This window comes from Streptococcus sp. (assembly GCF_032481935.1).
In the GTDB taxonomy this organism is placed as follows: Bacteria; Bacillota; Bacilli; order Lactobacillales; family Streptococcaceae; genus Streptococcus.
In genome coordinates this window covers 1-57,671 of the sequence record NZ_JAWERU010000010.1, presented here as the reverse complement: position 1 = coordinate 57,671, position 57,671 = coordinate 1, and the positions used below count along the sequence as shown (strand labels likewise).

Here is a 57,671-nt window from a genome sequence, read left to right as displayed (position 1 = left end):
GCGATAATAGAAGAAAAGTGAAAAATATGGTATAATGAAACGATAGATTTTTGAATAGGAATACAATCATGTTTGGATTTTTAAAAAAAGATAAAGCAACAGAAACCCCCACAATGGTGCCAGACCACATCGGTGTGATCATGGATGGGAATGGCCGTTGGGCTAAAAAACGGATGCAGCCACGAGTCTTTGGCCATAAGGCTGGGATGGATGCTTTGAGAAAGGTAGCTATTGCTGCTAGTGATATGGGCGTCAAAGCCTTGACAGTCTATGCCTTTTCAACTGAAAACTGGACTCGTCCAGATCAGGAAGTCAAATTTATTATGAACCTGCCAGTTGAATTCTATGATAAGTTTGTTCCTGAATTGCATCAGAAGAACATGAAGATTCAAATGATTGGGGAGACTGATCGTTTGCCGAAGCAGACTTTTGATGCCTTGAAAAAGGCAGAAGAACTGACTAAGTTAAATACAGGTTTGATTCTCAATTTTGCCCTTAATTATGGTGGACGAGCTGAAATTACACAAGCGGTCAAGTTGATTGCACAGGATGTTTTAGATGCTAAGATCAATCCTGGTGATATCACCGAGGAATTGATTGGGGAATACCTCTTTACGGGTCATTTGCCAAAAGTTTTGCGGGATCCTGATTTGATTATTCGGACCAGCGGTGAACTTCGTTTGAGTAATTTCTTGCCATGGCAGGCTGCTTATAGCGAGCTCTATTTCACGGATGTCTTGTGGCCTGACTTTGATGAGGAAGCCTTGAAAGAAGCTATCATCGAGTACAATCGTCGCAACCGTCGCTTTGGAGGAGTTTAGGAGATATTATGATACAGGATTTACAAAAGAGAACCCTTTTTGCTGTCTTGGCCTTGGCTATCTTTATTCCAATCTTGGCGATTGGTGGCTTATGGCTCCAGATTGCCATGGGGATTGTGGCTATGTTGGGAGTCCATGAGTTGCTTCGTATGAAGGGGTTAAATACCATGACGCCTGAAGGGCTCTTGACTTTACTAGCAACCTTTTTTCTGACTATTCCTTTGGAAAACTACCTGAAGTTTTTGCCCGTGGATGGGAACGTTGTTGCTTATAGTGTCGTGATTCTCATTTTGCTAGGAGCAACAGTTTTTAGCAAGAACTATACCATTGAGGATGCTGTTTTTCCGATTGCCATGAGTTTTTATGTTGGCTTTGGCTTTAATGCTTTAGTCGATGCTCGTATTGCAGGTTTGGATAAGGCACTTTTGGGACTTTGTATGGTCTGGGCAACCGATAGTGGCGCCTATCTAGTAGGAATGAAGTTTGGTAAGAGAAAGCTAGCTCCGAGAGTTTCCCCTAACAAGACCATAGAGGGTGCTATGGGAGGTATCTTGGCTGCTATGCTAGTGACTTTGATCTTTATGCTAGTTGATAGTACTGTCGCTTTACCTTATGGGATTTACAAAATGATGGTCTTTGCTATTTTCTTTAGTATAGCTGGTCAGTTGGGGGATTTGATCGAAAGTGCTATGAAACGTCACTTTGGTGTCAAAGACTCAGGCAAGTTTATCCCTGGTCATGGTGGGGTACTGGATCGTTTTGACTGTATGCTGGCTGTGTTCCCGATTATGCACCTCTTTGGCTTATTTTAAGGAAAGGTAAATAGAAATTAAATGATAGGATTACTAACATTTATCCTAGTTTTCGGGATTATCGTGGTAGTTCACGAGTTCGGGCATTTTTACTTTGCTAAGAAGTCCGGGATTTTAGTTCGTGAATTTGCCATTGGTATGGGGCCCAAAATCTTTGCCCATATCGGAAAAGATGGGACTGCTTATACTATTCGTCTCCTGCCACTGGGTGGTTACGTTCGTATGGCAGGTTGGGGTGAAGATACGACAGAGATTAAGACTGGAACCCCTGCGAGTCTAACATTGGCAGCGGATGGTAAGGTCAAGCGTATCAATCTCTCTGGGAAAAAGGTTGACCAGACTGCTTTACCCATGCAGATTACTCAGTTTGATTTTGATGATAAACTCTTTATTAAAGGCTTGGTCTTAGAAGAGGAAAAGACTTTCTCAGTTGACCATGATGCAACCATTGTGGAAGCTGATGGAACGGAAGTTCGTATCGCTCCATTAGACGTCCAATATCAAAATGCGACTGTCTGGGGCAAATTGATTACCAACTTTGCTGGTCCTATGAATAACTTTATCCTAGGAGTTATCGTCTTCTGGATTTTGATTTTCATGCAAGGTGGCGTTCGTGATACGCAAACGAACAATTTCAGCATTATTCCAGATAGTGCTTTGGCTAAGGTTGGAGTTGAAAATACGGCCCAAATTACTAAGGTCGGAAGTTATGAGATTTCAAACTGGTCAGATCTGATCCAGGCGGTTGATGCAGAAACCAAGGACAAAACAGCGCCCGTTTTGGATGTGACGGTTTCTGAAAATGGAACTGAAAAACAAGTGAGTGTGACACCTGAGGAAAGCCAAGGGCGTTATATCTTGGGTGTCCAGCCGAGACTCAAATCAGATATCTGGTCTATGTTTATGGGCGGATTTACAACTGCAGCTGATTCAGCCTTGCGAATTCTCAATGGTTTGAAAAGCTTGATATTCCAACCAGATTTGAATAAACTAGGTGGTCCCGTTGCTATCTTTAAGGCAAGTAGCGATGCTGCCAAGAACGGACTGGAAAATGTCTTGTACTTCTTGGCTATGATTTCCATCAATATCGGAATTTTCAATCTGATTCCAATCCCTGCGCTCGACGGTGGAAAAATTGTGCTCAATATTATTGAGGCTATTCGCCGCAAACCACTAAAACAAGAAATTGAAACCTATGTCACTCTGGTTGGAGTTGTCATTATGGTCGTTTTGATGCTCGCCGTGACATGGAACGACATCATGCGTACCTTCTTTTAAGAAATAGAGGAGTCATTATGAAACAAAGTAAAATGCTTATCCCAACGCTTCGCGAAATGCCAAGCGATGCTCAAGTTATCAGTCACGCCCTTATGTTGCGTGCTGGTTATGTTCGTCAAGTATCAGCAGGTGTTTACTCATACCTACCACTTGCTAACCGTGTTATCGAAAAAGCCAAGAACATCATGCGTCAAGAATTTGACAAGATTGGTGCTGTTGAAATGTTGGCTCCAGCCCTTCTCAGTGCTGACCTTTGGCGTGAATCCGGTCGTTATGAAACTTACGGTGAGGACTTGTACAAATTGAAAAACCGTGAGAAGTCAGACTTTATCTTGGGGCCAACTCACGAAGAAACCTTCACAGCTATTGTCCGTGATTCTGTCAAGTCTTACAAGCAATTGCCACTGAACTTATACCAAATCCAACCTAAATACCGTGATGAAAAACGTCCACGTAATGGACTTCTCCGTACGCGCGAATTCATCATGAAAGATGGTTATAGCTTCCATGCTAACTATGATAGCTTGGATGTTACCTATGATGAGTATAAGGCAGCTTATGAGCGTATCTTCACTCGTAGTGGTTTGGACTTCAAAGCCATCATCGGTGACGGTGGTGCCATGGGTGGTAAGGATAGCCAAGAATTTATGGCCATCACACCTACTCGTACAGACCTTGACCGTTGGGTGGTGTTAGACAAGTCTGTTGCATCATTTGACGAGATTCCTGCAGAAGTGCAAGAAGAAATCAAGGCAGAATTGCTCAAATGGATGGTTTCTGGTGAAGATACCATTGCCTACTCAAGTGAATCAAGCTATGCAGCTAACTTGGAAATGGCAACCAACGAGTACAAACCAAGCAATCGTGTTGTGACTGAAGTTGAAGTGGCTCGCGTGGAAACACCAGGTGTCAAATCGATTGATGAAGTGGCAACTTTCTTGAATGTCTCTGAAGAGCAAACCATCAAGACCTTGGTTTATATCGCAGATGAAGAGCCAGTTGTGGCTCTACTTGTCGGCAATGACCAACTCAATGAAGTTAAGTTTAAAAACTACCTTGGAGCAGATTTCTTAGAACCTGCAACTGAGGCAGAAGTGAAAGAATTGTTGGGAGCTGACTTTGGTTCTCTTGGCCCAGTAGATCTTCCAGAAAATCTTAAAATCATCGCAGACCGCAAGGTACAAGATAGCCGCAATGCTGTTGTTGGTGCCAATGAAGATGGTTACCACTTGACGGGTGTGAATCCAGGTCGTGACTTCACTGCTGAGTATGTGGATATCCGTGAAGTCCGTGAGGGTGAAATTTCTCCTGATGGACAAGGCGTTCTCAACTTTGCGCGTGGTATTGAAATTGGTCACATCTTTAAACTCGGAACTCGTTACTCAGCAAGTATGGGTGCAGATGTCTTGGATGAAAATGGTCGCGCCGTGCCAATTATCATGGGATGCTATGGTATCGGTGTCAGCCGTCTCCTTTCAGCAGTTATGGAGCAACACGCTCGCCTCTTTGTTAACAAAACGCCTAAAGGGGAATATCGTTACGCTTGGGGAATCAACTTCCCTAAAGAATTGGCACCATTTGATGTGCATTTGATTCCAGTTAATGTCAAGGACGAAGCAAGTCTTGAATTGACTAATCGAATCGAAGAAGCCTTAGTCAACAAAGGCTATGAAGTCTTGACAGATGATCGTAACGAACGTGTCGGTGTTAAATTCAGCGATAGCGACTTGATTGGACTTCCAATCCGTATCACTGTTGGTAAAAAAGCAGCTGACGGGATCGTAGAAGTGAAGATCAAGGCGACAGGAGATACAATCGAAGTTCACACAGATAACTTGCTTGAAACCCTTGAAATCTTAACCAACAAATAAAATCTATAATCAGAAGAAAAACAAGACAAAAATGTAACTAGTTTTTGCCTTGTTTTTTCTGTATAATGAGAGAAAGTAAGACTCAATGAAAATCAAAGAGCAAACTAGGAAACTAGCCGCAGGTTGCTCAAAACATCGTTTTGAGGTTGCAGATGGAAGTTGACGCGGTTTGAATTTGATTTTCGAAGAGTATAAACATTAAAAGCGTAAAAAGAGGTAGTACTATGCTAAAATTTCCAAAGGATTTTGTCTGGGGTTCCTCAACTTCTGGGCCGCAGACAGAAGGACGAGTGCCTGGTGATGGCAAGGGAGATAATCTCTGGGATTATTGGTTTCAAGTAGAGCCAAATCGTTACTACAATGGTATTGGACCAGACAAAACGTCGACCTTCTATGAAAACTGGGAAAAGGATATCGAACTTTTGTTAGAAACTGGCCACACAGCCTTTCGAACTTCTATCCAGTGGTCTCGTATTTTCCCACAGGGACGTGGGGAAGTCAACCCTCAAGGTGTGGCTTTCTACCGTCAGGTTTTTGAAGCCATCAAGGCCAAGGGGATACGTCTTTTAGTCAATCTCTATCACTTTGATCTGCCTTTTGCCCTTCAAGAAGATGGGGATGGTTGGGAAAATAAGGCAACTATTAAGGCCTATGAAGACTATGCTCGTTTCTGTTTTGAAACCTACGGAGACTTGGTTGACCAGTGGATTACCTTCAATGAACCAATCGTTCCTGTAGAGTTCGGCTATTTCTATGATGCCCATTACCCTCATAAGGTAGATGCCAAAGCGGCAGTTAAGGTTGCCTACCATACACAACTAGCAAGTACTCTTGCGGTTAAAGCCTGCCATGAGGTCTTGCCCGACTCTAAAATTGGGATTGTACTCAACTTAACACCAGCCTATCCACGTAGCCAACATCCTTCCGATGTAAAAGCTGCTCGTATTGCGGATCTCTTCCAAGCTCAATCTTTCCTAGATCCATCTGTTTTAGGAGTTTATCCAGAAGAGTTAGTGGAAATTTTGTCTGAGCATGACTTGTTACCAGAATACACAGCCGAAGAGTTGGAACTCATTCGTGAGAACACCGTTGACTTCCTAGGAGTCAACTACTATCAACCTTTGCGTGTCATGGCGCCACGTTTTGCTAAGCATCCTGACAGTCCACTCTTGCCAGAGCATTTCTATGAACCTTACGTCATGCCAGGTCGTAAAATCAATCCACACCGCGGTTGGGAAATCTACGAGCAAGGAATTTATGACATTGCTCAAAATATCAAGGAAAACTACGGGAATATCGAGTGGATGCTGACTGAGAATGGGATGGGGGTTGAAGGTGAAGACAAATTCCGTGAAAATGGAATGATCCAGGATGATTACCGTATTGACTTTGTCAAAGGTCACCTTCGTGAACTTCATCGCGCTATCGAAGACGGCGCCAACTGTAAAGGCTATTTGATCTGGACCTTTATCGATTGCTGGTCATGGCTTAACAGCTACAAAAACCGTTATGGTTTGGTCGAGCTAGACTTAAAAACACAAGAGCGTCGCCTGAAAAAATCAGGTCACTGGTTCAAAGAACTCAGCGAAAATAATGGGTTTTAAACTACTTTTCAAATAGATTCAAAAAAACCATTGGACCTCAATTCTTTTCGAGTTTTTCCAATGGTTTTTCTTGTTCTTATAATAGTCCGATAAAAAGTAGTAAAGCTGATAAAGCAATAAAAGCTAGGGTTGCTATACCACGTTGGCCTGGGCTATAAATCTTTCTTTCGCCTCGAACTGTGAAGACAATAGCTAGTAATGCACCGCCGACAGCTCCCCCGACATGTCCAGCAAGGCTGATCCCAGGGATTAAGACACTACCTACTAGGTTGATGACTAAGAGGGAGAGGTAGGATTGACCAAGCTGTTGAAGATAGGGGTTGCGTGAGGCATAACGGAGAACGACAATAGAAGCGAACATACCATAGAGGGCAGTTGAAGCACCAACAGTAATGGCATTGGGACTAAAAACGAGGACAAAGAGATTTCCCATCATACCTGATAGAAGGTAGATAAAGAAAAACTGTTTGGAGCCAAAGATTTGCTCCATCTGACGTCCCAAGAAGTAAAGGGATAGCATATTGACTAAAAAGTGCTCCAAGCCAATGTGGACAAAGGTTGCTGAGAATAAGCGCCAGATTTGTTCAGGCATGGCCTTGATTGCTGGGGGATAAACAGCTCCGAATTTATACAAGGTGGCTGCGCTTGTGTAATTGAAACCACTAGTTAGAAACATGAGTATAAAAACCAGGGTTGTCACGAGTAGAAAGAAGCTCGTGGCAGGATACCGACGATCAAAAATTTCTTTCATAGATGAGTACCTCCTCAACAGGAATATCGTGTGGATAAGGATGGAAGTCCTGAATCTGACAAGGATAAAGTGTGCTGATGGTGTGACCAGTAAAATGCTCCAAGTAGCGGTCGTAATAGCCACCTCCATAGCCAACTCGATAGCCAGAAGGATTGAAAGCTAAACCGGGAACATGGATCAAGTCAATCTGAGAAGGTTCAAAGACAATAGCTTCCCCCTGAGGTTCAAGGAGACCAAAAGAATTTTTTTCAAGTTTCTCTGGTTCATAGAGCACCAGGTCCATTTTCCCTTGTGGATAAGTTTTGGGAATGAGAATAGTCTTCCCATCTTTTTGAGCTTGTTCAATGAGCTCAGCTGTCTGAAATTCATGAGGAAAAGACAGGTAAGTGGCGATGGTTTTTGCTTCCTTGTAGAAGGGATGTAGGAGTAGTTGCTCAGTCAACCAAGCGTCCATGACTTCCTTTTCTTCGGCTGATAGAGACTTAAGTCCTTGCAAGACCTGCTTGCGTAAGCTTTTTTTCATAATTTAATTTACTCCGCAGCTTTCTTGGCTAAAAAGCTTGATACAGCCTCGACACCGATTGCCAGAGCTTCTTCCTTAGGACTCATCTTTGGATGGTGAAGAGCATAGGGACTATCAATTCCAAGCCAGAACATGACACCAGGAACCTTTGATAGAAGATACCCAAAGTCTTCCCCTGTCATGGCAGGTTCGATGTCGATTAGTTCAATGCCCTCTTTTTCATCAAAGAAGGTCATCAATTCCTGGGCTAATTCAGGGTTGTTTTCGACAGGTAGGTAACCTCCCTGCTTGAGTTCAACTTCCACTTCCATATCAAAAGCAGCTGCCACACCTTTAGCGATGGCTTTGACACGTTTTTGAACCAAGAGACTCATGCTATGTGTAAGAGCTCGAATGGTTCCATGCAAGAAAGCTGTATCAGCGATGACATTATTGGTTGTACCAGCTTGAAAAACACCGAAAGTGACAACAGCTCCCTCGATAGGATCGACATTACGGCTGACAACCGACTGAACTTGAGTCACAAAATAGCTAGCTGCAACCAGAGCATCGTTTGCTTCATGTGGAAAGGCAGCGTGACCACCTTTACCCTTGAAACGAATCTTGACTTCGCAAGTTCCTGCAAAGAGTGTATGGGTATTGGTCGCAATTTGTCCAACTTTTAAGTCCGGACGAACATGAAGTCCATAGAATTGGTCAGGCAGCCAGTCACCAAAGGCATCATCTTCATACATGAGCATACCGCCTGCCTCATTTTCTTCCGCAGGTTGAAAGAGAAAGAGGAGGTTGTTTTTTGGTTGTTTTTCTAAAGCACGTTCGAGACTTCCAAGTGCAATGGTCATATGAAAATCATGCCCACAAGCATGCATGCGATCTGGATATTGAGAGGCAAAAGGAAGACCAGTTTGTTCAACGATTGGGAGTCCATCAATATCTGTCCGCCAACCAATGGTACGTTCTGGCTGACTTCCTTGTAAGTATACTAAAATACCTGTTCGCCAAGTACGAATCTGAACAAAATCCTTACCAGCTGTTAATTTCTCAATAACATTGAGTAAATAAGCGTGAGTCTTGAATTCTTCTAAACCAATCTCCGGAATTTGGTGAAGATCGCGTCGAGTTTGAATTAAATCTAACATATCTAATTTCCTTCTATTAATACGATAAAGAGGCTGGAAATATTTCCGCCTCTGTTACTAATTACAAGGTGCGAAGCGCATCCTCTAGCGCTGTTTTTTGTTGGGTTTGGCTATCAATTTCTTTGATGATACGAGCCGGAACACCTGCCACCACAACATTTTCTGGAACATCTTGAGTGACGATGGCACCTGCTGCAACAACAGATCCGCTACCGATTTGAACACCTTCGATAACCACAGCGTTAGCACCGATGAGTACATTATCACCGACACGAACAGGCTCTGCACTAGCTGGTTCGATGACACCTGCAAGAACAGCGCCAGCACCTACGTGACTATTTTTACCAACAATAGCACGTCCACCCAGAATAGCACCCATGTCAATCATAGTGCCAGCACCGATTTCAGCACCGATATTGATAACAGCCCCCATCATGATAACAGCATTGTCACCAATCTCAACCTGGTCACGGATGATAGCGCCTGGCTCGATACGAGCATTGATAGCACGTTTATCAAGGAGAGGTACAGCCGAGTTGCGAGCGTCTTGTTCAACAACATAGTCCTTGTTTTCTGTAAGTCCATCTAGAAGTGGAGCGATATCTTTCCAGTCTCCAAAGAGAACATTCCCAAGCTTGATAACAGAAGCAGGAATAGCTCCGGCAAGTTGTCCCTCAAAGGTCACTTTTACACTTGTCTTTTTCTCAGCATTTGCGATAAATTGGATAATTTCTTGTGCATTCATTTTTGTAGCAGTCATAGGTGTCTCCTCATTCTTTATAATGCTTACTATTCTACCAAAAAAGGCTTCAATTTTGAAGCCTTAAGTGTTAAAAGAAGATTCTTTCATTTTGTTTTTTGATTCTTCAATGGATAGAAAAATCATTGGGATGATAATCAAAATCATAGCCAGTAGCAGATACTCATCCAAGACTAAACCTAGAAAGAGAACGCTTAGAATAGCAGATGATAAAGGTTCGCTTGCACTGACGACTGACACCACCAATGGGGATACGAGCGATACAGCCTTCATCGATAGGAAGAAAGCAAAGGCTGTTCCCAAAAAGGCAATAGTCAAACAAATACAGATACTGATGGCATCAACCTGGAAGCTAATCTTATAAACAGGGTAGAGAACATTACTAAAAATCCCAGCGATAATCATTCCCCAGCCAACAGTAGGCACAAAACCGTATTTTTTAGCAAAGCGTTGGGGTAAGATGACATTGAACATGACACCTAGTGCACTGAGAAGTCCTGTCAGTAAAGCAAGTGGTGTAATTGATAATTTGGATAGATCTCCTTTGGTAGCCATCAAAAAGACCCCAACCATAGTGACCAAGACATAAAAAATAGCACTTTTAGAAGCTTTTTTCTTGTAGATGATGCGATTGTAAAAGAGGATAAAGACAGGACTGATAAATTGTAGGATGGTTGCCGTTGTAGCGTTGGAGTACTCCACACAGAGATAGAAGAAATACTGAACGGAGAAGATCCCTAAGATGGCATAGGCGAGAAAAGGAAGGTAATTGTTTCGATTTCTCCAGATCTCGAAAAGCTGGGACCGGAGTTGAAGGCTAGATAAGACGATTACGAAACTACCAGCGACGAGTAGACGCATAGAAGTAATCCACCCTGAAGATACTTGATAATGTGAAAAAAAGTACTCTCCTAAAATTCCGCAGATCCCCCAGATCAAGCCAGATAGGAGAGAATAAATGGTTCCCTTAAAAATATTCTTTTGATATTTATTCATGTTGCTATTGTACCATGAAATGAAAAAAGAAAAAAGAGAGTGGAGAAAAATCATTTCTTTCCTACTCTCAATAAGAAAATCAAAGAGCAAACTAGGAAGCTAGCCGCAGGCTGTACTTGAGTACGGCAAGGTGAAGCTGACGTGGTTTGAATTTGATTTTCGAAGAGTATTAGTTAGCGCCGTTGATTGCTACTTCTGCTATTGGAACTAGAGCTACTATTACTGTTCCCGTTACTATTAGAAGTATTATTACGATTATTATTGTTGTTGTTATTGTTATTATTGTTACTGTTACTGCTATTGCTATTGTTTGATGAGGAAGAAGATGCTTTAGGCAGACTTCCTAAAATGGTGTTCCAAGCATTTTGGTAGTCAGAATCGCTTCCACCAATAGCAAATTTGTAGCTAGTAGTTGGAGCACCAGCTTGGTTTGCCCAGTAGCTAGTCACCGTTTCTCCGCTCAGATTAATTTCTTTTCCATTAATAGTCAACTTTCCTGGCTTTTGACCAGTTGATTTGAGGACTTGTGATGAAGTGACACTTGAATCGAGTTTGAAACGTTCTGAACCCCAAGCAGAAGGGGCTGCTTGCTGAATGGCATTTACCAGATGAGCCATATATTTTGCATTGCGGTAGTAAGCTCCCTGGGCTAGAGAACTGTTGTCGTCATGTCCAACCCAGCCTCCCAGAGTTAATCTTGGAGTAGAGACCATGAGCCACATATCTCCTTCTTCATTGCTTGTACCAGTTTTTCCGATCCAGTCAGCACCTGCTAGACTGGAATTGATAGAAGTCAGATCCGTTTGGAAGCTTGTAGTAACTCGAGATGAAAGTACATCTCTTAGCAAACTCTGCATAATGGTTGCGGTAGCTTTAGAGTAAACTTGGATAGGTTTAGCCTGATGTTCATAGAGAACCTCGCCACTCGTTTTCTCAATTTTTGAGATCATGTATTTCTTATGATAGGTACCATTGTTAGCCAGTGTTTGGTATCCATTGGTATGCTGGGCTACAGTAACTTCAATTCCTCCTCCCATAGGAAGACTTTCAATGCCGTATTCTGGGATTTCATAGCCCATTTTTTCCATGTAAGAACGGACATCAACCCCTTTTTCACGGAGCATTCGGTAGGTCCAGTAGGCTGGGATGTTCCAAGAATAGTTTAGAGCTTCTTTAAGGTCTATCATGGCTGTTCCAGGACTGTTGACATGCATGATCGGAGTTCCGTTAGAAAAGTTTGTTGGATAGTTAGAGAGGATGCTAGCACTTCCCATAAGCCCTTGGTCGATAGCAATACCGTAGGCCAATAGTGGCTTGGTAGTGGAGGCAGGCGAACGTTTGGTATCGAAGGCATGATTGTTTTGATTGGTCTGATAATCTCGTCCACCTACAAACCCTAAAATCGCCCCAGTTTGATTGTCCATCAAGACATTCCCAACTTCAGGTTGCCCCGAGCTATCATTTAGAAGGTATCCGTAGTTTGTTACGGCATTTTGCATAGCAGTATGAATCGTTTTATCGATGGTAGTTGTAATACGGTAACCACCGTTTTGGATTTCTTTTTCGGCCAATTCTCGATACGATTTTCGGATCGATTCGTTCTGTAGTTCTTGGTCAGAAACATTGTCCTTTTGCACCAGATAATCATACATAATCTTGGTAGCCTCATCGAGTGCAGTGAAGTAGAGGAAGCCTTTAGAGGTAACGCTAGCATTTTCTGCTGGCAAGAAATCTTGCTTAATGTCATAAGCCTTGTAGGTTTCGTAGTCTTCTTGACTTAGCACTCCAGTTCTGTACATATTGTAGAGAACATCTTTGGAGCGCTTAATACCGAGTTCAATATCTTCTTCGCTCTTCATCTCACCAGTAGATTCATAAGGTGAGTAGGAAATAGGGCTTTGTGGTAAACCTGCTAGGAAAGCCGCTTGAGGGATGGTCAGTTTACTTGCATCCACACCAAAAATCCCTTTGGCAGCTTGTTGAGCCCCTGCGATATTTTGACCTTTATTGTTACGACCAAAAGGAGCGACGTTGAGATAGGTGGTTAGGATTTCGTCCTTGCTCATGGCTCTTTCTAAGGCCAAGGCGTCAACGATTTCACTGGCTTTACGGGCAAGCGTAGGAGCATCCCCAACTACTTGTTGTTTGATGAGCTGTTGTGTTAGGGTAGATCCTCCACTGGAAGAACCAAGTCCGATGAATTTTCCTAGACTGGCACGAATGACAGCTTTAGGAACGACACCGTTGTGCTCTGCAAAGTGTTCATCCTCGGTTGCAACGATAGCTTGCTTGAGATTATCTGAAATGGCATCTGATGACACAGATGTGCGAAGTAGATCGCTTTCGATAGCGCTAATCATGGAACCATCTGCATAGCGGATTTCAGAGATGGATGAAATATTATTGACCTGCTTGATCAAATCCTCCGTTTGAGGGACACTAACTTGATCAAAGAGAGAAACAGCATACCCCAAGGCAACCCCTGTTCCAAGGAGACCGCCAATAAAAGCTAGGATGAAAAGTGTGTTAAAAGTTGCCTTTATTCCAAGTAAAATTTTTGCAAATAAAGTCCAGATATCGAATGGTGTTTGCGTTTGCTTTTTCTTCTTCTTAGAATTTTTTCCACTCTTTTTCTTTGTATTCATTTTAGAAATTGTTAATTTTAGAGACCCAAGTAAGGCCAGTCCTTTTTGTTTGATTCTTGTTACATGTTTGTTCATAGAATTCCTCACTCTTTATTATTATACCATAAAAGCATCTCTTGCAAGAAATTAGGCTTAGAACAGGGCTTTGGATAGGGATTGGAGTTCGAAATTTAGACATCAAAAAAGCCAGATTTAAGTTAAATCTGACTGTTTGACAAATTGTTTATTTTTCTCCTGAAAGTTCTTTTCCAAGATCAATCAAGTAGTCCTTCAAGTGGTCTTTGACTTGTGGATGTTTAAGGGCGTATTCGATGGAAGTCTTCATAAACCCAAACTTGTCTCCGACATCGTAACGTGCACCTTTAAACTCACGAGCAAATACTCGTTGGGTTTTGTTGAGAGTATCGATAGCATCTGTTAGCTGGATTTCATTTCCTGCTCCTGGTGTTTGCTTTTCAAGAATACCAAAAATCTCTGGTGTGAGAAGGTAACGACCGATAATAGCTAAATCACTTGGTGCGTCTTCAGGTGCTGGCTTTTCAACGAAGGTTTCAACACTGTAAAGGCCGTCATTTCCTTCTCCCTGAGGAGCGATAACACCGTATGAAGAAACTTCTTCGTGTGGGACAGGCATTACGGCGATAGTAGAAGCATGAGTCTTCTCATAATCATTCATGAGCTGCTTGGTCAATGGCACAGCTTTGTCATTAGTGATATCCATGAGATCATCTCCAAGCATGACCACAAAGGGTTCATTTCCGACGAAAGCCTTTGCTTGTAAGACGGCATCTCCGAGTCCACGTGGGTGTGTTTGACGGATGAAGTGAAGACGCATACCAGTTGTTTCGTCAACTAGTTTCAAAAGGTCGGTTTTTCCTTTTTCCTTGAGGTTGTATTCTAGTTCAAAGTTTGAGTCAAAATGGTCTTCGATAGAGCGTTTTGACTTCCCAGTTACCACAAGAATGTCCTCAATTCCAGACTTGAGAGCTTCTTCAACGATAAACTGGATGGTTGGTTTATCGACGATTGGCAACATTTCTTTGGCCAAAGCTTTAGTAGCAGGTAGGAAACGAGTTCCAAGTCCTGCAGCAGGGATAACGGCTTTTCTAACTTTTTGCTTCATGAGCTTCCTTTCTAACGGTGACTAAGACCACTCGTTCTCTGCCTTGAACTCATTGCTCATGAGTTCAGAAACGGCATCCTTAATATTAACATTTTCATAAATAACTTGGTAGATGGCTTGGGTGATAGGCATATAAACTCCTAGCTCTTGTGCTAATTCGTAAGCAGCTTTGGTTGTTGAAATACCTTCAATGACCATTCCCATATTTGCTTCGATATCTGCCAAGGCTTCGCCACGCCCAAGAGCATCTCCAGCACGCCAGTTACGTGAGTGGACAGAAGTTCCTGTAACGATTAAATCCCCAACTCCAGAAAGACCACTGTATGTTAATGGATTTGCTCCAAGTTTAACACCCAGACGGGTAATTTCTGCCAGACCGCGCGTGATAATAGCAGCTTTGGCATTATCTCCAAAGCCAAGTCCATGAAGGGCTCCTGCCCCAACAGCGATGATGTTTTTAAGAGCACCAGCTGTTTCCACTCCAATCACATCTGTATTGGTATAAAGACGGAAGTAGTGGTTGCTAAAGAGTTTTTGAACATATTGAGCAGTCTGTAAATCTTTAGAAGCAGCCGTAATCAAGGTAATATCGCGTACAATCGTTTCTTCTGCGTGACTAGGACCAGATACAACCACAATTTCACTACGCAACTCTTGAGGGATTTCTTCTTCAAGAATGGTTGAAAGACGTTTGTGACTATTTGGTTCGAGGCCTTTTGAAGCATGCATGACCACCACTTTATGATCCAAAACAGCAGCCACTTGTTGAGCTACCAATCTGGTCACCTTGGTTGGCACCACAAACAAGACAGCATCAACACCCTTCAAGGCTTCTGCCAAATCATGATAGGCAACAATTTTTTCGTCTAATACAGTATCCTTAAAATAGCGTTTGTTAGTATGTTGTGTATTAATTTCATCAATTTGATCAGGAATATTTCCCCAGATACGCACTTGGTGTCCGTTGTCATTTAGAACTTGTGACAAGGCAGTACCCCAAGAACCAGGCCCTAAAACAGCGATGGTTTGTTTGTCCATATTTTCCTCCTTCTGAGAAAGCACTTTCCTATATTCTACCATAAAAAGGACTATCATGCATCTATATAACTAGCTAAGATATGTCCTATTGATAGGAATCTGTATTTATCGAAGGTGATGATTCGGGAAAATCAAAAGTGGAGATCTAAAAAAACAGCCAGGGGGAATTGGCTGTTTTAGTAGGAAAAAAACTAGAGCGTAATGCTGTTATTTTTAGAAATTTTCATAAATAGTAACAAGGAAGTAACTGTCAAGATAGTGAGGATAGTAGATAGGGCTGCTGCCACACCGTAATTCCCACGAAGTACTTCAGTGTAAATAGCTACGGTCATTGTTCTAGTTTTAACGTTATATAAGAGAATGGAAGTAGATAGTTCCGAAATCATTGTTACCCATGAAAGGATTGCCCCTGATATGATTCCTGAAAGCATCATTGGGGTTGTGATTTTAGTAAAGGTATTGAGACGGCTACTTCCCAAACTTTCTGCTGCCTCTTCGATACTAGGAGCAATTTGTTGCAAACTAGCAACTGAAGAACGAATGGTATAAGGAAGTCTTCTGACAGATAAGGACATAATCAAGATGAAGGCTGTTCCAGTAATCATCAGGAAACCACTTCCGAAGAGGCCTGTATTGAATGAAGAGATAAAGGCAATACCGAGTACAGTTCCTGGTACGATATAAGGTACCATACTAAGACTATCGATTAAGTTGGTAAATAGGTTACGTTTGCGAACTGCAAGATAGGAGATGAAAGTCGCAAAGACAACAACTAGAACCAAGGCAAGGAGAGGGATACGAATGGTATTAAAAATAGCAGATCCCATACGGCTAAAGGCAGTCTTATAGCTGTTTAGTGAATATCCTTTGACGAAAACCATACCAGATGTTTTCAGGAAGGATGTATAAATCAAGTAAACTTGAGGCAAAACAGAGAATAAGATAATGCCATAAACTGTCACATAAATAGCAGCCATCTTCCCTTTTGTCGTTTTCTTAGGTTCAATTGGATGAAGCGAGTTCATACTGAAACTGTAGCGATTTGAAACGTACTTTTGGATGAGGAAGATAACTAGGGCGATTGTAATCGCCATAATTGCTAAGGCTGATGCGAAGGCAGAGTTGCCTCCAACTTCACTGATAAACTGTGTATAGATCAAGACTGGGAAGGTACGATATCCCTCACCAATCAACATCGGAGTACCAAAGTCCGAGAAGGCTCTCATAAAGACGAGGAGTGCAGCTGCTAGTAAGGTTGGAACCAAGAGAGGTAAAACGACTGTTACAATTCGTTTTAGACCGAAAGATCCCATGCTTTCAGCAGCTTCCAAGAGGGAGTTGTCGATACTCTTCATAGTCCCAGCTACGTAAAGAAAGACGAGAGGGGAGAGTTGAAGTGTAAAGACAAGCACAATACCTTTGAAACCGTAGATGTCAAGACCTGGCAAGTGAAGTGTGTTGGTTAGAAACTTTGTGATAACCCCGTTTCTTCCCAGCAATAGAATCCAAGAATAGGCACCTACAAAGGGAGCTGACATGGATGCAATGATGATTAAAATCTGTAAAAATTTCTTTCCCTTGAAGTCATACATTGAAAAAAGATAAGCTAGCAAGGTACCAACAAGGACAGAAGTGATTGTTGCAGTTACAGAAACCTTGAAACTGTTGATAAGGGTTTCAGAGTAGTAAGATTTGCTAAAGAAAGTAACAAAATTTTCTAATGAGAAATGACCTTCATGTACTAGTGCCTGTTTTAATACCGTAACAATTGGATAGACCAGAAAAACAAGATAAGTAAGGAAGATGAAGAAGGAAGACGCCGTCCAGATATTTAGTTTTTTACGCTCCATGGCTGACTCCTTTTATGAGATTGCGCGAACCATCTTCAGAGAAGACATTGAGTTTTTGAGTATTGATACGCAAACGAACGCGATCTCCTTTCTTCAAATCTTCTTCAAATGTAGATTCTTCACTTACCTGAAGTTTTGAAGCAAATCCTGTCTCAATGAAGTATTCGGTATTAAGTCCAAGATAGACACTGTCAGTAATTGTTCCATCGATGGGTCCGTTTTCGTCACGGATAAGTTCTTCGGGACGAATGCTGACATGAATAGCTTGTTCTTCCACCTGATCTAGTGCTGGCATACGAAGAGAATAACCATCTTCAAAGACGATGTAAGCTCCGTCAGCTTGCTTTTCCAAACGAGCAGGGATTATATTTGTTCTACCAATAAAGGTTGCGACAAATTCATTTGCTGGTTTGTGGTAGAGCTCTTTTGGACGACCAATTTGTTGAATAACACCGTCTTTCATAACAGCAATTTGGTCAGAAATGGCCATAGCTTCTTCTTGGTCGTGAGTTACATAGACAGTTGTAATACCAACTTCGTGTTGAATTTCGCGAATAGCCTGACGCATATCCAAGCGAAGTTTGGCATCTAGGTTACTGAGGGGTTCGTCCATGAGGAGAACGTTAGGATTAACAGCCAAGGCACGTGCTAGGGCAACCCGTTGTTGCTGGCCACCACTAAGTTTATCTGGTTTACGATCAGCATACTGGGCAATCTGCATCAACTCAAGGTATTTATTTGTTTGTTCAATGAGTTCATCTTTTGGAACTTTCTTTTGCTTGAGCCCGAATGCAACGTTATCACGCACTGTCAAATGTGGGAAAATTGCATAGTTTTGGAAAACCATCCCAATGTTTCGCTTGCTAGGTTCCATGTTGTTGATTTTAGTATCGTCGAAGTAGAACTCTCCTCCTTCGATGCTATTGAAACCTGCAATCATACGAAGTAAGGTTGTTTTCCCACAGCCTGAAGGCCCAAGGAGAGTGAAAAGGCTCCCCTTAGGAATGGTCACGCTTAGATTTTCGATAACAGCTACATCGTGATAAATTTTCTTGGCATTGATAATCTTGATCTCACTCATAGTTAACCTCTTTTACTGTTTAGATTGGATATCTGTAAAGACTTCGTTGTATTTCTTCACGATATCTGATTTGTTTTTGATGACATAATCATAGTCTTCAGTGAGTGTTTTAATTTGTTCGATTGGTTTCATGTTTTCGCTAGTTTTAGCATTTTTACGAACTGGACGGTTAGTAGTTGTTGTACCAAGCGTGTCTTGGACTTCTTGAGAAATGATGAAATCGATAAATTTCTTAGCGTTTTCCATGTTCTTAGCATTTTTAATGATGGCAGCGCTAGCAGGCAGGAAGACAGTACCTTCTTTTGAATAAACAACCTTGATGTTAGCACCGTCGTTTAGAAGTTTCACTGCGGGGTCTTCGTAAGAAAGACCAACAGCCATTTCTCCATCTGCTACGGCCTTGTAAACGCCAGATGAACTTGAGCCAATTTTACCGTCAATCAAAGTAAAGAGATCTTTGACATAAGTCCAAGCCTTGTCGTCTGTATAGCCACCTTGTGCTTGCAACATGTTTGTTAGTTGAGCAAAGGCGCTAGAAGAGTTGGCTGGGTCTGCAGTTGCGATTTTTCCTTTGAGTTCTGGTTTGATGAGGTCGCTATAACCTTCAATATTCATCCCTTTAGTCAAGTCAGGGTTGACGATCAAAACACTACCATCCAATGTATAAGGAGTTGAGTAGCCAGTTGTATTTTGATATTCTTTGATTACATTATCGTTTTCCGTTGATACGTAATTTTCAAAAAGTTCCCCGTGGGTAGCATATTGGGTATAGGAACCACCAAAGATGATATCTGCCACAGGGGCTTCTTTTTCAGATTCTAGTTTTTTAAAGAGTTCACCTGTTCCTGCTTGAATGAGTTCAACCTTGATGCCATACTTTTCTTCAAAAGCAGGAATAGTTGCTCCAATCAATCCTTCTGAGTTTGGGGAGTAGACTACTAGAGTATCGCTTCCTCCATTTTCAGTTGCCTTTTCTCCTGAAGCGTCGTCAGAAGAGCAGGCAGCAAGCCCCAAAATAGCAAGTCCACACGCAGCATAATACATCCATTTCTTTTTCATGATGGATACCTCCATAGTTTTGTTACCTCTATTGTAAAGCAATGAAAGCGCTTTTAAAACCTAAAATTCTATCCTAATGGGGTAAAATTCTCTACAAAAAAGAAGAATAGTATCTAAACTATTCTTCCAATGGATTTTAACTCTTTAGGAGAGATATGAAAGTATTTCTTAAAAACTTTACCAAAATATTTATAGTCTGAGAAGCCGACTTCTTCAGCGATTTGACTAAGAGGATAGTCAGGCTGTTGGATCATTTTTTCAACTGCTTGTTTTAAACGATACTGAAGAATGTATTCGTTCAAGGTGATAGGGAAATCTTCTTTGATAACCTTGTAGAGATAACTTTCGCTATAGCCTAGATTCTCTGCAATGGTAGAAATGGTAAAGTGTAGGTAGTAGTGTTGGTGGACAAATTCGAGAATTTGTTGAATCAATTGGTTTTGAGGATTGATTTTTTGAAGCGAGGTAACAAAGGCTTGGTAGTCATGTAAAAATGGATTGGTTTGGTGTTGATCCATCTTGAGGCGCAAAGTTATTTTTTCTAAACACTCTGTTAATTCAGTGACGTTTATGGGTTTTGGAAGGAAGTCTACTGCTCCGAATTGCATGGCCTTTTTTGCGTTTTGGAAATCATTATAGCCTGAGAGGATCACTTTTTCATAAGAGAGTGAACGAGTCGCTTCAAACATCATAAAAGCATCCATGATGGGCATGGTAATGTCTGTCAGGACGATGTGTGGTTTCTCTTTTTGAATTAACTCCATGCCTTCTTGTCCGTGACTTGCAGTTCCAACGACTTGAATGCCCAAGGCTGAGTAGTCTACGGCAATTTCAAGCCATTTTCGGATCAGGTGTTCATCTTCGACAATGATTAGCTTAAACATGCGTTCTTCCTTTCGTGACAAATTTTACCCAGGTTTCCCCTTGCGGGTTCACTCCTAAATCCAATTCGACATTCTCAAAAAAGTTATTCAATCGTTTGTAACTATTGACAATACCGTGCTGTGTATGTGGACTGTTTAGAGATTCTAAGATATGTAGACGTTCTTGTTTGGTTAGACCACCAGCATTATCCTTGACGATAAAGATCAATGCTTCCTGCTCTTGAGTGATTTGGATAGAGATGGCAAGGTCGATACGATACTGCCTTCCGTATTTTAGAGCATTTTCCACAAGGGGTAATAAGAAAAGTTTCGGAATAGTTTGGGAATACAGACTCTCAGAACAGTCAATCTGATAAGAAAAATGTTCAAATCGAATTTGATGGATTTTCAGATAAGCTTCGATAATCTCTAGGTCCTGCCCAATAGTCGTTTCTTTTTCTAGTTCAGTTACACTATATCGCAGGATGCGCGTGAGATTTTGAATAAGTTCTTGAGTAATACTAGCATCAATCATACTCGTGATTTTAATGGTTTCCAAGGTATTGTAGAGGAAGTGAGGATTAAACTGAGCTTCCAGCATCTTTCTTTCAAAAATCCACTTTTCCTTCTCAATGGTCAACATCTTTTGATGGAGCTCATCCAACTCTTGGAGCATATCGGTGATTTTCTCAGCAATCAGTTCAAATTCGTCTCCTGTCTGGAGGATCAGCTTCTTGTCCTTTTTCTTAGGAATTTCCTGCAGTTGATAGACCAGACTTTCAATAGGGCCGGCATTGTGCGTCGCGATTTTATAAGCAATTCGTCTTGCCTGCCAGAAGTATAATAGAAAGATACAGAGTGTTAAGACAGAAGCAAGCCCTAGTAAACTCGGAATGGGAAAGAAAGATTGAAAGGTGTAGATTGAGAAAATCGGTTCAATTTTACGTTTTTCAATCAGAAGTGGATTTTCAACATACCAATGGGTTTTAGATTGGAGTAATTTTTCATCAAATTTTTCCAGAGTTGATTGAGTAAATTGATTGGTATTACTAGAGTAGATGTTTCCAAAAGTATCTGTAATGGCGTATTTTGAATTGATAAGAGGGATACTGGACACAAATTCATTTTCATTTACAAAAGAAATGCTATAAGCCTTAACTCGTTGATTTTGAACGATAGGCATAATGAAGAGTGCGTAATGTTGTTTATCTATTGACAAAGCAACCTTTTCTGTAATAACTCCTTGAATCGGATTTTGAATTAATAATTTTAAATAATAAGGAGCTAAAATAGTTTCTTGATGGTTGCGATTGGTACTAAAGAGAAGTTCTCCTGTGTCGTCAAGGATAATAAAATCAGAACTGAGTTTCAGTTGAGCTTTTGTTTCATAAAATAGACTAAAGAGTTCTCGGTCAGTGTGTTTACCCTCTAAAAATTCTGGAACCATTTTTTGATTCATGGTCTCCAATAATTGATAGTTCGCTTGTTTCATGTCGCGAATATGCTGGATGATCTGTTGAGTATCCTTGGTGAGTTGTTGCTTTTGCAGAAAATAGGAAAAACCAAACAGGAGAATGAGGAGTAAAAACGAGGTCGCCAAAGCAGCTAAAGAACTACGGTGAAGAATTTCTTTTTGGAGAGAATGTTTAAAAGAATGGGCCATAAATTACCTCTTACAAAGAGCATACTAAAGTAAGTATAGCAGTATTAAAAATGGAAGGCAAGGTGAAAAGAGAAAAGAGTTGAAAAGAAAGAGACGAATTCCCCCTAAAAATGGTATAATAGGAGCATCACGAAAATTGGAGAGACGCTATGAGTTTTTACAATCATAAAGAAATCGAGCCTAAGTGGCAAAAATACTGGGCTGACCATCACACTTTTAAGACAGGAACAGATGCCTCAAAACCTAAGTTTTATGCGCTTGACATGTTCCCTTACCCATCTGGAGCGGGTCTGCACGTAGGACACCCAGAAGGCTACACAGCGACTGATATCCTCAGCCGTTTCAAACGTGCGCAAGGCTACAACGTCCTTCACCCAATGGGCTGGGATGCTTTTGGTTTGCCTGCAGAGCAATACGCTATGGATACAGGGAATGACCCAGCGGAATTCACAGCAGAAAACATTGCCAACTTCAAACGCCAAATCAATGCGCTTGGATTCTCTTACGACTGGGATCGTGAAGTCAATACTACAGATCCGAACTACTACAAGTGGACGCAATGGATTTTCACCAAGCTTTACGAAAAGGGCTTGGCTTATGAAGCTGAAGTGCCAGTAAACTGGGTTGAGGAATTGGGAACAGCTATCGCCAACGAAGAAGTACTTCCAGATGGAACATCTGAGCGTGGTGGCTATCCAGTTGTCCGCAAACCAATGCGCCAATGGATGCTTAAAATCACTGCCTATGCGGAGCGCTTGCTCAATGACTTGGATGACCTTGACTGGCCAGAGTCTATCAAAGATATGCAACGCAACTGGATCGGTAAATCAACTGGTGCCAATGTCACTTTCAAGGTGAAAGGAACTGACAAGGAATTCACAGTCTTTACGACACGTCCAGATACCCTTTTCGGAGCGACCTTCACTGTCTTGGCTCCTGAGCATGAACTAGTAGATGCCATCACAAGTCCTGAACAAGCTGAGGCAGTAGCTAACTACAAACACCAAGCCAGCCTCAAATCAGACTTGGCTCGTACAGACCTTGCCAAGGAAAAAACAGGAGTTTGGACTGGTGCTTATGCTATCAACCCTGTTAACGGTAAAGAAATTCCAATCTGGATTGCCGACTATGTCCTTGCTAGCTACGGTACAGGTGCCGTTATGGCCGTACCTGCCCACGACCAACGTGACTGGGAATTTGCTAAACAGTTTGGACTTCCAATTGTAGAAGTCTTGGAAGGTGGAAACGTTGAAGAAGCTGCCTACACAGAAGATGGACTTCATGTTAATTCTGACTTCTTAGATGGATTGAACAAAGAAGACGCTATTTCTAAAATTGTGGCTTGGTTGGAAGAAAAAGGCTGTGGTCAAGAAAAGGTTACCTACCGTCTCCGCGACTGGCTCTTTAGCCGTCAACGTTACTGGGGTGAACCAATCCCAATCATTCATTGGGAAGATGGAACTTCGACAGCTGTTCCAGAAAGTGAATTGCCACTTGTCTTGCCAGTAACCAAGGACATCCGCCCTTCAGGTACTGGGGAAAGCCCATTGGCCAACTTGACAGACTGGCTGGAAGTGACTCGTGAGGATGGTGTCAAAGGTCGTCGTGAAACTAATACTATGCCACAATGGGCAGGTTCAAGCTGGTACTACCTCCGCTATATCGATCCACACAACACTGAGAAATTAGCCGATGAGGACCTCCTCAAACAATGGTTGCCAGTCGATATCTATGTGGGTGGTGCAGAACACGCTGTTCTCCACTTGCTTTACGCTCGTTTCTGGCACAAATTCCTCTATGACCTTGGTGTTGTACCGACTAAAGAGCCATTCCAAAAACTCTTTAACCAAGGAATGATCTTGGGAACAAGCTACCGTGACCACCGTGGCGCACTTGTGGCGACTGACAAGGTTGAAAAACGTGACGGTTCCTTCTTCCATGTGGAAACAGGGGAAGAGTTGGAGCAAGCACCAGCCAAGATGTCTAAATCCCTCAAGAACGTTGTCAATCCAGACGATGTCGTGGAACAATACGGTGCGGATACCCTTCGTGTCTATGAAATGTTCATGGGACCACTCGATGCTTCCATCGCTTGGTCTGAGGAAGGCTTGGAAGGAAGCCGTAAATTCCTAGACCGTGTTTACCGTTTGATTACAAGTAAAGAAATCGTTGCGGAAAACAATGGCGCTCTTGATAAGGTATACAATGAAACAGTTAAATCTGTTACTGAGCAAATCGAGTCTATGAAATTCAACACAGCCATCGCCCAACTCATGGTCTTTGTCAACGCTGCTAATAAGGAAGACAAACTCTATGTGGACTACGCCAAAGGCTTTATCCAATTGATTGCCCCATTTGCACCTCACTTGGCAGAAGAACTCTGGCAAACAGTCGCAGCAACAGGTGAGTCTATCTCTTACGTAGCTTGGCCAACATGGGACGAAAGCAAATTGGTTGAAGACGAAGTCGAAATCGTCGTCCAAATCAAAGGCAAAGTCCGTGCTAAACTCATGGTTGCGAAGGACCTTTCACGTGAAGAATTGCAAGAAGTGGCTCTCTCTAACGAAAAAGTTAAGGCAGAGATCGATGGCAAAGAAATTGTGAAGGTTATTAGTGTCCCTAATAAACTCGTTAATATCGTCGTTAAATAACGAGTTTATTAGCCCTATCTGCCACCTTCAATAGTCCACTGGACTATTGAAGCCAACTAAATTGGTTAATATTGTTGTAAAATAACCAATTTAGTTGCTGATTTCCAACCTCAAACAGTTTCCCAAGCTGTTTGAGCCAACTAAACTCGTTAATATCGTTGTTAAATAAGAAATGAATCCTTCAGAGTAGAATCTGGAGGATTTTTTGTAGATTACCTGAGAGATATGATATACTATTCACATCTTTAAACTTATAAGAGTAAGACAAGGAGAAAGCTATGCCTGTAAATGAATATGGTCAGATGATTGGTGAACCTGTAGACGATACACCTGGAGTTTTGCCTTCACTTGTACGGATAGAAGGACAGTATACGATTCTAGAAGCTCTTTCAGAAAAGCACGCGAAAGATTTGTTAGCTGTTTATGGCCCAGAATCACCTCGAGAGATGTGGACCTATCTCTTTCAACCACCAGTAGAAAATCTTGAAGAATTAATTGTTGCTTTAAAGCAGATGATTGAGCGCAAGGATCGCTTCTATTATGCGATTATTGATAAAGCGACTGGAAAGGCGCTGGGGACTTTTTCTCTCATGCGTATTGACCAAGCTAATCGCGTGGTTGAAGTTGGCGCGGTGACCTTTTCGCCGGCTCTTAAACAGACCAGGATGGGAACAGAAGCCCACTATTTGCTTGCTCGTTATGTCTTTGAAGAGCTTAACTATCGCCGTTATGAGTGGAAATGTGATGCACTAAATCTACCTTCTAGAAAAGCGGCAGAACGTTTGGGGTTTATCTACGAAGGCACTTTCCGTCAAGCTGTTATTTATAAAGGGCGTACTAGGGATACGGACTGGATGTCTATGATTGATAAGGATTGGCCAAAGGTCAAAGCTCGTTTTGAATCGTGGTTGCGTTCGGATAATTTTGATGAAAATGGGGAACAGTTGAAATCTCTTAGAGAATGTTAGAAAGGTTTGCTATGATTAAGATTACAAAAGAAACATCTGTTTCACTTGATGACGTTTTGCATCTCTACCAGGCAGTTGGTTGGACAAATTATACCAATCAGCCTCAAATGTTAGCCCAGGCTCTGACTCATTCACTGTCCATTTATCTAGCGCGTGATGGTGAGAAAATCGTTGGTCTAGTTCGCTTGATTGGAGACGGTTTTTCTTCGGTTTTTGTCCAGGATTTGATTGTTTTGCCTAGCTATCAACGCCAAGGGATTGGTAGCGCCTTGATGAAGAAAGCTCTAGCTGATTATAAGGATGCCTACCAAGTACAACTAGCGACAGATGAGTCAGAAAAAAACTTGGGATTTTATCGTTCTCTGGGGTTTGAAACCTTATCTAGTTTCCAGTGTACGGGCATGATTTTGGTGAACCGAAAAAAATTACAATAATTTTTTTCTCTTAAGCTAACTTTAAGTCTGCTTGTGTATCATGTAATTATTAAATAAAGACCTCCTAATACTCTTCGAAAATCTCACCATACTTTGTTAGAGTCGACTTACCTAACTTTAGTTATGCTTGCGTCGCTCTGCCTAGTCTGATTTCGATTTTCATTGAGTAACCTTTATTTAATAGAAATCCTAAAACTTTTTTCATCATAATCTCCTAATGAAGTCACCCAATTTGGTGGCTTTTTTGTTTGATAAAGAAAAGTCTCCTTAGTGAGTCACTAAGGAGAGAAATGGCTAAGATTCTTTTTTAAGTTGTTGGTTTCGATACTGTCTAGGAGTTAGCTGGAAGTGTTGTTTGAATTGTCGATTAAAATTTGAGAGGTTAGTAAAACCGACCTGGCTTGCTATTTCTTGAACACTTTGATTGGTCTGTACGAGCTTTTCGCAAGCTTTTTCCAGGCGCAATCGTATGAGATACTCCATACAGCTTGTCCCAGTATGCTGTTTGAAAATATTCATAAAGTGGTTTTTGCTATATCCAAACGTAGCAGCAAGCTGGTCAATTTGAATGGGTTCTGCATAGTGTTGCTCAAGATAGCTAATCATTTCTTTTAATTTCTGATATTTTTGATAGGTATCATCTGTATAGTGTCGATTGACATACCTATACTTAAAGAGAAGATAGAGAAATTCATAGAGTTTCGCCTTTAAAAGGAGATCATAATAAATACTCTGCTCTTCAAGGATAGAAAAAAGTGATAAAAGACAATCGCGAATCGGTTCATAGGCATGATCATCTGGCGAAATCCGAGGAGTGAGATAAAAATGCCCAGAGTATATTGGTTGGATATAGCGTTGGCTAAAGCTGTCAATTTGACTTCTACCTAGGAAATCTAAATGGATACGAAAAACTGTTGAAATTTGTTCTTGATTTTCAATAGGGTAGATAGCGTGAGGAGACGTCGGCTGAATCAGAAAAATATCACCTTCATGACTTTCAAAGCGCTCAGAGTTGATATAGAAGGTAGCAGTTCCTTTTTTGACATAGACAATCTCGAGTTCAGGATGCCAATGATAAATGGTATTAGAAGATTGCTTAGATAAGATTTGTTTTTCAAAATCATAGGGAAAATCAGATGGGTTATCTCGTAAAAGTCTTGACTGCTGAGCCATGATAAAACCTCCCGATAAGCTATTTCTAGTTTTATTATACCAAAAAAACTTCCTTACGTAGGAAGTTCTCTTTTTTAGACTTTTTTCTTCATATAAAGGAAGTTAAGAAGAAGCCCCACAACTGCGAGAGCGATAGCAACGTAGAATGCGGCACTGTAATTTCCATTGTTAGCTGCTGCCATTTGAACCGCAACTTTAGGTGCAAAAAATGCAGCTAAAGAATATCCTGTGAAGACGATACCGTAGTTGACACCTTGATTTGCAGGTCCGTAGTTCTCCATGACAATAGATGGGAAGACGCCCATAACACCACCGAAGCAGATACCAAGTCCAATGATTCCTAGAGTAAAGCCAAATTGACCAGGGATGATTGTTAAGGAAAAGAGCGCCAATACGATAACAGAATAGATAATCAATAAGGTATGTGAACGACCAATTTTATCAGAGAGTGATCCCCAGATAAAGCGGCCACTAGAATTTGCGATTGAATAAAGAGAGACATAGAGAGCGGCTGTCCCCGCAGAGAGTCCAAACATTGATTGACCAATTGGGGATGCTTGAGAGGCAATCATCAAACCAGAAAAAGCACCGACAAAGAACATGCTGATAATGATGTAGAATAGTGGACTTTGTAGCATTTCTTTCCAGTTTTTATTGGCAGGTCCTTGCTTAGCTTGTACAGGAGCTTTCCAACCTGCTGGTTGGTAGCCACTTGGTGCCGCCTTGATGAAGAAAATGGCACAGATAATAACAACAATATAGACAAATCCAATTGTTCGAAAAGCAAAGAAAGCATCTTGTTTTTGAATGAGACTACTTGCAACTGGTGACGCGATAACTGCAGCAAATCCCATACCTCCTGTTAGAATCCCAGAAGCTAAACCACGTTTATCAGGGAAGAGGTGAAGAGAGTTTGAGAGGGCTCCTGAATAGGCGAATCCTTGACCAAGACCTGCCATCAAACCATAGGTCAAATAGAGCATGGCTGGTGAGCTTGCATAACCAGTTAGGAAAAAGCCACTAGCAAATAGAAGGGCACCAAGGGCGATTGTCCATTTTACATATCCCTTATCTACCAGATACCCCCCGAGAATCATAGGGATAGGCCCGATTGCTGAGTTGATGGCAAATGCAAGCATGATTTCGGACATAGACCAACCTGTTGAAGAACTTAGAGGTCCAGCGAAAACGGAAAAAGAATAGACAGCACCTGTACAGAGAAGAATAGCAGTTGATGCCGCTAAGACTTGCCAACGATTGAATGTCTCTTTCATAAGAAGACCCTCCTTTAACTTAATACATATTTTCACAAAGACTATAACATAGTTAAAAATGAGGGTCAATACTTTCTCGAGAAATATTGTTAATTTTTTCACTAACTCATACTAAACTAAGATAAACTGATAGAATAACACAATGTTTTAGGATTATCGATTTACATGATAGGCTAAAGTTGTATAATGATATTAAATCAAACAAATAAAGGGGGTAGCAAGATGAAATTAGTTGCTATCGTTGGAACAAATTCTGACCGCTCAACCAATCGGAAACTCTTGAAATTTATGCAAAAACATTTTTCAGATAAAGCCGATATTGAGGTATTGGAGATCAAACAATTGCCAGCATTTAACGAACCTGAGGACAAGCTAGCACCAGCCGAAGTTCAAGCTTTTTCAGAAAAAATCCTTGAGGCGGATGGTGTGATTATATCAACACCAGAGTATGATCATACTATACCGGCACCCTTGGCTTCAGCCTTAGAATGGATTGCCTATACCAGTCGCGCTTTGATTAACAAACCAACGATGATTGTCGGAGCTTCTCTTGGATTGCTTGGAACATCAAGAGCCCAAGCACACTTGCGTCAGATTCTTGATGCGCCTGAACTGAAAGCAAGAGTCATGCCAGGAACAGAATTTTTCCTAGGACATTCTGAACAAGTATTGGACGACGACTATAATTTGAACAATCCTGAAAAAGTCGCAGAGTTGGAAGAACATTTTGCAGAATTCCAAAATTTTGTTGAACTAACAAAGGCTTTGGTCAAACCAGAAGATACAAATCGTAAGAAATCTTTCATCTGGGAAGAATGGTTGAAAGTATAAGTATTTCAAGAAAGGAGAACAATCCATGAAATTAGTAGCTATTGTTGGTACCAATGCCAAACAATCCTATAACCGTAGTTTGTTGCAATTTATGAAAAGACATTTTGCGTCAAAAGCCGACATTGAGATTTTAGAAATTACCGATGTACCGATGTTCAATGAAACAGATGATCAAACAGATACACCTGTTATTCAGAAGTTTAACGAGGCGATTTCAGAAGCTGATGGTGTCATCATCTCTACACCTGAACACAATCATACAATCCCATCAAGTTTAAATAGTTTGCTCGAATGGTTGTCTTTTAACATTCATCCACTAGATGGGAAGCCAACCATGATTGTCGGAGCTTCCTATGATGTTCAAGGCTCTTCACGTGCCCAACTTCATCTTCGTCAGATTCTTGATGCACCTGGAGTAAATGCAACAGTTATGCCAGGAAGTGAATTTTTACTTGGTCGAGCTCATCGAGCATTTGATGCAAATGGAGATCTGATAGATGAGCGAACTGTTGATTTCTTAGATAGCTGTTTCTATCGTTTCCTTCGCTTTGTATCTGTTGCAAACCAACTAAATCTTCCTGAAGAAATTCGATTTGAACCAGGAACTTACCATGTTACAACTGAAGGTCATAATGGTAAATTACCGATGGACGTTACAGTTTCAGAAGATCGTATTGAAAAAATTGAAATCGATTCTTCTGGAGAATCTTCAGGGATTGCAGATGTCGTCTTCACCCGTATTCCAGCAGAAATCATTGAGGGGCAAACCTTAAATGTTGATGCGGTATCAGGAGCTTCTGTGACTTCAAATGGTGTCTTGGACGGAGTTGCGCGTGCGGTTAAACAAGCTGGTGCAAATCCGGATGTTTTACGCAAACGTTCAAAAGCACCATCTGCCCTAGATAAAGAAGATAAAACCTATCAGGCAGACGTTGTCATCGTCGGAGGTGGAGGTGCTGGTTTAGCTGCGGCAGCTGCAGTCTTGCAAGCTGGTAAGAAGCCGATTGTTGTTGAGAAGTTCCCAGCAATTGGAGGAAATACTGTTCGTGCGGGTGGCCCAATGAATGCGCCAGATCCAGCATGGCAAGGAACCTTCGCAGCTCATCCAGGTGAGGCACATACGCTTCAAGAATTGATTGCGACAGATGAATCAACGATTGACCCAGAATATTTAGAGGACTTTAGAGCCTTGAAGGTTGAGGTTGAGAAGTATTTGCAAGATCCAAGCTATTTGTTTGATTCTACCTTACTTTACCGTATCCAAACTTATATCGGTGGAAAACGAAAAGATTTACAAGGACATGAAATTCATGGCCAATATGATTTGGTTTCTGTATTGACTGAACGTGCCCTAGAGTCTGTTCGCTGGTTGGAAGACATCGGTGTTGAATTTGTTCGTAGTGAAGTAACAATGCCAGTTGGAGCCCTTTGGCGCCGTGGCCATAAGCCGGTTCAACCAATGGGTTATGCCTTTATCTCGGTTCTACAAAAATATGTTCTAGAAAATGGAGGCAAGATCTTGACGGACTCTCCAGTCAAAGAATTGCTTGTAGAAGAAGGGGTTGTCAAAGGTGTCAGAGCAGAAGGCCGTAACGGTCAAACCATTATTGTCAATGCAGATGCTGTTGTTCTAGCTTCTGGAGGATTTGGTGCCAATACCAAGATGCTACAAAAATACAATACTTACTGGACCGAAATCGCGGATGATATTGCCACCTCTAATACACCAGCTGTAACTGGAGATGGAATCATCTTAGGTCAAAGTGTAGGTGCAGATCTAGTGGGTATGGGCTTTAGTCAAATGATGCCAGTATCCGATCCAGTGACAGGAGCCCTCTTCTCAGGACTTCAAGTTCCTCCAGCTAACTTCATCATGGTAAATACTGAAGGTAAGCGGTTTGTAGATGAGTACGGTAGCAGAGACAAGCTATCTCAAGCAGCGATTGATAATGGTGGCTTGTTCTACTTGATTGCAGATGACCGCATCAAGGCAACAGCCTACAATACTAGCCAAGAAAAAATCGATGCTCAAGTCAAAGCAGGAACTCTCTACCGTGCAGATACGATAGAAGAGTTGGCTGTTCAAATTGGTATGGATCCACAGGTGTTAGCAGATACAATCAAGAAGTACAACTCTTATGTTGATGCAGGATTTGACCCTGAATTTAATAAAGGTAGTTTTGATCTCAAGTGTGAGGTTGCACCGTTCTACGCAACACCAAGAAAACCTGCTGTTCACCATACAATGGGTGGACTCAAGATTGATACTTCAACACATGTTTTAAATGAAAAAGGTCAGATTATCCCTGGTTTGTATGCTGCCGGAGAAGTCGCAGGAGGACTTCATGCAGGTAACCGTCTAGGAGGAAATTCACTTACGGATATCTTTACGTTTGGACGTATTGCAGGTCAAACAGCTGTTCAAGAAAATTGTTAATAATGGATTTAAATTCTTAAGCTAACTTTAAGCCTTCTCTTGTATCATATAGTTATTAAGTAAAGACCTCCTAACTTTATTTAATAAAAAATCCTAAACTTTTCTTTTTCATAATAATCTCCCTAAAGAAGCCACCAAATCAGGTGGCTTTTTTGTTTGTAGGCGGGATTTTTGCTATAATAGAAACATGAGTAGAATTTTAGATAATGAAATCATGGGTGATGAGGAGTTGGTAGAGCGTACCCTCCGTCCCCAATATTTACGTGAATATATCGGTCAGGACAAGGTCAAGAATCAGCTTCAAATCTTTATCGAGGCGGCTAAAATGCGTGATGAGGCGCTGGACCATGTTCTTTTGTTTGGCCCTCCAGGTCTCGGGAAAACGACCATGGCCTTTGTCATTGCCAATGAATTGGGAGTTAATCTCAAGCAGACGTCAGGTCCTGTCATTGAAAAAGCAGGTGATTTGGTAGCAATTTTGAATGACTTGGAGCCAGGAGATGTTCTTTTTATTGACGAGATTCATCGCTTGCCCATGGCTGTTGAGGAAGTTTTATATAGTGCCATGGAAGATTTTTACATCGACATTATGATCGGTGCTGGTGAAACCAGTCGCAGCGTTCATCTGGAATTGCCACCTTTTACCTTGATTGGTGCGACCACTCGTGCTGGCATGCTTTCAAATCCTCTTCGTGCACGTTTTGGGATTACTGGTCACATGGAATACTATACTCATGCTGACTTGACAGAGATTGTCGAGCGGACGGCAGATATCTTTGAGATGGAAATTACCCATGAAGCTGCTTCGGAGTTAGCTTTACGCAGTCGTGGAACTCCTCGTATCGCCAATCGTCTCCTCAAGCGCGTTCGCGACTTTGCGCAGATTATGGGCGATGGCTTGATTGATGATGTGATTACGGATAAGGCTTTGACTATGCTGGATGTAGACCATGAAGGTTTGGATTATGTAGACCAGAAAATTCTCCGTACCATGATTGAAATGTACGGTGGCGGTCCTGTCGGTCTAGGAACTCTTTCGGTTAATATCGCTGAAGAACGTGAGACGGTTGAGGATATGTACGAACCTTACCTAATCCAGAAAGGCTTTATCATGCGAACTCGCTCAGGTCGGGTCGCGACAGCTAAGGCATATGAACATTTGGGGTATGAATACAGTGAAAAATAAGACTGAAATCTTAGACTCTTTCAGAGATAATTCTGACATGATGGCTATTCTGACCATCATCCGTGACTTGGAGTTGAAAGATTCCTGGTTGGCGGCTGGTTCGGTCCGAAATTTTATCTGGAATCTCTTGTCAGATAAGCCAGCCTTTGACCGTGAAACGGATGTGGATGTGATTTTCTTTGATCCAGATGTGAGTTACGAAGAAACGTTGGCTATAGAGAACAAGTTGAGGGAGGCCTTCCCCCAGTATCAATGGGAGCTGAAAAATCAGGTCTATATGCACCAACACAGTCCCCATACACCGCCGTATAGAAATTCCTGCGATGCCATGAGTAAATATCCTGAACGTTGTACGGCAGTAGGACTTCGCTTGCAAGCTGACGCAACTTTAGAGCTCTTTGCCCCTTATGGTTTGGAAGATATTTTGAACTTTCAGGTTCGTCCAACTCCTCATTTTTTAGAAAATCAAGACCGAATGAAGCTTTATCAACAGCGTTTATCTAAGAAAAATTGGCGAGAAAAATGGAAAAATCTCACATTTAAAAATACTTAAGGAAACTTTAAGATAGGAGCTGTATACTTATTTCATAAGTTAAGAAGAACTTAACTTTAACTCCTAAAACTTTTTCATAATAATCTCCCTATAAAAAATTAAGTCGCCCAATCAGGCGGCTTTTTTTTGTAAAATGAGGCGGAACTCTTAGACGCTCTCAGAGAAAGTCCTGACATGATGGCTATTCTAACTATCATCTGTGATTTGGAGTTGAAAGATTCCTGGTTGGCAGCAGGTTCGGTCCGAAATTTTATCTGGAATCTCTTGTCAGATAAGCCAGCCTTTGACCGTGAAACAGATGTGGATGTGATTTTCTTTGACCCAGATGTGAGTTATGAAGATACGCTGGCTATAGAAAGCAAGTTGAGAGAGGACTTTCCCCAGTATCAGTGGGAGCTGAAAAATCAAGTCTATATGCATCAGCATAGTCCCCATACACCTCCGTATAGAAATTCCTGCGATGCCATGAGTAAGTATCCTGAATGTTGTACGGCAGTAGGACTTCGCTTGCAAGCTGACGCAACTTTAGAGCTCTTTGCCCCTTATGGTTTGGAGAATATTTTGAATTTTCAAGTTCGTCCAACTCCTCATTTCTTAGAAAGTCAAGACCGAATGAAGCTTTATCAAAAGCGTTTATCCAAGAAAAACTGGCAAGAAAAATGGAAAAATCTCACAGTTAAAAATACTTAAGGAAACTTTAAGTTAGGAGTTGTATACTTATCTCAAAAGTTAAGAAGAACTTAACTTTAACTCCTAAAAATTTTTCATAATAATCTCCCTATAAAATAAAGTCGCCCAATCAGGCGGCTTATTTTGTACTAAGATTAAGCTTGTTCATGGTATAATAGTGCTATGAGATTAGATAAATATTTGGTTGCCTGCGCTATAGGAAGTCGGACAGAGGTTAAAAACTTTCTAAAGTCTGGGCGCGTGACAGTGAATGGTAAGAAAGAAAAATCTGCCAAACTACAAATTGATGAAGTGATAGATGAGATTTGCTTTGATGGGCAAAAGCTAGACTACGAAGAGTTTATCTATTATATGATGAACAAACCCAAGGGTGTTATTTCAGCGACTGAGGATCCAATACACAAGACGGTATTGGATTTGTTGGATGACTATGCACATGCCAAGGAAGTTTTTCCTGTGGGACGTTTGGATATCGATACGCATGGACTCTTGCTCTTGACCAATGATGGCCAGTTGGCTCATGCTCTACTTTCACCAAAACGCCATGTGGATAAAACCTATCTGGCGCAAGTCGATGGAATCATGACCAAAGAGGATGTAGAGACTTTTGCCAAGGGAATACCGCTGAAAGACTTTACCTGTCAGCCTGCCAAGCTGGAGCTTGTATCTCTTGATAGAGAAAAAAACCAAAGTCTGGTTCGTGTGACCATTGCCGAGGGGAAATTTCACCAGGTTAAACGGATGGTAGCCTACTGTGGCAAGGAAGTGGTGGACTTGCAACGTCTGACCATGGGAACTTTAACCTTGGATGAAAATCTGAAGCGTGGGGAATGGCGTCGCTTGACCACAGAGGAATTAGAAGGCTTGCGCGAAAGTGTTGGGTAACCTGTGTAATCTTTGAAAAAGGTGAGGAAAATATCCTTACCTTTTTCAGTTTTTGGTTGCTTCCTTTGTGAAAAGAGTTATAATAGACTGTAGAATAAAAGGAGGATTTTATGAACGCGATTCAAGAATCATTTACAGATAAATTATTTGCTAATTATGAAGCAAATGTCAAATACCAAGCTATCGAAAATGCTGCTAGCCACAATGGAATCTTTGCAGCCCTTGAGCGTCGTCAAAGCCATGTAGATAACACACCTGTTTTCTCACTTGATTTGACAAAGGACAAGGTCACTAACCAGAAGGCTTCAGGTCGTTGCTGGATGTTTGCGGCCCTCAATACCTTCCGTCACAAACTCATCTCTCAATACAAACTTGAAAACTTTGAATTGTCACAAGCCCACACCTTCTTCTGGGACAAGTATGAAAAATCAAACTGGTTCTTGGAGCAAGTCATTGCGACTGCAGACCAAGAATTGACAAGTCGCAAGGTTAGCTTCCTACTCCAAACTCCACAACAAGATGGTGGTCAATGGGATATGGTTGTAGCTCTCTTTGAAAAATACGGTGTCGTTCCTAAGTCTGTTTATCCAGAGTCTGTTTCATCTAGCAGCAGTCGTGAGCTCAATGCAATCCTTAATAAATTGCTTCGTCAAGACGCTCAAATCTTGCGTGACCTCTTGGCTTCTGGCGCAGATCAAGCGACTGTTCAAGCTAAGAAAGAAGACCTCTTGCAAGAAATCTTTAACTTCCTTGCCATGTCACTAGGTCTCCCACCACGTCAGTTTGACTTTGCTTATCGCGATAAGGACAACAACTACCAAAGCGAAAAAGGCATCACCCCACAAGAATTTTACAAGAAATACGTTGACCTTCCCCTAGAAGACTACGTTTCTGTAATCAATGCTCCAACTGCTGACAAACCTTACGGTAAATCTTACACAGTTGAGATGTTGGGAAATGTCGTTGGAAGCCGTGCAGTTCGCTACATCAACGTACCGATGGAACGTTTGAAAGAATTGGCGATTGCCCAAATGCAGACAGGCGAGACTGTTTGGTTTGGTTCTGATGTCGGCCAACTCAGCAACCGTAAAGCCGGAATCCTTGCGACAGATGTTTATGATTTTGAATCAAGCATGGATATCCAACTCACTCAAGACAAGGCAGGACGTTTGGACTACAGCGAAAGCTTGATGACCCATGCGATGGTCTTGACAGGTGTTGATTTGGATGAAAATGGTAAATCAATCAAGTGGAAAGTTGAAAACTCATGGGGAGATAAAGTAGGTACAGATGGTTACTTTGTTGCCTCAGACGCTTGGATGGATGAATACACTTACCAAATCGTTGTTCGTAAAGAATTACTAACAGCAGAAGAACGAGCTGCTTATGAAGCAGAACCAATCGTCCTTGCACCATGGGATCCAATGGGTGCCTTGGCAGAATAAAAGAATACAAAAAAGAATCAGGTGATAAACCTGATTCTTTTTTTGTTTGTAAATTCTCACCGAGATTACATGATACCGAAGAAACGAGCTGCGATACCAACTACAAAGAGGGCAAGAATGATTGTGATTGGAGATACTTTTTTCTTAAGCAACCACATGCAAAGGAAAGTAAGGAGAAGTCCCATCAATCCTGGGATCAATGAGTTCAACTGTCCTTGAAGGGTTTGTGGTTGAACGCTATCCAAGCTCAATCCGCTAAGTGCTTGGCCGAGGATTCCCTTCAATTCTCCACCTGTAACAGGACCTTCTGGGAAGACGATGTAGGCACCTTCTGACAATTGTTTACCTGGGAGGTTAACAGTGAAGTTGATTGATACCCAACGTTGTACAAGAACGGCAAGGATGAACATACCAAGGATAGAAGCTCCTTTAGTGATGTCTTTCAAGATACCACCTGACATATCTTTAGTGATTTCAGATCCAGCCTTGTAACCAAACTCTTGTGTATACCATAGGAAAGACATACGGATTGCATTCCATCCAAAGAAGAAGAGAAGTGGACCAACGATGTTACCAGTTGCAGCAAGTGATGCACCAAGGGCACCAAGGATAGGACGAACTGTAAACCAGAAGACTGGGTCACCGATACCAGCAAGAGGTCCCATCATACCGATCTTAACACCTTGGATAGCAGCGTCATCGATTTCAGTACCGTTTGCGCGTTCTTCTTCAAGTGCAAGAGTAACCCCCATGATTGGGGCAGCTACGTATGGGTGAGTGTTGAAGAACTCGAGGTGACGCTCAAGAGCAGCAGCTTGGTCTTCTTTTTTAGTGTAAAGTTTCTTGATAGCTGGGATCAAAGAGTAAGCCCAACCCAAGTTTTGCATACGTTCGTAGTTCCAAGAACCTTGAAGGAATTGTGAACGCCACCAAACTTTTTGGCGATCTGATTTTGATAATTGAATTTTTTCAGCCATGATTGTTCCCCTTTCTAGTAGTCTTCTAGGATATCACCGATTGGATCGTTAGAAGTTGCAGCTCCTCCTCCGCCGTTTCCACCTTGTTTAGAAAGGTTGAGGTAGATGAAGGCAAGGGCAACACCGATGACACCAAGGGCAATCAAAGTCAATTGAGAGATTGCTGCAAGAGCAAAACCGATAGCGAAGAATGGCCATACTTCACGAGTAGCCATCATGTTGATAACCAATGCGTAACCAACGGCAACGACCATAGCACCACCGACAGCCATACCACCTTTAAGCCATTCTGGCATAAGGTTCAATACGCTTTGAACGGCTTCAGTTGGCATTGCAAGCAAGAGTGCAGCTGGGATAGCAATACGTAGACCTTGAAGAGCGAGGGCAAAGTAGTGAGCGCGTTCAACAGCTGTAATGTTTCCTTCTTTAGCAGCAGCGTCAGCAGTGTGAACCAAACCAACTGAGATTGTACGAACAATCATAGTCAAGAAAAGTCCAGCTACGGCAAGAGGTATTGCAGTAGCAGTTGCGACTGCGATACCTTCAGTAGTAAAGTTACCACCTTTAATCATGATGATTGCAGCGGCAACAGAGGCAAGGGCAGCGTCAGGAGCTACGGCAGCTCCGATGTTAGCCCAACCAAGGGCAATCATTTGAAGTGATCCACCAAGCATAACCCCTGCTTCGAGGTTACCAGTTACAAGACCGATAAGGGTACATGCTACGATTGGTTGATGGAATTGGAATTGGTCGAGGATACCTTCAAGACCTGCGAAGAAGGCAACAACTACAACCAAGATAGCAGAAATGAATGAAATATCTGACATGGTTTTATTCCTTTTCTATTTAGTTTTAATTATTGAACGTTAGCTTTGCTAATCAAGTCAAACAAATCTTTTTTAGTGTCGTTTGGCACTTTACGTACGTCAAATTCAACACCAAGATCACGCATTTTTTCAAATGTAGCAACGTCATCTTTGTCCATTGACAATACGTTGTTGATCATTGTTTTACCAGTTGAGTGAGCCATTGATCCAACGTTAAGAGTCTTAATTGGCACACCGCCTTCGATAGCACGAAGGGCATCTTGAGGTGTTTCAAATAAGATAAGGGCGTGTGTGTTACCAAAACGAGGATCTTTTGCAACCTCAATCAATTTTTGGATTGGCACAACGTTAGCCTTCACTCCGTTAGGAGCCGCTTGTTTGATCAATTCTTTACGAAGGTCGTCATTTGCTACGTTATCTGAAGCAACGATGATACGGTCTGCTTTAGAATCTGGAGTCCAAGCAGTTGCGACTTGCCCGTGAAGAAGACGTGTGTCAAGACGAGCAAGATTGATTTTCAATTTACCGTCTCCGATAACTGTTCCTTCTGGGATAGCAGCTTGGGCTACAGGAGCAGCTGCAGCAGTTGCAACTTCCTCAGCTGGATTTAGCTCTTCTGGAAGAGCCTTGATGCCATCTTTGGCCTCTTTAATGATGTTTGCAGCGACTTTATCCACTCCAGCAGCAGCGTCCATAAGGCGCTCTGTGTAAGCTTGGATCAACATCGGTAAATTAAGTCCTGTGATGATGGCAAATTTACGCTCAGGGTTTTCTCCCATTACGCGGCTAGCTTGGTTAAATGGAGAACCACTCCAAAGGTCAGCCAAGACTAGAACCTCATCTTCTGCGTCAAATGCAGCCACAGCATTGTTGAACTTGGCGTATAAATCATCTGGACCTTCGTTTGGCATAAAGGTTACAACTTGAACCTTTTCTTGTTCACCAAAGATCATAGATCCTGACTGATGAATACCCGCGGCAAATTCACCGTGGCTCGCAATAATGATTCCGATACTCATTATTGTCATTCCTCCTTATAAAATGTTTGACTCTTAGTTTAAGAAAACTTTAAGACTCCTTAAGTATAAATCGTTTTCAGAAAAAAATCAACTAATTATACTAAAGAGTGAAAAAAATCTCAAAGTTTCATCTTTGCAAATATTGATATATCAACTTTTTATAAAATCGTCTATAAAATGGTAACAAAATTTAATATAAAAAAGCAGAGGGGCTGGGAAGTTTACGTCAGTAGTGCTCTTGGGCGTCTAAAAAATGCCCCAAGTCCAATTAGTTGTCGTGTCAAAATTTTATTACAAAAAAACGAGGTGGGATCTTCTGTCCCGACCTCGTTTTTGTGCTTAATTTTTATCTTAGTGAGTAAAGTCTAGAACCATACGACCTTGGATGGTTCCAGCAGCCATTTCATCAAAGACGGCGATGGCATCTTCGACAGGGCGTTTTTGAACGACTGGAACAACGAGACCTTCTGCACCAAATTGGAAGGCTTCTTCCAAATCTTTACGTGTTCCAACAAGGGAACCGATGACTTGGATACCGTCAAGAACTGTTTTGACGATGCTAAGGTCCATCATTTCAGATGGGAGACCAACAGCTACTACACGACCGCCTGCACGAACAGAATCAACTGCTTGGTTAAAGGCAACTTTTGATACAGCTGTTACGACAGCTGAGTGAGCACCACCGTTTGTTTTTTCTTTGATAAGACCTGGAACGTCTTCTACTTCAAGACCATTAATCACGATATCTGCACCAACTTCTTTAGCTAGGGCAAGTTTATCATTGTTAATATCAACTGCGATAACGTGAGCGTTGAATACTTTTTTAGCGTATTGGACAGCCAAGTTACCAAGGCCTCCAGCACCATAGAGGACAACCCATTGGCCTGGTTCAACTTTTGCTTCTTTGATAGCCTTGTAGGTAGTAACACCGGCACAAGTAATTGAAGAAGCTTGGGCTGGATCGAGTCCTTCTGGGACCTTAACAGCATAATCTGCAGTTACGATACATTGTTCTGCCATACCACCATCAACTGAGTAGCCAGCATTTTTTACTGTGCGACAAAGAGTTTCTCGTCCGGTTGTACAGTATTCACACATACCACAGCCTTCAAAGAACCAAGCTACGCTGACACGGTCGCCAACTTTGAGGCTTTTAACATCAGGAGCGACTTCTTTGACGATACCAATCCCTTCGTGACCAAGAACGCGTCCTGGAACTTTACCAAAGTCACCATGGGCAACGTGGAGGTCAGTGTGGCAGACACCACAGTACTCAACTTCTACAAGAGCTTCCCCAGTTTCGAGTGGACGGAGAACTTTTTCTTCAATAGCAACACCAGTGCCTTCTGGATTTACAACAACAGCTTTCATAGCTATCCTCCTTGATGATTCGTTGAGGTGCAGTGGAAAAGGGGCTTGGCTTGAGAGGTTTTCAAGTGAAGTCGAATTTGAACTGCCCTCTTATTTACTTATATGTGAAGTATATCACTATATTTACTATAGTACAATGGTTTTGAGGCAAAAAACCATGTAATCGCTTAACCGGTTGATAAGACTGTGAAAATTGAACAAGTAAGATTGATGCATTGGTGAGTAAATACCTATAAATGCTTGAAAAGTTGACTTTAGAACGCCTCTTTAAGGTTTTCAGCAAATTTTCTGAGTTCCTTCTTGAGGGGATTTTGGTATAATATAGAAAGCAATTGATCTTTCTAGTAAGAGAATTTAGAGTGAGAGGTATCTATGTCCCCTTCTATTCAGTTATTGAAAAACCGTTATTTAAAAAATATAAAAGAAAATCCAGATCTCTATATTGGGATTGAGTTGGAGTTTCCTATCGTTCATGTAAATGGGCAAGCAACAGATATTGAAGTCAGCAAGGATTTGATGCGCTTTTTGGTGGATGCTCTCCATCTGGAAGTTGAAAAGGAGGATCAGGATGGCAATCCAATTCAACTTGTAGAACCAAAGAGTCAGGATCGGATTTTGTTTGAGATTTCCTACACGACCTTGGAGTTTGCCTTTGGTAGAGCCCAGAAAATCCAAGAGGTCCAAGGACGATTTCAAGCTTATATGAAGGTCATTCAGGAAAAACTAGGCGAAAAGGATCATGCTATCCAGGGGTGGGGAATTCATCCAAACTGGGATCAGAATGACAATCGACCGGTGGCTTATCCACGCTACCAGATGCTGATGGATTACCTACATATGGGAAGTCGCCAAGAGAGAGTTAATTTGCATGACTTCCCACAATATGGAGCCTTTATCTGTGGGAGTCAAGTTCAGTTGGATGTATCGACTGCTAACTACTTACGTGTCATTAATGCTTTCACTCAGATTGAGGCAGCCAAAGCTTTCTTATTTGCCAATTCTGAGTTTTCGGGAGCAGAATGGGATACTCAGATTTCGCGAGATATCTTTTGGGAAGACTCCATGCATGGGATTTATCCAGAGAATGTCGGTGTCAATGCCAGACTCTTCAAAGATGAGGATGATTTCTTTGATTATCTAGACCGATCTGCGATTTTTACAGCAGAACGTGATGGGGAAACCTACTATTTTTCTCCAATTCGGGCTAGAGATTACTTAGATACTGATGAGATTACTGCCTATACTCTAAATGGAAAAGAAACTCTGCTTGTTCCTCAAGAGAAGGATTTCCAAACGCACCGTAGTTACCAATTCCAAGACTTAACAACTCGAGGAACGGTCGAATTTCGTAGTGTTTGTACGCAACCCCTAGACCGAACCTTTTCTTCAGCAGCCTTTCATTTAGGCTTGTTGGTGAATCTAGACAAGCTTGAAATTTACCTAGAAACAGCACCTTTCTTTGAGAGATTTGGTCGTGACTACAAATCTTTGAGACGCCAGTTTTCTAAGAAACAGCTTTCAGATGAGGAGACAGCTGGAATTGTTCAATTCTCAAAAGACTTGCTAGAGATAGCAGAGCAAGGTCTTAAGATAAGAGGTCAGCAAGAAATGACCTATTTAGAGCCTTTGAAAGAAAAAATTGACTCTATAATTTTCTTATAAAGGGAGAATTTTCTGAAAAATCATGTTATAATGGATGAGACTATAGATAAAGGATAGAGATTTATGACATTAGTTTATCAATCAACGCGTGATGCGAAAAATACAATAACAGCCAGCCAAGCGATTTTGCAAGGTTTGGCAACAGATGGAGGCTTGTTTACTCCAGTTAGCTATCCAAAGGTTGATTTGGATTTTGAAACATTAAAGGACGCTTCTTACCAAGAAGTAGCTAAGCTTGTCTTGTCAGCTTTCTTGGATGACTTTACAACTGAAGAGTTGGACTACTGTATCACCAGCGCCTATGACAGCAAGTTTGATACGCCAGCCATTGCTCCTCTTGTGAAACTAGATGGTCAATACAACTTGGAACTTTTCCACGGTTCAACCATCGCCTTTAAGGATATGGCCTTGTCTATCTTGCCATACTTTATGACAACAGCTGCCAAGAAACATGGCCTGGAAAACAAGATTGTCATCTTGACAGCGACGTCTGGAGATACTGGTAAAGCTGCCATGGCAGGATTTGCGGATGTCCCAGGTACGGAAATCATCGTCTTTTATCCAAAAGACGGTGTCAGCAAGGTGCAAGAGTTACAAATGACCACTCAAACGGGCGAAAACACCCATGTTATCGCTATTGATGGAAACTTTGACGATGCTCAGACAAACGTGAAACATATGTTCAATGATGTGGCTCTTCGTGAGAAATTGGCAGCCAACAAGCTCCAGTTTTCATCAGCTAACTCTATGAATATTGGTCGTTTGGTCCCACAGATTGTCTACTATGTTTATGCCTACGCTCAGCTTGTTAAAACTGGCGAGATTAAGGCTGGTGACAAGGTTAACTTCACCGTACCGACAGGAAACTTTGGAAATATCTTGGCTGCCTTTTACGCCAAACAAATCGGCCTACCAGTCGGTAAGCTAATCTGTGCTTCAAATGACAACAATGTTTTGACAGACTTCTTCAAAACTCGTGTTTATGACAAGAAGCGTGAGTTTAAGGTAACTACTAGCCCATCTATGGATATCTTGGTCTCTTCAAACTTGGAGCGTCTCATTTTCCATCTTTTGGGTAATGATGCGGTTAAAACAGCTGAACTCATGAATGCTTTGAATAACCAAGGTCAGTATGAATTGACTGATTTTGATACAGCGATTCTTGACTTTTTTGCAGCAGAGTATGCTACTGAAGCGGAAACAGCCGTAGAAATCAAGCGTGTTTATGAGGCAGATGCTTATATCGAGGACCCTCATACAGCAGTTGCTTCAGCAGTTTATAAAAAATACCAAGCAGCAACAGGCGATGTGACTAAGACGGTGATTGCTTCAACAGCTAGTCCATACAAGTTCCCAGTGGTTGCAGTAGAAGCTGTAACTGGGCAATCAGGTTTGGGCGACTTTGAAGCCTTGGCTCAATTACACGAAATTTCAGGAGTAGCAGTGCCACCAGCAGTTGATGGCCTCGAAACAGCTCCAGTTCGTCACAAGACAACTGTTGCAGCAGCAGAGATGCAGGCGGCAGTAGAATCTTATCTAGGACTTTAAAACAGAGGAAGCAAACTCGGTTGGGAAACTAACTGAGTTTCTTTTCATCAGGAGGAAGGATTGTTTAAGAAATATAAAGACATTCTCAACATAGCTCTGCCAGCCATGGGTGAAAATTTCTTGCAGATGCTCATGGGAATGGTGGATAGCTATCTGGTGGCCCATCTGGGCTTAATCGCCATTTCGGGTGTGTCTGTAGCTGGTAACATTATCACCATTTATCAGGCCATTTTTATTGCCTTGGGAGCAGCAATTTCTAGTGTGATATCAAAAAGTTTGGGACAGAAAGATCAATCTAGACTAGCCTATCATGTGACAGAAGCACTTAAAATTACTCTGCTACTGAGTTTAGTTTTAGGGGCCTTATCCATCTTTGCAGGACGAGAGATGATTGCACTTTTAGGAACAGAAGCGTCTGTAGCTGAGAGTGGTGGACTATACCTAGCTTTGGTCGGTGGGACAATCGTCCTCTTGGGCTTGATGACTAGTCTAGGAGCCTTGATTCGCGCTACCCACAATCCTCGACTGCCGCTTTATGTTAGTTTTTTATCCAATGCTTTAAACATCCTTTTTTCAAGTGTCGCCATTTTTATCCTTGATATGGGGATAGCTGGTGTAGCTTGGGGGACCATTCTATCTCGTTTGGTTGGGGTTGTGATTTTGTGGTCGCAATTAAAACTTCCATATATGAGACCAAATTTTGGACTGGACAAAGACTTGCTGACTTTGGCTTTACCTGCAGCGGGAGAACGTCTCATGATGAGGGCTGGTGATGTGGTCATTATTGCCTTGGTTGTTTCTTTCGGAACTGAGGCAGTTGCAGGAAATGCAATCGGTGAAGTCTTGACTCAGTTTAACTATATGCCAGCCTTTGGTGTCGCGACAGCAACAGTCGTGCAGGTGGCTCGAGCAGTTGGAGAAGATGATTGGGCAAGGGTAGACAACTTAAGTAAGCAAACTTTTTGGCTTTCCCTCTTTCTTATGTTGCCCTTAACACTTAGTATCTATGCTCTCGGAACGCCCCTAAGTCACCTCTATACTAGTGATCCTGTGGCTATTGAAGCTAGTGTTATGGTGACGCTGTTCTCTCTACTAGGGACTCCTATGACGACGGGAACAGTCATTTATACAGCTGTCTGGCAGGGTTTGGGAAATGCACGCCTCCCCTTTTATGCGACAAGTATCGGAATGTGGTGTATCCGTATCGGAACAGGGTATCTGATGGGAATTGTTCTTGGTTGGGGCTTGCCTGGTATTTGGGCAGGAATGCTTTTGGATAATGGTTTTCGCTGGATTTTCCTACGCTATCGTTATAAGCAATATATCTCTTTGAAAGGATGACATATGAAAAAAATTGGATTTATTTGGGATTTAGATGGGACCTTGTTGGATTCTTATGAGGCTATTTTAGCAGGAATCGAAGAGACTTTTGCCCAGTTTGACATTCCTTATGATAAGGCTGAGGTTCGTGCCTTTATTCTACAAACTTCCGTTCAAGATCTGTTGGAAAAGGTGGGAGAAGAAAGAGGCTTGGATGCAGATATGCTCAATCAGGTTCGTGCTCAGAGTTTGGCTGAGAAGAATGCTCAAGTGGTTCTGATGCCAGGGGCGCGTGAAATCTTAGCTTGGGCAGACCAGCAAGGGATTGAGCAGTTTGTTTATACCCATAAAGGGGACAATGCTTTTACAATTTTGGAGAATTTGGGTTTGGCCCACTATTTCACAGAAATTTTAACCAATCAAAGTGGCTTTGCTCGGAAGCCTAGTCCAGAAGCTGCGATTTATCTTTTAGATAAGTATGGATTAAATCCTCAGCAGACTTATTATATCGGCGATCGGACTTTGGATATCGAATTTGCCCAAAATAGTGGGATTCAGAGTATTAATTTTCTTGCCTCACCTGCAACTTGTAATCAACAGATAGAGCGTTTAGAAGATATTAGTTCGTTTTCCTTCTAGAATTTTCTTCAAGAAGAATGTGTCAGCCTAATGACAAGAAACTAACAAACTATTTCAAGTAATGTGATTTGTTACAACGAATGTACAGTTCTGTTAAATAGCCCCAAAAGGGCTTTTTTTCTATTTTCTTTGTGTTATGATAGACAGGTACTACATTTGAAAAGGAGTTTGATAGTATGAAGAAAAGAATTATTTTAGCATCAACAGTAGCCTTGTCCTTTGCCCCTGTATTGGCAACTCAAGCAGAAGAACTAGTATGGACAGCGCGCAGTGTTGAGCAAATTCAAAACGATGTTACTAAGAATGAGAATAAAACAAGCTATACGATTCAGTATGGAGATACTCTAAGTACCATTGCCGAAGCTTTGGGAGTGGATGTGACCGTTCTTGCTAACTTGAACAAGATCAGCAATATTGATCTGATTTTCCCTGAGACAGTGCTTACTACAACTGTTAATGATGAGGAAGAAGTGACGGAAGTTGAAATCCAAACCCCTGACACAGTTCAGGCAGGTGAAAGCACAACTGCAAGAGCAGATTTGACAACCAACCAAGTCACTGTAGATGACCAAACTGTACAGGTTGAAGATTTAACTCAACCAGTTGAAGAAACAGAAGTTCAAGTTGAGCCAGTAGCACCACAAGTGACTGAAGAAGCAGTAGCAGAAACTACAACAGAAGCCTCAGTACCAGCAGCAGAACCAGTGACAGAAACTACGGCAGAAGTTTCAGCACCAGCAGAAGAAGCAGTAGCAGAAACACCTGTAGTGGAAGAAACCACTACAACAGAAGCTCCTGTTACAGAAACTGTAGCAGAGACTCAATCAACACCATCAACTTACCAAGCTGAAGCAAGCCAAGGTTCATCAGCGACTTATGCAGCACCAGCAGCACCTGATTATGCAAGTATTGCAGCTTCAAAGTCAGAAAATGCAGGTCTACAACCACAAACGGCTGCCTTTAAAGAAGAAATTGCTAACTTGTTTGGTATCACATCATTTAGCGGCTACCGTCCTGGAGATAGCGGAGACCACGGAAAAGGCCTTGCAATTGACTTTATGGTCCCAGTAAGCTCAGCTCTTGGAGACCAAATTGCAGATTATGCTATCCAAAATATGGCTAGCCGTGGCATTAGCTACATCATCTGGAAACAACGTTTCTACGCACCATACCCAAGTAAATATGGACCGGCTTACACTTGGAATCCAATGCCAGACCGTGGTAGTATCACAGAAAACCACTATGACCACGTTCACGTATCTATGAATTAAGAATAATAAGAAGCTATACATTTAAAAGTGTAGCTTCTTTTTGTGTAAAATAGTATTGATAAGTGAAATAAAAACTAAAACATGTTAGAATGTAAGCGAATACAAAATCGTACTAACGCTTTTAAGCATAGAGAGAAAGGATGAAAAGAATGACAAACCGATTAAAAACTCCATTTGAGAAAACAAGAGATGATTTTGAACAGGAATTTTGCGGAGAAATTGTCGAACTCTTAATTTTTACCCTCCAAAATGTAAATGGGGCTGCTTCTTTAAAAGATGGTTGTAAAATGCCGTCCGTTCATTTTAAAGCTAGTGTCAATGTTGAAACTCAGGACTTCTCTGAACTTGAAGGACGTTTGGAATGGCTCCTGACTCCGGAAGAATTTAAAGAAAAACATTGGGGCTTTAGTTTTGAACCCTACAAAATTCATCATATCAAATGCCAAAAACGCCCCTTCATGGAGCTAGAGCCATATATGTCAGAAGTAGCTAATAACTGCTACCACTTGCTGGAATACCTAGATGACCAATCCTCAGACTCTAGGTTAGAGACCTTGATTGAAACCTATCAAAAACCGGTCATCATTCAAGACGATATTGGCGAATTCACCTTAAACAGAGCCTATTCTTGGTTTGAAGGATTTATCACTTACGAGGGTGGTAAGATTCATGCTATCTTTGCTGCGAGTGCAGATGAAAGTCTCCCTCCAAGTTCTTTTGATGATCTAAAGAAATTTATGGGAACTTTCCAAGTTCAAGATACTCGGATTAAAGACTATATTGTCAAAGAACTCTGGGAAACAGCTCAAGACTGGATAGATTCAGATGAAAATGATGTGGAGTTAACAGAAGAGTATTTTACCAACTCTCTTTCCTTGAGTGAACTATCGATCAACGAAGATGGAGAATTGACCCTCTACTATGATGATCGTGAAGAAATTTTTGCAGGCCATGCCATCGAAGTTGTCATTGATAAAGAGGGAGAAATCCTTCGAGCAGATTTGGTAGGTTAGTGCTGGATTTTATCTAGAATATAGAAATAATAGCCTTTTGCGATTGAAACCAAGAGGCTATTTTTCGTGAGTAAGCAAAATAATTGCATTTTTAATCTTTCTGCAATATACTTGATAAGTCAATAGTTGATAAATCAAGTTTACGCAGGGAGGTAGAAATGAAAAAAATTAACGACTTATTGTACCAGCTCCATTTAACAGATCAGACCATCACACAACTTTTTGAGAAACAGTTGGGAATTAGTTTGACCCGCTATCAAATCCTGCAATTTTTACTTCAAAAGTCACCCTGCAACCAGATTGCCGTTCAGGAGAAGTTGCAGATTGACCAGGCAGCCCTGACCCGTCATTTTAAGATACTGGAGTCAGAGGGCTATGTCAGTCGCAAGCGTAATCCGCTTAATCAACGAGAAGTCTTAGTTGAATTAACCCAAGAAGCCAAGAATCAACTCTTGGTCAATCCGCCTAAACATCACTTGCGAGTGAAGGAGCAGATGGAGAGCATCTTATCGACAGCCGAACAGAAAAAACTGACGACTTTACTGACGAAACTAGTATCAGGATTAGAAAAAATAGAATTTTAAGGAGAAAACGATGTCAATCATTACTACTATTTTAGCGACTATTGTTGCCCTCGAACATTTTTATATCTTTTATTTGGAGAGTATCGCAACCCAATCAGACGCAACCAGTCGAGTCTTTAATATGGAAATGGAAGAGTTGACTCGACCATCTGTAACCTCACTGTTCAAAAACCAAGGAATTTATAATGCCTTGATTGGGGTATTTCTTATTTACGGAATTTATTTCTCACATAGCTTAGAAATCGTAACAATCTTTGTTTTATTTGTCATAGGAGCAGCTACTTATGGTGCCTTAACAGCAGATAAAAAAATCATTCTCAAGCAAGGTGGACCGGCAATCTTAGCACTCTTGAGTATCCTTTTCTTGAAATAAAAACAACCAGCACTTTCCATAGAAGGTGCTGGTTTTAATCATTCACATTAAACTTTTCTCCGCTTGATTTCGAGTAATCTTTGATAAAAGAAGAATTGACTACTATAGATATAAGGGAAAGTAGGGATGCTCGCAATTCCGAAGCTGATCCAGATAAGGAGATACCAAGGAAGTAGCTGTAAATCAAGGACGAAGCGTTGGAACTTATAGCCTTTCATAAGGAAGCGACTGGTTTTGAGTACGCGGCTTGGCTTGGCAATCTCAATTGCAAGGGTATCACATAGGAGCAGCTCTACCTGGGAATAAGCGTAGTATTGTGGCAGATAGGCAATGGTTCCCAAAATCATCAGAAAGACGCTACCAAAGAAGTAGAGTGCAAAAGTGAGCAGAAAATGTTCGATATCTGAATTGGTGACGTCTACGGCTGGAAATTCGGGATGAAGTTCTACAAATTTACGAGCCATAGCGCTGCTATAAAAGAGCAAGTAGACACCAAAAAGATTAGGGATGCTCCACAAAAAGAGATAGAAACGCTTGAGCAAGAGAGTCAGAAAGGTCTGGGTGAAGAAGCGATTGTCAAGTAAGGACAGACTATCTTTAAAGGAAAGCTCTATCTCGGAAATTCTGTAAAGATTAATGGTTGTAAAGAGGGCGCCAGCTAGGATAATAGAACTTGTAAATCCGACTGCTAGAGGAAAGAGTGAAGACTGGATTAAGCTCATCAAAAAAGTAAAGAAGGATTGCTCAAGAATCCCCTCATCAAGTAAGGATAATGGACTTATAAAGCTGGATAGAATCAGGAAAATGCTTGGTAATAAAAAGACAAGCAATAGACGAGGATGTTCGGCTTGAAACTGTTTAGCTTGTTGACGAACTTCTTTTAAATCAATTTTTGGGTATTTCATTCTTTCATTATACCATAGTTCGTGACAGTTCCTGTTTTTTTTGATAGAATCATACAGTATGCCCTTGGGCACAAAGTAAGAACTGGGACTGTCTTTCCCAGCTTCGGAGGTAAAAAATGTCAGATTCACCAATCAAATATCGTTTGATTAAGAAAGAAAAACACACGGGAGCTCGTCTGGGTGAGATTATCACGCCACATGGAACTTTCCCAACTCCTATGTTTATGCCGGTTGGGACTCAAGCAACGGTTAAAACCCAATCGCCAGAAGAATTGAAAGAGATGGGGTCAGGGATTATTCTCTCTAATACCTATCACTTGTGGCTACGTCCTGGAGATGAACTCATTGCGCGTGCAGGTGGGCTTCATAAGTTCATGAACTGGGATCAGCCTATCTTGACAGATAGTGGAGGTTTCCAAGTATACTCTCTAGCGGATAGTCGTAACATCACAGAAGAAGGGGTAACGTTCAAGAACCACCTCAATGGTTCTAAAATGTTTCTATCGCCTGAAAAAGCCATCTCTATCCAAAACAATCTAGGGTCAGACATTATGATGTCCTTTGACGAATGTCCTCAATTTTATCAGCCTTATGATTATGTGAAGAAGTCAATCGAGCGTACCAGCCGTTGGGCTGAGCGTGGATTAAAAGCTCATCGTCGTCCACATGACCAAGGTTTGTTTGGGATTGTACAAGGTGCAGGATTTGAAGATCTTCGTCGTCAGTCAGCTCATGACCTTGTCAGCATGGACTTCCCAGGCTACTCTATCGGAGGGTTGGCAGTAGGTGAAACTCATGAAGAGATGAACGCAGTTTTGGACTTCACCACTCAACTCCTTCCTGAAAACAAACCTCGCTACTTGATGGGAGTGGGAGCGCCAGATAGCTTGATTGATGGGGTTATTCGTGGGGTCGATATGTTTGACTGTGTCTTGCCGACTCGTATCGCTCGTAACGGAACTTGTATGACTAGCCAAGGACGTTTGGTTGTCAAGAATGCCCAGTTTGCGGAGGACTTTACCCCGCTTGATCCTGAGTGCGATTGCTACACATGTAAGAACTACACCCGTGCCTACCTTCGTCACTTGCTCAAGGCTGACGAAACCTTTGGTATCCGCTTGACAAGTTACCATAACCTCTACTTCTTGCTCAATCTTATGAAGCAGGTTCGTCAGGCTATTATGGATGACAATCTCTTGGAATTCCGTGAGCATTTTGTTGAAAAATATGGCTACAATAAATCAGGTCGTAATTTCTAAGATTATCAATCTAAAGCTGAAATCCTAAGTTTTCTCTTAGGATTTTTCTTCTTTTTTTGATAAAATAAAGATAATATGGAATGAACATTAGATGGTTTTTTTACTACTCTAATGAACGGAGAATAAACTCGTATGCGTATTAAATGGTTTTCCTTGATCAGGATTACAGGCTTACTCTTGGTGCTTTTGTACCATTTCTTTCAGACGGTTTTTCCAGGAGGCTTCTTTGGGGTTGACGTCTTTTTCACCTTTTCGGGCTTTCTCATTACGTCACTCTTACTAGAGGAGTTCGGACAAAAGGGGCAAATTGATATCCTAGGATTTTTTAGAAGACGCTTCTATCGGATTTTTCCCCCAGTCGTCTTGATGATCCTGGTCGTTATGCCTTTTACTTTCTTGGTTCGACAGGATTATGTGGCAGGAATCGGTGGTCAGATTGCTGGTGTCCTTGGTTTTATGACTAACTTCTATGAAATGCTGACAGGAGGAAGTTATGAATCTCAATTTATCCCTCACCTCTTTGTTCACAACTGGAGTTTAGCGGTTGAAGTTCATTACTATATCTTGTGGGGCTTGGCAGTTTGGCTCATGTCTAAGCAAGCCAAAACAGGTGGGCAACTACGGGGAATGGTCTTTCTACTATCTTCAATTACCTTTGTTGTTAGCTTTCTTTCAATGTTTATTGGTAGCTTTATCGTTAGCTCATACTCAACGCTTTACTTTTCAAGTCTAACTCATGTTTATCCATTCTTTTTAGGAAGTGTGCTTGCGACCTTGATAGGAGTTCGTCATACGACACCTCTTCTCAAACGTTTGAATCAAACTCTAGACTTGAAACAGACCTTGCTAGTATTTGGGGCTGGTCTCGGAGTTTTACTCTTATTGACCTTCTTTGTGAAATTCAATTATCTCTTTGCCTACTTGCTTGGCTTCTTGTTGGCAAGTTTAGCTGCCCTTCTGATGATCGTTGCAGCACGAGTATTACATGAGAAAACTCCGACGATTGAAGAACCCAAGGTAATTAGCTTCTTAGCTGATACGAGCTATGCCGTTTATCTTTTCCACTGGCCGTTTTATATCATTTTCTCTCAGTTGATGAGCAACCTACCGGCAGTGATTCTCACCACTATCTTTTCTTATCTCTTTGCAAGTCTTTCTTTCTATGTGATTGAACCTTTCATTGCCGGGAAGAACACTAGCTTATTGCAAAGGGTAAAAGAAATTCCGCATATTCAACCAATCTTTGCGGGTAGCGTCGGTTTTCTTAGCTTGCTGACACTGATTGTGATGCTCATAGCTCCCCAAGTCGGTGCTTTTGAAACGGATTTGATGGTAAATGGCCTCAATCAAGCTCAAACCAATATTACCCGTACAAAAACCATGGCGGATCAAGCAGAAGCCAGTCGCTACAATATTGCTGAAGGTGTATCCATTATCGGAGATTCTGTAACCTTGCGCGCAACACCTGGACTTAAAGAGGTTCTACCAGACGCTCAGACAGATGGTCAAGTAAGCAGAAATACTAAGCAAGCCAATGCTATTATGCTCAACCACAGTCAGAATAAAGTCCTCCCTAAAATAGTTGTTATTGCTACTGGAGTGAATAACCCTGAGGATTATAAGGCTGATATCGATTCTTTGATAACAAATCTACCTAAGGGACATCAGCTTGTACTTGTGACACCTTATGAGGGTGATACAACTCAAGCAACTCAGCCTTATGTAGAACAGTATGCTAGCTATGTGCGTGAAGTAGCTCAAAAGTATCCTTACATTGAGGTTGCAGACTGGAATCAGGTGTCTAAAGATCATCCAGACATCTGGAAAGGAACGGACCAGGTTCACTTTGGAAATGATAATACCAAACTAGAAGAGGGTGCTAAGCTCTACGCAGAAACGATAGCATCAGCTATCAAAGCCTTGGCAGATAAGCCTGTGAAGTCAAAATAATATTTAAAAAGTAGAGATGACCTTTCTCTACTTTTTCTTTTTAGAAAGTATTTCTTAGAAGCTCAATTATTCTCTAAGTTTATCTCTCTTCCCTTTGCCAATATCCTCTTGCTCTAGATTATTAGGTCTTTGAGCAGTTTGGTCAAACTATAACTAATTTCTAGTTCTGTAGTTTTTATGGCGCAACACGTCTTGATTGGGAAAAACTTGCCAAATTGTCAGAATTATGAGAAAATAGGTGCAGTTTACAAATGGAGGGAATGCAATGAGAGAAGATATCAAAATCAATGATCGTGCTCTAGCATTAGGAGAACAAATCATTGAAAAGCTAGAAAAGGTTTACGATACAGATGTGGAACTAGATGTCTATAATCTTGGCTTGATTTACGAGATTCATTTGGACGAGGCTGGTCTTTGTACAATTGTCATGACCTTCACCGATACAGCCTGTGACTGTGCAGAAAGTTTACCTATTGAAATTGTGGCAGGTCTGAAACAGATTGAAGGAATTGAGGATGTCAGGGTTGAAGTTACCTGGTCACCTGCCTGGAAGATTACACGCATCAGTCGCTATGGACGTATAGCACTTGGACTACCACCGCGCTAAAAAACAACGTCGTCCCACCTCCGCACAGTTGAGTAGGGCTGTAAAAGCTGATGAAATCAGCGTAGTAGAGCCCACTCAACCACTGCGTCTTGCTCGACAATCCAAAGACAATTGAGAGGCTAGGACTTTTGTCCCAGGCTCCTTTTTGTTATTAGATTCCTCTAACTGCAAAATAGTGTCCGCTTGGATTTGCAAAGTTAAAGTTAGGGAAAAGTTGAGTATTGATCGAACTAGTGGTATCAGTCACTGTAGCTAGGCGTTGATGAAGACCGTGAAGATCTGCTGACTCAAAGAGTAGGCTGGGTTTCATATCGACTACCTCTGGTGATACTTGACGAATAAAATTCTTAACATAGACAGTAAAAGTCAGTGTGAGGTCTCATCTCAAAAGTTTCAAACCCCAGGATTCCAGAGTGGTTCACAATTTCAAAACCGAAAGCAGACCAAAAGTCTCTCAGCTGATACATCATCTATCTAGAGCATAATTCCTGTATTTTGTGAAAACATCATTTCTTCTTTATAATCATAGTTAGAGCAAAGATTTTATAACATTCTATGAGAAAATACAAATAACTAGAAAAAGCAGTCATTTAGCGACTGCTTATTTTCTAGTTATTTTTTACCAGATTGTTCCATATTCCAGAAATCTGTAACGGCACCACGTGATGCAGAAGATACGGTATGGGCATACTTACCAAGGACACCACGGCTATAGAGTGGTGGCAAGGTTGTTTCTGCCTTGCGTTTTTCAAGCTCTTCATCGGAAACGGCCATGGAAATTTCTTTCGTATCTTGGTCAACCGTAACGATATCTCCTGTACGAAGGTAAGCAATTGGTCCGCCATCCTGAGCTTCAGGAGCGATATGTCCAACAACCAATCCATAAGTACCACCAGAGAAGCGTCCGTCTGTCAAGAGGGCAACCTTGTCTCCTTGTCCCTTACCAACGATCATTGATGAAAGTGATAGCATCTCAGGCATACCAGGACCACCCTTAGGTCCAACGAAACGAACAACGACAACATCGCCATCAACGATTTCATCTGACAAGACAGCTTGGATAGCATCTTCTTCTGAGTCAAAGACCTTGGCTGGACCAACGTGACGACGAACCTTAACACCTGACACCTTGGCAACCGCACCGTCAGGAGCAAGATTACCGTTCAAGATGATAAGCGGACCGTCCGCACGTTTAGGATTTTCAAGTGGCATGATGACTTTTTGACCTGGTGTGAGGTCTGCAAAGTCAGCTAAGTTTTCAGCGACAGTTTTACCAGTACATGTGATACGGTCTCCGTGAAGGAATCCATTTGCCAGCAAGTACTTCATAACTGCAGGCACACCACCAACTTCGTAGAGATCTTGGAAGACATACTGACCAGAAGGTTTCAAGTCGGCTAAGTGAGGCACACGTTCTTGGATTGTATTGAAGTCCTCAAGTGACAAGTCAACGTTAGCTGCGTGGGCAATGGCGAGCAAGTGAAGAGTAGCATTTGTAGAACCACCTAGAGCCATTGTCACTGTAATGGCATCTTCAAAGGCTTCACGAGTCAAGATATCAGACGGTTTGAGACCGAGTTCAAGCATCTTAACTACAGCACGTCCAGCTGCTTCAATGTCTTCTTTCTTATCAGCAGATTCTGCTGGGTGAGAAGAAGAACCTGGCAAGCTCATCCCCAAAACTTCGATAGCAGTTGCCATGGTGTTGGCAGTGTACATACCACCGCAACCACCAGGTCCAGGACAGGCATTACATTCCAGACGTTTCACGTCCTCAGCTGTCATATCACCGTGGTTCCATTTACCGATTCCTTCAAATACAGAAACCAAGTCGATGTCTTTGCCATCTAGTTTTCCAGGGGCGATAGTACCACCGTAAGCAAAAATAGCTGGGATATCCATATTGGCAATGGCAATCATAGAACCAGGCATGTTCTTGTCACAACCTCCGATAGCCACAAAGGCATCCACGTTGTGACCGCCCATAGCAGCTTCGATAGAATCCGCGATGATATCACGTGACGTTAGGGAGAAGCGCATACCAGGCGTTCCCATGGCAATCCCATCAGCTACAGTAATGGTTCCAAATTGAACCGGCCAAGCACCAGCAGATTTGACACCTTCTTTAGCTAATTTCCCAAAGTCATGCAAGTGGATATTACATGGTGTGTTTTCTGCCCAAGTCGAAATGACTCCCACAATCGGTGTTTCAAAGTCCTTATCTGTCATACCAGTCGCACGAAGCATGGCACGGTTTGGTGATTTAACCATGCTGTCATAAATGCTACTGCGGTGACGTTTATCTAATTCTGTCATTAAGTTCCCTCCCATTTCAGTTCTTACCATTATAGCACATTTTAAAAACAATGAACAGAAGAAAATTCTTGAATTTTCAGACAATTCAAACCATTGAAATCTTCTTAAAAAAGATTGCATTTATTTCTTGACTTTATAAATTAAAGTGATATCATTTAGATATCAAATACAGGAGGTCATTCTGATGACTGAAAAACTAATCAATTCAAAACCAAATGGTGTAGTAGCATTGATTCTCATTGAGTTGGCACTCGTACTTGGTTTCTTTATATTTATCATGGGTGCTGGTTCAGAAAACATTTTTGGAATTATTATCGGGCTTTTATTAATCTTAATTTCAGCTCTAGCTCATGCTGGTTTAAAAGTTGTCAAACCTCAGGAAGCACTGGTTTTGACCCTCTTTGGTAACTATACAGGTACCATCAAAGAACCTGGCTTTTACTTTGTCAATCCCTTCAGTATAGCGGTCAATCCTGCAAACCACACTCGACTTGGTCAAAGTGGTGATGTTAGCACAAAATCTCCTTTTTCAGGGATGAAATCATCAAATGGCAATGATGTAAACATTGAGATTGGCAAGAAACAGATTTCTCTCAAAGTTATGACTTTGAGTAATTCTCGTCAAAAGATTAACGATTGCTTAGGTAACCCTGTTGAAATCGGCATCGCGGTAACTTGGAGAGTTGTCGATACAGCTAAAGCAGTTTTCAACGTTGATAACTACAAAGAATACCTTTCATTGCAGTGTGATAGCGCCCTTCGTAATATTGTTCGCATCTATCCTTACGATGTGTCTCCGAATGTGGATACTACAGGTGATGGGCAAGCCGATGAAGGAAGCCTCCGCGGTTCTAGTGAGATTGTAGCTAAACGTATTCGTGAAGAAATCCAAAGTCGTGTAGAGGATGCTGGTTTGGAAATTCTTGAGGCACGAATCACTTATCTAGCTTATGCACCAGAAATTGCTGCTGTCATGCTTCAACGTCAACAAGCATCTGCTATTATCGATGCACGCAAGATGATTGTAGACGGCGCTGTAGGAATGGTTGAAATGGCACTGGAACGTCTCAATGAAGGAGAGTTGGTTGAACTAGATGAAGAGCGTAAAGCAGCGATGGTTTCAAATCTCCTAGTCGTTCTCTGTGGCAATCATGATGCACAACCAATTGTCAACACAGGAAGCCTTTATTAGAAATGGCAGAAGCTAAAAAAAAGCAAATTCCCCTTCGACTCTCGAATAAGTTATATGCTGCACTCGCATCATGGGCAGAAGATGACTTCCGATCAGTTAACGGGCAAATTGAATATCTTCTCACCGAATGCGTCAAACAACGGAAAAAAGACGGAAAATACGTCTCAGAAACCATTGATGAACCATTCGAGATTGATATTTAGTCTATTTTCCTATCCAGAAAATTGGATAGGAAAATTTTTTTATCTTTTTTTGTCAAGTAACTTTACTTTACAAAAAAGTTTTGATATACTATTAAAGTTGATGAAAATCAAACCTAACTGAATTATATCTTAAAAGGAGAAATCAAAATGGCAGTACCTGCACGTCGCACTTCAAAAGCGAAGAAAAACAAACGTCGTACACACTACAAAGTAACAGCTCCATCTGTAAAC

General features: G+C 41.6%; 51 protein-coding genes. 29 read left to right on the top strand and 22 right to left on the bottom strand.

Annotated elements, in window-relative coordinates:
- The first annotated feature begins 68 nt into the window (after nt 1-68).
- The 5 genes from E7C97_RS02970 (at nt 69) to E7C97_RS02950 (ending at nt 6,386) form a co-directional block, all read left to right on the top strand.
- Nucleotides 69-821, top strand: a complete 753-nt coding sequence (locus E7C97_RS02970; protein WP_223338415.1) for an isoprenyl transferase — start codon at nt 69-71, stop codon at nt 819-821.
- A gap of 8 nt (nt 822-829) precedes the next feature.
- Nucleotides 830-1,633, top strand: a complete 804-nt coding sequence (locus tag E7C97_RS02965; RefSeq protein ID WP_223140452.1) for a phosphatidate cytidylyltransferase — start codon at nt 830-832, stop codon at nt 1,631-1,633.
- Nucleotides 1,634-1,654: 21 nt separating this feature from the next.
- The gene (gene rseP, locus E7C97_RS02960; RefSeq protein ID WP_316108088.1) at nt 1,655-2,911 is read left to right on the top strand and encodes an RIP metalloprotease RseP; all 1,257 of its coding nucleotides are present in this window, start codon (nt 1,655-1,657) and stop codon (nt 2,909-2,911) included.
- 17 nt (nt 2,912-2,928) lie between these two features.
- Nucleotides 2,929-4,782: a proline--tRNA ligase gene (locus E7C97_RS02955; protein ID WP_316108087.1), complete on the top strand. Its 1,854-nt coding sequence runs from the start codon at nt 2,929-2,931 to the stop codon at nt 4,780-4,782.
- A gap of 224 nt (nt 4,783-5,006) precedes the next feature.
- Nucleotides 5,007-6,386, top strand: coding sequence for a glycoside hydrolase family 1 protein (locus E7C97_RS02950; protein WP_316108086.1), 1,380 nt, complete (start codon nt 5,007-5,009; stop codon nt 6,384-6,386).
- A gap of 76 nt (nt 6,387-6,462) precedes the next feature.
- Here E7C97_RS02950 and E7C97_RS02945 read toward each other — a convergent pair whose 3' ends face one another.
- From E7C97_RS02945 to E7C97_RS02885, 13 genes are all read right to left on the bottom strand, one after another.
- Nucleotides 6,463-7,137, bottom strand: coding sequence for a rhomboid family intramembrane serine protease (locus E7C97_RS02945; RefSeq protein ID WP_316108085.1), 675 nt, complete (start codon nt 7,135-7,137; stop codon nt 6,463-6,465).
- Nucleotides 7,121-7,660 (bottom strand): 5-formyltetrahydrofolate cyclo-ligase, encoded by a 540-nt coding sequence (locus tag E7C97_RS02940; RefSeq protein ID WP_075227856.1) that lies wholly within the window; start codon nt 7,658-7,660, stop codon nt 7,121-7,123. The genes E7C97_RS02945 and E7C97_RS02940 overlap by 17 nt, the downstream gene beginning before the upstream one ends.
- 8 nt (nt 7,661-7,668) lie before the next feature.
- A complete protein-coding gene (locus E7C97_RS02935; RefSeq protein WP_075227855.1) occupies nt 7,669-8,799 on the bottom strand; it encodes an N-acetyldiaminopimelate deacetylase in 1,131 nt (376 codons plus the stop codon).
- Between the two features lie 61 nt (nt 8,800-8,860).
- Nucleotides 8,861-9,559 (bottom strand): 2,3,4,5-tetrahydropyridine-2,6-dicarboxylate N-acetyltransferase, encoded by a 699-nt coding sequence (gene dapD, locus E7C97_RS02930; RefSeq protein ID WP_075227854.1) that lies wholly within the window; start codon nt 9,557-9,559, stop codon nt 8,861-8,863.
- Nucleotides 9,560-9,622: 63 nt separating this feature from the next.
- Nucleotides 9,623-10,555 carry an EamA family transporter gene (locus tag E7C97_RS02925; protein WP_316108084.1) on the bottom strand — a complete coding sequence of 311 codons (933 nt, stop codon included), beginning with the start codon at nt 10,553-10,555 and terminating at the stop codon, nt 9,623-9,625.
- Between the two features lie 173 nt (nt 10,556-10,728).
- Complete coding sequence (pbp1b, locus tag E7C97_RS02920; protein WP_316108083.1) at nt 10,729-13,275, bottom strand: penicillin-binding protein PBP1B; 2,547 nt, start codon at nt 13,273-13,275, stop codon at nt 10,729-10,731.
- A gap of 148 nt (nt 13,276-13,423) precedes the next feature.
- Nucleotides 13,424-14,323 carry a UTP--glucose-1-phosphate uridylyltransferase GalU gene (galU, locus tag E7C97_RS02915; protein ID WP_049528400.1) on the bottom strand — a complete coding sequence of 300 codons (900 nt, stop codon included), beginning with the start codon at nt 14,321-14,323 and terminating at the stop codon, nt 13,424-13,426.
- Between the two features lie 21 nt (nt 14,324-14,344).
- A complete protein-coding gene (locus E7C97_RS02910; protein WP_049528397.1) occupies nt 14,345-15,361 on the bottom strand; it encodes an NAD(P)H-dependent glycerol-3-phosphate dehydrogenase in 1,017 nt (338 codons plus the stop codon).
- 191 nt (nt 15,362-15,552) lie between these two features.
- The gene (locus tag E7C97_RS02905; protein WP_316108082.1) at nt 15,553-17,211 is read right to left on the bottom strand and encodes an iron ABC transporter permease; all 1,659 of its coding nucleotides are present in this window, start codon (nt 17,209-17,211) and stop codon (nt 15,553-15,555) included.
- The gene (locus E7C97_RS02900) at nt 17,201-18,292 is read right to left on the bottom strand and encodes an ABC transporter ATP-binding protein (protein ID WP_223140464.1); all 1,092 of its coding nucleotides are present in this window, start codon (nt 18,290-18,292) and stop codon (nt 17,201-17,203) included. Before E7C97_RS02900 ends, E7C97_RS02905 begins: the two co-directional genes overlap by 11 nt.
- Before the next feature lie 12 nt (nt 18,293-18,304).
- Entirely contained in the window at nt 18,305-19,351 is a 1,047-nt protein-coding gene (locus E7C97_RS02895; protein WP_316108081.1) for an ABC transporter substrate-binding protein, read from the bottom strand.
- Between the two features lie 113 nt (nt 19,352-19,464).
- Entirely contained in the window at nt 19,465-20,235 is a 771-nt protein-coding gene (locus E7C97_RS02890) for a response regulator (protein WP_316108080.1), read from the bottom strand.
- Entirely contained in the window at nt 20,228-21,877 is a 1,650-nt protein-coding gene (locus E7C97_RS02885) for a histidine kinase (RefSeq protein ID WP_316108079.1), read from the bottom strand. The genes E7C97_RS02890 and E7C97_RS02885 overlap by 8 nt, the downstream gene beginning before the upstream one ends.
- A 149-nt stretch (nt 21,878-22,026) precedes the next feature.
- Here E7C97_RS02885 and leuS point away from each other — a divergent pair, with 149 nt between their 5' ends.
- From leuS to E7C97_RS02870, 3 genes are all read left to right on the top strand, one after another.
- Nucleotides 22,027-24,528 (top strand): leucine--tRNA ligase, encoded by a 2,502-nt coding sequence (leuS, locus tag E7C97_RS02880; protein ID WP_316108078.1) that lies wholly within the window; start codon nt 22,027-22,029, stop codon nt 24,526-24,528.
- Nucleotides 24,529-24,806: 278 nt separating this feature from the next.
- Nucleotides 24,807-25,496: a GNAT family protein gene (locus E7C97_RS02875; RefSeq protein WP_316108077.1), complete on the top strand. Its 690-nt coding sequence runs from the start codon at nt 24,807-24,809 to the stop codon at nt 25,494-25,496.
- 11 nt (nt 25,497-25,507) lie between these two features.
- On the top strand, nt 25,508-25,930 hold the full coding sequence (locus E7C97_RS02870) for a GNAT family N-acetyltransferase (RefSeq protein WP_316108076.1): 423 nt from the start codon (nt 25,508-25,510) through the stop codon (nt 25,928-25,930).
- A 294-nt stretch (nt 25,931-26,224) separates the two neighbouring features.
- Here the strand turns inward: E7C97_RS02870 and E7C97_RS02865 are convergent, their stop codons facing one another.
- Both E7C97_RS02865 and E7C97_RS02860 read right to left on the bottom strand, forming a co-directional pair.
- A complete protein-coding gene (locus E7C97_RS02865; protein WP_301392158.1) occupies nt 26,225-27,103 on the bottom strand; it encodes an AraC family transcriptional regulator in 879 nt (292 codons plus the stop codon).
- Between the two features lie 74 nt (nt 27,104-27,177).
- Nucleotides 27,178-28,377, bottom strand: a complete 1,200-nt coding sequence (locus E7C97_RS02860; protein WP_316108075.1) for an OFA family MFS transporter — start codon at nt 28,375-28,377, stop codon at nt 27,178-27,180.
- A 222-nt stretch (nt 28,378-28,599) separates the two neighbouring features.
- On the opposite strand from E7C97_RS02860, the gene E7C97_RS02855 reads away from it, so the two are divergent.
- From E7C97_RS02855 to pepC, 7 genes are all read left to right on the top strand, one after another.
- Nucleotides 28,600-29,208, top strand: a complete 609-nt coding sequence (locus tag E7C97_RS02855) for an NADPH-dependent FMN reductase (protein ID WP_301392160.1) — start codon at nt 28,600-28,602, stop codon at nt 29,206-29,208.
- Nucleotides 29,209-29,233: 25 nt separating this feature from the next.
- Entirely contained in the window at nt 29,234-31,645 is a 2,412-nt protein-coding gene (locus E7C97_RS02850; protein ID WP_301392161.1) for a flavocytochrome c, read from the top strand.
- Nucleotides 31,646-31,832: 187 nt separating this feature from the next.
- The gene (gene ruvB / locus E7C97_RS02845) at nt 31,833-32,831 is read left to right on the top strand and encodes a Holliday junction branch migration DNA helicase RuvB (RefSeq protein ID WP_301392162.1); all 999 of its coding nucleotides are present in this window, start codon (nt 31,833-31,835) and stop codon (nt 32,829-32,831) included.
- Entirely contained in the window at nt 32,812-33,384 is a 573-nt protein-coding gene (locus tag E7C97_RS02840) for a nucleotidyltransferase family protein (protein WP_316108118.1), read from the top strand. The genes ruvB and E7C97_RS02840 overlap by 20 nt, the downstream gene beginning before the upstream one ends.
- Nucleotides 33,385-33,558: 174 nt before the next feature.
- The gene (locus tag E7C97_RS02835) at nt 33,559-34,074 is read left to right on the top strand and encodes a nucleotidyltransferase family protein (RefSeq protein WP_301392164.1); all 516 of its coding nucleotides are present in this window, start codon (nt 33,559-33,561) and stop codon (nt 34,072-34,074) included.
- 162 nt (nt 34,075-34,236) lie between these two features.
- Nucleotides 34,237-34,959, top strand: a complete 723-nt coding sequence (locus tag E7C97_RS02830) for a pseudouridine synthase (protein WP_316108074.1) — start codon at nt 34,237-34,239, stop codon at nt 34,957-34,959.
- A gap of 110 nt (nt 34,960-35,069) precedes the next feature.
- A complete protein-coding gene (gene pepC / locus E7C97_RS02825; protein ID WP_316108073.1) occupies nt 35,070-36,404 on the top strand; it encodes an aminopeptidase C in 1,335 nt (444 codons plus the stop codon).
- Between the two features lie 65 nt (nt 36,405-36,469).
- On the opposite strand, the gene E7C97_RS02820 is transcribed toward pepC, so the two are convergent.
- From E7C97_RS02820 to adhP, 4 genes are all read right to left on the bottom strand, one after another.
- Nucleotides 36,470-37,381 (bottom strand): PTS system mannose/fructose/sorbose family transporter subunit IID, encoded by a 912-nt coding sequence (locus E7C97_RS02820; RefSeq protein ID WP_316108072.1) that lies wholly within the window; start codon nt 37,379-37,381, stop codon nt 36,470-36,472.
- 14 nt (nt 37,382-37,395) lie between these two features.
- Nucleotides 37,396-38,208: a PTS mannose/fructose/sorbose transporter subunit IIC gene (locus E7C97_RS02815; protein WP_060955180.1), complete on the bottom strand. Its 813-nt coding sequence runs from the start codon at nt 38,206-38,208 to the stop codon at nt 37,396-37,398.
- Between the two features lie 29 nt (nt 38,209-38,237).
- Nucleotides 38,238-39,227: a PTS sugar transporter subunit IIB gene (locus tag E7C97_RS02810; protein ID WP_060955181.1), complete on the bottom strand. Its 990-nt coding sequence runs from the start codon at nt 39,225-39,227 to the stop codon at nt 38,238-38,240.
- Nucleotides 39,228-39,578: 351 nt separating this feature from the next.
- Nucleotides 39,579-40,598: an alcohol dehydrogenase AdhP gene (gene adhP / locus E7C97_RS02805; protein WP_316108071.1), complete on the bottom strand. Its 1,020-nt coding sequence runs from the start codon at nt 40,596-40,598 to the stop codon at nt 39,579-39,581.
- Between the two features lie 372 nt (nt 40,599-40,970).
- On the opposite strand from adhP, the gene E7C97_RS02800 reads away from it, so the two are divergent.
- The 8 genes from E7C97_RS02800 to E7C97_RS02765 all read left to right on the top strand — a co-directional run bounded on the left by E7C97_RS02800 (nt 40,971) and on the right by E7C97_RS02765 (nt 49,008).
- Nucleotides 40,971-42,260, top strand: coding sequence for a gamma-glutamylcysteine synthetase (locus E7C97_RS02800; protein WP_316108070.1), 1,290 nt, complete (start codon nt 40,971-40,973; stop codon nt 42,258-42,260).
- Nucleotides 42,261-42,323: 63 nt separating this feature from the next.
- Nucleotides 42,324-43,808: a threonine synthase gene (gene thrC / locus E7C97_RS02795; protein WP_316108069.1), complete on the top strand. Its 1,485-nt coding sequence runs from the start codon at nt 42,324-42,326 to the stop codon at nt 43,806-43,808.
- A 60-nt stretch (nt 43,809-43,868) separates the two neighbouring features.
- Complete coding sequence (locus E7C97_RS02790) at nt 43,869-45,149, top strand: MATE family efflux transporter (protein WP_070458787.1); 1,281 nt, start codon at nt 43,869-43,871, stop codon at nt 45,147-45,149.
- A gap of 3 nt (nt 45,150-45,152) precedes the next feature.
- The gene (locus E7C97_RS02785; protein ID WP_316108066.1) at nt 45,153-45,767 is read left to right on the top strand and encodes an HAD-IA family hydrolase; all 615 of its coding nucleotides are present in this window, start codon (nt 45,153-45,155) and stop codon (nt 45,765-45,767) included.
- Between the two features lie 176 nt (nt 45,768-45,943).
- Nucleotides 45,944-47,038 (top strand): LysM domain-containing protein, encoded by a 1,095-nt coding sequence (locus E7C97_RS02780; RefSeq protein ID WP_070458783.1) that lies wholly within the window; start codon nt 45,944-45,946, stop codon nt 47,036-47,038.
- Between the two features lie 149 nt (nt 47,039-47,187).
- Nucleotides 47,188-48,051: a DUF2262 domain-containing protein gene (locus E7C97_RS02775; protein WP_070458839.1), complete on the top strand. Its 864-nt coding sequence runs from the start codon at nt 47,188-47,190 to the stop codon at nt 48,049-48,051.
- A 158-nt stretch (nt 48,052-48,209) separates the two neighbouring features.
- Nucleotides 48,210-48,635 (top strand): MarR family transcriptional regulator, encoded by a 426-nt coding sequence (locus E7C97_RS02770; RefSeq protein WP_316108064.1) that lies wholly within the window; start codon nt 48,210-48,212, stop codon nt 48,633-48,635.
- A 10-nt stretch (nt 48,636-48,645) separates the two neighbouring features.
- A complete protein-coding gene (locus tag E7C97_RS02765) occupies nt 48,646-49,008 on the top strand; it encodes a DUF1304 domain-containing protein (protein WP_301392176.1) in 363 nt (120 codons plus the stop codon).
- 47 nt (nt 49,009-49,055) lie between these two features.
- On the opposite strand, the gene E7C97_RS02760 is transcribed toward E7C97_RS02765, so the two are convergent.
- Nucleotides 49,056-49,913 (bottom strand): DUF975 family protein, encoded by an 858-nt coding sequence (locus E7C97_RS02760; protein WP_316108060.1) that lies wholly within the window; start codon nt 49,911-49,913, stop codon nt 49,056-49,058.
- A gap of 116 nt (nt 49,914-50,029) precedes the next feature.
- Between E7C97_RS02760 and tgt the strand changes: the two genes are divergently transcribed.
- The 3 genes from tgt to E7C97_RS02745 all read left to right on the top strand — a co-directional run bounded on the left by tgt (nt 50,030) and on the right by E7C97_RS02745 (nt 53,729).
- Nucleotides 50,030-51,172: a tRNA guanosine(34) transglycosylase Tgt gene (tgt, locus tag E7C97_RS02755; RefSeq protein WP_004250663.1), complete on the top strand. Its 1,143-nt coding sequence runs from the start codon at nt 50,030-50,032 to the stop codon at nt 51,170-51,172.
- Nucleotides 51,173-51,304: 132 nt separating this feature from the next.
- Nucleotides 51,305-53,122, top strand: a complete 1,818-nt coding sequence (locus E7C97_RS02750) for an acyltransferase family protein (protein ID WP_316108057.1) — start codon at nt 51,305-51,307, stop codon at nt 53,120-53,122.
- A 265-nt stretch (nt 53,123-53,387) separates the two neighbouring features.
- Entirely contained in the window at nt 53,388-53,729 is a 342-nt protein-coding gene (locus E7C97_RS02745) for a metal-sulfur cluster assembly factor (RefSeq protein WP_049530778.1), read from the top strand.
- A gap of 151 nt (nt 53,730-53,880) precedes the next feature.
- Here the strand turns inward: E7C97_RS02745 and E7C97_RS09630 are convergent, their stop codons facing one another.
- Both E7C97_RS09630 and ilvD read right to left on the bottom strand, forming a co-directional pair.
- Nucleotides 53,881-54,039 (bottom strand): hypothetical protein, encoded by a 159-nt coding sequence (locus tag E7C97_RS09630; RefSeq protein ID WP_398581161.1) that lies wholly within the window; start codon nt 54,037-54,039, stop codon nt 53,881-53,883.
- Between the two features lie 302 nt (nt 54,040-54,341).
- A complete protein-coding gene (gene ilvD, locus E7C97_RS02735; RefSeq protein ID WP_316108055.1) occupies nt 54,342-56,045 on the bottom strand; it encodes a dihydroxy-acid dehydratase in 1,704 nt (567 codons plus the stop codon).
- A 184-nt stretch (nt 56,046-56,229) separates the two neighbouring features.
- Here ilvD and E7C97_RS02730 point away from each other — a divergent pair, with 184 nt between their 5' ends.
- The 3 genes from E7C97_RS02730 to rpmF all read left to right on the top strand — a co-directional run.
- Entirely contained in the window at nt 56,230-57,237 is a 1,008-nt protein-coding gene (locus E7C97_RS02730; RefSeq protein ID WP_316108054.1) for an SPFH domain-containing protein, read from the top strand.
- A gap of 2 nt (nt 57,238-57,239) precedes the next feature.
- Nucleotides 57,240-57,440, top strand: coding sequence for a PTS ascorbate transporter subunit IIC (locus E7C97_RS02725; protein ID WP_000796543.1), 201 nt, complete (start codon nt 57,240-57,242; stop codon nt 57,438-57,440).
- Nucleotides 57,441-57,587: 147 nt separating this feature from the next.
- Nucleotides 57,588-57,671, top strand: an 84-nt coding sequence (gene rpmF, locus E7C97_RS02720) for a 50S ribosomal protein L32 (RefSeq protein WP_316108117.1), incomplete at its 3' end; no start/stop codon positions are given.

What these genes read in the sequence shown, in the direction of transcription:
- E7C97_RS02970 (WP_223338415.1), top strand. Translation starts at nt 69, where the DNA reads ATGTTTGGATTTTTAAAAAAAGATAAAGCAACAGAAACCCCCACAATG.
- E7C97_RS02965 (WP_223140452.1), top strand. Translation starts at nt 830, where the DNA reads ATGATACAGGATTTACAAAAGAGAACCCTTTTTGCTGTCTTGGCCTTG.
- rseP (WP_316108088.1), top strand. Translation starts at nt 1,655, where the DNA reads ATGATAGGATTACTAACATTTATCCTAGTTTTCGGGATTATCGTGGTA.
- E7C97_RS02955 (WP_316108087.1), top strand. Translation starts at nt 2,929, where the DNA reads ATGAAACAAAGTAAAATGCTTATCCCAACGCTTCGCGAAATGCCAAGC.
- E7C97_RS02950 (WP_316108086.1), top strand. Translation starts at nt 5,007, where the DNA reads ATGCTAAAATTTCCAAAGGATTTTGTCTGGGGTTCCTCAACTTCTGGG.
- E7C97_RS02945 (WP_316108085.1), bottom strand. Translation starts at nt 7,137, where the DNA reads ATGAAAGAAATTTTTGATCGTCGGTATCCTGCCACGAGCTTCTTTCTA.
- E7C97_RS02940 (WP_075227856.1), bottom strand. Translation starts at nt 7,660, where the DNA reads ATGAAAAAAAGCTTACGCAAGCAGGTCTTGCAAGGACTTAAGTCTCTA.
- E7C97_RS02935 (WP_075227855.1), bottom strand. Translation starts at nt 8,799, where the DNA reads ATGTTAGATTTAATTCAAACTCGACGCGATCTTCACCAAATTCCGGAG.
- dapD (WP_075227854.1), bottom strand. Translation starts at nt 9,559, where the DNA reads ATGACTGCTACAAAAATGAATGCACAAGAAATTATCCAATTTATCGCA.
- E7C97_RS02925 (WP_316108084.1), bottom strand. Translation starts at nt 10,555, where the DNA reads ATGAATAAATATCAAAAGAATATTTTTAAGGGAACCATTTATTCTCTC.
- pbp1b (WP_316108083.1), bottom strand. Translation starts at nt 13,275, where the DNA reads ATGAACAAACATGTAACAAGAATCAAACAAAAAGGACTGGCCTTACTT.
- galU (WP_049528400.1), bottom strand. Translation starts at nt 14,323, where the DNA reads ATGAAGCAAAAAGTTAGAAAAGCCGTTATCCCTGCTGCAGGACTTGGA.
- E7C97_RS02910 (WP_049528397.1), bottom strand. Translation starts at nt 15,361, where the DNA reads ATGGACAAACAAACCATCGCTGTTTTAGGGCCTGGTTCTTGGGGTACT.
- E7C97_RS02905 (WP_316108082.1), bottom strand. Translation starts at nt 17,211, where the DNA reads ATGGAGCGTAAAAAACTAAATATCTGGACGGCGTCTTCCTTCTTCATC.
- E7C97_RS02900 (WP_223140464.1), bottom strand. Translation starts at nt 18,292, where the DNA reads ATGAGTGAGATCAAGATTATCAATGCCAAGAAAATTTATCACGATGTA.
- E7C97_RS02895 (WP_316108081.1), bottom strand. Translation starts at nt 19,351, where the DNA reads ATGAAAAAGAAATGGATGTATTATGCTGCGTGTGGACTTGCTATTTTG.
- E7C97_RS02890 (WP_316108080.1), bottom strand. Translation starts at nt 20,235, where the DNA reads ATGTTTAAGCTAATCATTGTCGAAGATGAACACCTGATCCGAAAATGG.
- E7C97_RS02885 (WP_316108079.1), bottom strand. Translation starts at nt 21,877, where the DNA reads ATGGCCCATTCTTTTAAACATTCTCTCCAAAAAGAAATTCTTCACCGT.
- leuS (WP_316108078.1), top strand. Translation starts at nt 22,027, where the DNA reads ATGAGTTTTTACAATCATAAAGAAATCGAGCCTAAGTGGCAAAAATAC.
- E7C97_RS02875 (WP_316108077.1), top strand. Translation starts at nt 24,807, where the DNA reads ATGCCTGTAAATGAATATGGTCAGATGATTGGTGAACCTGTAGACGAT.
- E7C97_RS02870 (WP_316108076.1), top strand. Translation starts at nt 25,508, where the DNA reads ATGATTAAGATTACAAAAGAAACATCTGTTTCACTTGATGACGTTTTG.
- E7C97_RS02865 (WP_301392158.1), bottom strand. Translation starts at nt 27,103, where the DNA reads ATGGCTCAGCAGTCAAGACTTTTACGAGATAACCCATCTGATTTTCCC.
- E7C97_RS02860 (WP_316108075.1), bottom strand. Translation starts at nt 28,377, where the DNA reads ATGAAAGAGACATTCAATCGTTGGCAAGTCTTAGCGGCATCAACTGCT.
- E7C97_RS02855 (WP_301392160.1), top strand. Translation starts at nt 28,600, where the DNA reads ATGAAATTAGTTGCTATCGTTGGAACAAATTCTGACCGCTCAACCAAT.
- E7C97_RS02850 (WP_301392161.1), top strand. Translation starts at nt 29,234, where the DNA reads ATGAAATTAGTAGCTATTGTTGGTACCAATGCCAAACAATCCTATAAC.
- ruvB (WP_301392162.1), top strand. Translation starts at nt 31,833, where the DNA reads ATGAGTAGAATTTTAGATAATGAAATCATGGGTGATGAGGAGTTGGTA.
- E7C97_RS02840 (WP_316108118.1), top strand. Translation starts at nt 32,812, where the DNA reads ATGAATACAGTGAAAAATAAGACTGAAATCTTAGACTCTTTCAGAGAT.
- E7C97_RS02835 (WP_301392164.1), top strand. Translation starts at nt 33,559, where the DNA reads ATGATGGCTATTCTAACTATCATCTGTGATTTGGAGTTGAAAGATTCC.
- E7C97_RS02830 (WP_316108074.1), top strand. Translation starts at nt 34,237, where the DNA reads ATGAGATTAGATAAATATTTGGTTGCCTGCGCTATAGGAAGTCGGACA.
- pepC (WP_316108073.1), top strand. Translation starts at nt 35,070, where the DNA reads ATGAACGCGATTCAAGAATCATTTACAGATAAATTATTTGCTAATTAT.
- E7C97_RS02820 (WP_316108072.1), bottom strand. Translation starts at nt 37,381, where the DNA reads ATGGCTGAAAAAATTCAATTATCAAAATCAGATCGCCAAAAAGTTTGG.
- E7C97_RS02815 (WP_060955180.1), bottom strand. Translation starts at nt 38,208, where the DNA reads ATGTCAGATATTTCATTCATTTCTGCTATCTTGGTTGTAGTTGTTGCC.
- E7C97_RS02810 (WP_060955181.1), bottom strand. Translation starts at nt 39,227, where the DNA reads ATGAGTATCGGAATCATTATTGCGAGCCACGGTGAATTTGCCGCGGGT.
- adhP (WP_316108071.1), bottom strand. Translation starts at nt 40,598, where the DNA reads ATGAAAGCTGTTGTTGTAAATCCAGAAGGCACTGGTGTTGCTATTGAA.
- E7C97_RS02800 (WP_316108070.1), top strand. Translation starts at nt 40,971, where the DNA reads ATGTCCCCTTCTATTCAGTTATTGAAAAACCGTTATTTAAAAAATATA.
- thrC (WP_316108069.1), top strand. Translation starts at nt 42,324, where the DNA reads ATGACATTAGTTTATCAATCAACGCGTGATGCGAAAAATACAATAACA.
- E7C97_RS02785 (WP_316108066.1), top strand. Translation starts at nt 45,153, where the DNA reads ATGAAAAAAATTGGATTTATTTGGGATTTAGATGGGACCTTGTTGGAT.
- E7C97_RS02780 (WP_070458783.1), top strand. Translation starts at nt 45,944, where the DNA reads ATGAAGAAAAGAATTATTTTAGCATCAACAGTAGCCTTGTCCTTTGCC.
- E7C97_RS02775 (WP_070458839.1), top strand. Translation starts at nt 47,188, where the DNA reads ATGACAAACCGATTAAAAACTCCATTTGAGAAAACAAGAGATGATTTT.
- E7C97_RS02770 (WP_316108064.1), top strand. Translation starts at nt 48,210, where the DNA reads ATGAAAAAAATTAACGACTTATTGTACCAGCTCCATTTAACAGATCAG.
- E7C97_RS02765 (WP_301392176.1), top strand. Translation starts at nt 48,646, where the DNA reads ATGTCAATCATTACTACTATTTTAGCGACTATTGTTGCCCTCGAACAT.
- E7C97_RS02760 (WP_316108060.1), bottom strand. Translation starts at nt 49,913, where the DNA reads ATGAAATACCCAAAAATTGATTTAAAAGAAGTTCGTCAACAAGCTAAA.
- tgt (WP_004250663.1), top strand. Translation starts at nt 50,030, where the DNA reads ATGTCAGATTCACCAATCAAATATCGTTTGATTAAGAAAGAAAAACAC.
- E7C97_RS02750 (WP_316108057.1), top strand. Translation starts at nt 51,305, where the DNA reads ATGCGTATTAAATGGTTTTCCTTGATCAGGATTACAGGCTTACTCTTG.
- E7C97_RS02745 (WP_049530778.1), top strand. Translation starts at nt 53,388, where the DNA reads ATGAGAGAAGATATCAAAATCAATGATCGTGCTCTAGCATTAGGAGAA.
- E7C97_RS09630 (WP_398581161.1), bottom strand. Translation starts at nt 54,039, where the DNA reads ATGAAACCCAGCCTACTCTTTGAGTCAGCAGATCTTCACGGTCTTCAT.
- ilvD (WP_316108055.1), bottom strand. Translation starts at nt 56,045, where the DNA reads ATGACAGAATTAGATAAACGTCACCGCAGTAGCATTTATGACAGCATG.
- E7C97_RS02730 (WP_316108054.1), top strand. Translation starts at nt 56,230, where the DNA reads ATGACTGAAAAACTAATCAATTCAAAACCAAATGGTGTAGTAGCATTG.
- E7C97_RS02725 (WP_000796543.1), top strand. Translation starts at nt 57,240, where the DNA reads ATGGCAGAAGCTAAAAAAAAGCAAATTCCCCTTCGACTCTCGAATAAG.